50 protein-coding genes (2 of these 50 cut by a window edge) are annotated in these 57370 nt (G+C 63.3%); 23 read left to right on the top strand and 27 right to left on the bottom strand.

The window, feature by feature from the left end; all coding sequences use genetic code 11:
• Together gspG and ACMGGN_RS08440 are read left to right on the top strand one after the other, a co-directional pair.
• A protein-coding gene (gspG, locus tag ACMGGN_RS08445; RefSeq protein ID WP_046786409.1) for a type II secretion system major pseudopilin GspG crosses the window boundary here: on the top strand, positions 1 to 114 show its 3' portion. The gene continues 312 nt to the left of window position 1, outside the view; 114 of the gene's 426 nt are visible here — the last part of the coding sequence; its start codon lies beyond the left edge, outside the window; it ends in the stop codon at positions 112 to 114.
• 11 nt (positions 115 to 125) lie between these two features.
• Positions 126 to 1316 (top strand): type II secretion system F family protein, encoded by a 1191-nt coding sequence (locus ACMGGN_RS08440; RefSeq protein WP_046786094.1) that lies wholly within the window; start codon positions 126 to 128, stop codon positions 1314 to 1316.
• Between the two features lie 96 nt (positions 1317 to 1412).
• Here ACMGGN_RS08440 and xerC read toward each other — a convergent pair whose 3' ends face one another.
• Both xerC and ACMGGN_RS08430 read right to left on the bottom strand, forming a co-directional pair.
• A complete protein-coding gene (xerC, locus tag ACMGGN_RS08435; RefSeq protein WP_174141144.1) occupies positions 1413 to 2327 on the bottom strand; it encodes a tyrosine recombinase XerC in 915 nt (304 codons plus the stop codon).
• A gap of 127 nt (positions 2328 to 2454) precedes the next feature.
• Positions 2455 to 3684, bottom strand: a complete 1230-nt coding sequence (locus ACMGGN_RS08430; RefSeq protein ID WP_115274688.1) for a pyridoxal phosphate-dependent aminotransferase — start codon at positions 3682 to 3684, stop codon at positions 2455 to 2457.
• A 295-nt stretch (positions 3685 to 3979) separates the two neighbouring features.
• On the opposite strand from ACMGGN_RS08430, the gene ACMGGN_RS08425 reads away from it, so the two are divergent.
• Complete coding sequence (locus tag ACMGGN_RS08425; RefSeq protein ID WP_119687089.1) at positions 3980 to 4240, top strand: DUF1652 domain-containing protein; 261 nt, start codon at positions 3980 to 3982, stop codon at positions 4238 to 4240.
• Here the strand turns inward: ACMGGN_RS08425 and ACMGGN_RS08420 are convergent.
• The 9 genes from ACMGGN_RS08420 to ACMGGN_RS08380 all read right to left on the bottom strand — a co-directional run bounded on the left by ACMGGN_RS08420 (position 4237) and on the right by ACMGGN_RS08380 (position 20438).
• Positions 4237 to 6324, bottom strand: coding sequence for a putative bifunctional diguanylate cyclase/phosphodiesterase (locus ACMGGN_RS08420; protein ID WP_414156663.1), 2088 nt, complete (start codon positions 6322 to 6324; stop codon positions 4237 to 4239). The two genes, ACMGGN_RS08425 and ACMGGN_RS08420, sit on opposite strands and share 4 nt — an antisense overlap.
• A gap of 257 nt (positions 6325 to 6581) precedes the next feature.
• Positions 6582 to 8069 carry an efflux transporter outer membrane subunit gene (locus ACMGGN_RS08415; protein ID WP_115274686.1) on the bottom strand — a complete coding sequence of 496 codons (1488 nt, stop codon included), beginning with the start codon at positions 8067 to 8069 and terminating at the stop codon, positions 6582 to 6584.
• The gene (locus ACMGGN_RS08410; RefSeq protein WP_046786090.1) at positions 8066 to 11173 is read right to left on the bottom strand and encodes an efflux RND transporter permease subunit; all 3108 of its coding nucleotides are present in this window, start codon (positions 11171 to 11173) and stop codon (positions 8066 to 8068) included. The genes ACMGGN_RS08415 and ACMGGN_RS08410 overlap by 4 nt, the downstream gene beginning before the upstream one ends.
• Positions 11170 to 14268 (bottom strand): MdtB/MuxB family multidrug efflux RND transporter permease subunit, encoded by a 3099-nt coding sequence (locus ACMGGN_RS08405; protein ID WP_115274685.1) that lies wholly within the window; start codon positions 14266 to 14268, stop codon positions 11170 to 11172. Before ACMGGN_RS08405 ends, ACMGGN_RS08410 begins: the two co-directional genes overlap by 4 nt.
• Positions 14265 to 15557 carry an MdtA/MuxA family multidrug efflux RND transporter periplasmic adaptor subunit gene (locus tag ACMGGN_RS08400; protein WP_414156662.1) on the bottom strand — a complete coding sequence of 431 codons (1293 nt, stop codon included), beginning with the start codon at positions 15555 to 15557 and terminating at the stop codon, positions 14265 to 14267. Before ACMGGN_RS08400 ends, ACMGGN_RS08405 begins: the two co-directional genes overlap by 4 nt.
• A gap of 318 nt (positions 15558 to 15875) precedes the next feature.
• Positions 15876 to 16376 (bottom strand): thiol peroxidase, encoded by a 501-nt coding sequence (gene tpx / locus ACMGGN_RS08395; RefSeq protein WP_039603773.1) that lies wholly within the window; start codon positions 16374 to 16376, stop codon positions 15876 to 15878.
• 168 nt (positions 16377 to 16544) lie between these two features.
• Complete coding sequence (locus ACMGGN_RS08390; protein WP_046786087.1) at positions 16545 to 17822, bottom strand: serine/threonine transporter; 1278 nt, start codon at positions 17820 to 17822, stop codon at positions 16545 to 16547.
• Positions 17823 to 18085: 263 nt separating this feature from the next.
• Positions 18086 to 19282 (bottom strand): aromatic amino acid transaminase, encoded by a 1197-nt coding sequence (locus ACMGGN_RS08385; RefSeq protein WP_115274683.1) that lies wholly within the window; start codon positions 19280 to 19282, stop codon positions 18086 to 18088.
• A gap of 130 nt (positions 19283 to 19412) precedes the next feature.
• Complete coding sequence (locus tag ACMGGN_RS08380; protein ID WP_115274682.1) at positions 19413 to 20438, bottom strand: Ldh family oxidoreductase; 1026 nt, start codon at positions 20436 to 20438, stop codon at positions 19413 to 19415.
• A 142-nt stretch (positions 20439 to 20580) separates the two neighbouring features.
• On the opposite strand from ACMGGN_RS08380, the gene ACMGGN_RS08375 reads away from it, so the two are divergent.
• The 11 genes from ACMGGN_RS08375 (at position 20581) to ACMGGN_RS08325 (ending at position 33082) form a co-directional block, all read left to right on the top strand.
• The gene (locus ACMGGN_RS08375) at positions 20581 to 21444 is read left to right on the top strand and encodes a MurR/RpiR family transcriptional regulator (protein ID WP_046786084.1); all 864 of its coding nucleotides are present in this window, start codon (positions 20581 to 20583) and stop codon (positions 21442 to 21444) included.
• A gap of 21 nt (positions 21445 to 21465) precedes the next feature.
• Complete coding sequence (locus ACMGGN_RS08370) at positions 21466 to 22218, top strand: transporter substrate-binding domain-containing protein (protein ID WP_115274681.1); 753 nt, start codon at positions 21466 to 21468, stop codon at positions 22216 to 22218.
• A gap of 175 nt (positions 22219 to 22393) precedes the next feature.
• Entirely contained in the window at positions 22394 to 23113 is a 720-nt protein-coding gene (locus ACMGGN_RS08365; protein ID WP_046786082.1) for an ABC transporter permease, read from the top strand.
• Positions 23110 to 23820, top strand: a complete 711-nt coding sequence (locus ACMGGN_RS08360) for an ABC transporter permease (protein ID WP_046786081.1) — start codon at positions 23110 to 23112, stop codon at positions 23818 to 23820. Before ACMGGN_RS08365 ends, ACMGGN_RS08360 begins: the two co-directional genes overlap by 4 nt.
• 15 nt (positions 23821 to 23835) lie before the next feature.
• Positions 23836 to 25080 carry an NAD(P)/FAD-dependent oxidoreductase gene (locus ACMGGN_RS08355; protein WP_174141137.1) on the top strand — a complete coding sequence of 415 codons (1245 nt, stop codon included), beginning with the start codon at positions 23836 to 23838 and terminating at the stop codon, positions 25078 to 25080.
• Positions 25081 to 25102: 22 nt separating this feature from the next.
• The gene (locus ACMGGN_RS08350) at positions 25103 to 25885 is read left to right on the top strand and encodes an amino acid ABC transporter ATP-binding protein (protein WP_046786079.1); all 783 of its coding nucleotides are present in this window, start codon (positions 25103 to 25105) and stop codon (positions 25883 to 25885) included.
• A gap of 303 nt (positions 25886 to 26188) precedes the next feature.
• On the top strand, positions 26189 to 26998 hold the full coding sequence (locus ACMGGN_RS08345; RefSeq protein WP_046786078.1) for a gamma-glutamyl-gamma-aminobutyrate hydrolase family protein: 810 nt from the start codon (positions 26189 to 26191) through the stop codon (positions 26996 to 26998).
• Positions 26999 to 27378: 380 nt separating this feature from the next.
• Complete coding sequence (gene kdgD / locus ACMGGN_RS08340; protein ID WP_046786077.1) at positions 27379 to 28290, top strand: 5-dehydro-4-deoxyglucarate dehydratase; 912 nt, start codon at positions 27379 to 27381, stop codon at positions 28288 to 28290.
• A 102-nt stretch (positions 28291 to 28392) separates the two neighbouring features.
• Entirely contained in the window at positions 28393 to 29754 is a 1362-nt protein-coding gene (locus ACMGGN_RS08335) for an MFS transporter (protein ID WP_012314665.1), read from the top strand.
• Positions 29755 to 29830: 76 nt separating this feature from the next.
• A complete protein-coding gene (garD, locus tag ACMGGN_RS08330) occupies positions 29831 to 31384 on the top strand; it encodes a galactarate dehydratase (RefSeq protein ID WP_119687096.1) in 1554 nt (517 codons plus the stop codon).
• Between the two features lie 117 nt (positions 31385 to 31501).
• Entirely contained in the window at positions 31502 to 33082 is a 1581-nt protein-coding gene (locus ACMGGN_RS08325) for an aldehyde dehydrogenase (NADP(+)) (protein ID WP_174141134.1), read from the top strand.
• A gap of 180 nt (positions 33083 to 33262) precedes the next feature.
• On the opposite strand, the gene ACMGGN_RS08320 is transcribed toward ACMGGN_RS08325, so the two are convergent.
• On the bottom strand, positions 33263 to 34012 hold the full coding sequence (locus tag ACMGGN_RS08320; protein WP_046786073.1) for a FadR/GntR family transcriptional regulator: 750 nt from the start codon (positions 34010 to 34012) through the stop codon (positions 33263 to 33265).
• A gap of 223 nt (positions 34013 to 34235) precedes the next feature.
• On the opposite strand from ACMGGN_RS08320, the gene ACMGGN_RS08315 reads away from it, so the two are divergent.
• Positions 34236 to 34886, top strand: a complete 651-nt coding sequence (locus tag ACMGGN_RS08315) for a DUF998 domain-containing protein (RefSeq protein WP_174141133.1) — start codon at positions 34236 to 34238, stop codon at positions 34884 to 34886.
• A 75-nt stretch (positions 34887 to 34961) separates the two neighbouring features.
• On the top strand, positions 34962 to 35291 hold the full coding sequence (locus tag ACMGGN_RS08310) for a hypothetical protein (protein ID WP_046786072.1): 330 nt from the start codon (positions 34962 to 34964) through the stop codon (positions 35289 to 35291).
• Positions 35292 to 35351: 60 nt separating this feature from the next.
• Here ACMGGN_RS08310 and ACMGGN_RS08305 read toward each other — a convergent pair whose 3' ends face one another.
• From ACMGGN_RS08305 to ACMGGN_RS08295, 3 genes are all read right to left on the bottom strand, one after another.
• Entirely contained in the window at positions 35352 to 36272 is a 921-nt protein-coding gene (locus tag ACMGGN_RS08305; RefSeq protein ID WP_174141132.1) for a LysR family transcriptional regulator, read from the bottom strand.
• Between the two features lie 24 nt (positions 36273 to 36296).
• Positions 36297 to 37271 (bottom strand): quinone oxidoreductase family protein, encoded by a 975-nt coding sequence (locus ACMGGN_RS08300; RefSeq protein WP_174141131.1) that lies wholly within the window; start codon positions 37269 to 37271, stop codon positions 36297 to 36299.
• A 109-nt stretch (positions 37272 to 37380) separates the two neighbouring features.
• On the bottom strand, positions 37381 to 38595 hold the full coding sequence (locus ACMGGN_RS08295; protein WP_414156661.1) for a YeeE/YedE family protein: 1215 nt from the start codon (positions 38593 to 38595) through the stop codon (positions 37381 to 37383).
• 166 nt (positions 38596 to 38761) lie between these two features.
• Between ACMGGN_RS08295 and ACMGGN_RS08290 the strand changes: the two genes are divergently transcribed.
• Positions 38762 to 39670, top strand: a complete 909-nt coding sequence (locus tag ACMGGN_RS08290; RefSeq protein WP_125924884.1) for a LysR family transcriptional regulator — start codon at positions 38762 to 38764, stop codon at positions 39668 to 39670.
• Here ACMGGN_RS08290 and ACMGGN_RS08285 read toward each other — a convergent pair whose 3' ends face one another.
• From ACMGGN_RS08285 to ACMGGN_RS08270, 4 genes are all read right to left on the bottom strand, one after another.
• Positions 39671 to 40189 carry a DMT family transporter gene (locus ACMGGN_RS08285; RefSeq protein WP_046786069.1) on the bottom strand — a complete coding sequence of 173 codons (519 nt, stop codon included), beginning with the start codon at positions 40187 to 40189 and terminating at the stop codon, positions 39671 to 39673.
• 162 nt (positions 40190 to 40351) lie between these two features.
• The gene (locus ACMGGN_RS08280; protein ID WP_039601934.1) at positions 40352 to 40930 is read right to left on the bottom strand and encodes a hypothetical protein; all 579 of its coding nucleotides are present in this window, start codon (positions 40928 to 40930) and stop codon (positions 40352 to 40354) included.
• A gap of 75 nt (positions 40931 to 41005) precedes the next feature.
• On the bottom strand, positions 41006 to 42298 hold the full coding sequence (locus ACMGGN_RS08275) for a PQQ-dependent sugar dehydrogenase (protein WP_119687102.1): 1293 nt from the start codon (positions 42296 to 42298) through the stop codon (positions 41006 to 41008).
• Positions 42295 to 42723, bottom strand: coding sequence for a DUF2231 domain-containing protein (locus ACMGGN_RS08270; protein WP_039601936.1), 429 nt, complete (start codon positions 42721 to 42723; stop codon positions 42295 to 42297). The genes ACMGGN_RS08275 and ACMGGN_RS08270 overlap by 4 nt, the downstream gene beginning before the upstream one ends.
• Positions 42724 to 42901: 178 nt before the next feature.
• Here ACMGGN_RS08270 and ACMGGN_RS08265 point away from each other — a divergent pair, with 178 nt between their 5' ends.
• Positions 42902 to 43201, top strand: a complete 300-nt coding sequence (locus ACMGGN_RS08265; RefSeq protein WP_046786067.1) for a hypothetical protein — start codon at positions 42902 to 42904, stop codon at positions 43199 to 43201.
• On the opposite strand, the gene ACMGGN_RS08260 is transcribed toward ACMGGN_RS08265, so the two are convergent.
• Positions 43198 to 43959: a hypothetical protein gene (locus ACMGGN_RS08260; protein ID WP_052750422.1), complete on the bottom strand. Its 762-nt coding sequence runs from the start codon at positions 43957 to 43959 to the stop codon at positions 43198 to 43200. The two genes, ACMGGN_RS08265 and ACMGGN_RS08260, sit on opposite strands and share 4 nt — an antisense overlap.
• Positions 43956 to 46142: an OsmC domain/YcaO domain-containing protein gene (locus tag ACMGGN_RS08255; RefSeq protein ID WP_414156660.1), complete on the bottom strand. Its 2187-nt coding sequence runs from the start codon at positions 46140 to 46142 to the stop codon at positions 43956 to 43958. Before ACMGGN_RS08255 ends, ACMGGN_RS08260 begins: the two co-directional genes overlap by 4 nt.
• Before the next feature lie 259 nt (positions 46143 to 46401).
• Between ACMGGN_RS08255 and ACMGGN_RS08250 the strand changes: the two genes are divergently transcribed.
• The 4 genes from ACMGGN_RS08250 to ACMGGN_RS08235 are packed head-to-tail and all read left to right on the top strand — an operon-like array spanning position 46402 to position 51498.
• On the top strand, positions 46402 to 46857 hold the full coding sequence (locus tag ACMGGN_RS08250; protein WP_046786065.1) for a (2Fe-2S)-binding protein: 456 nt from the start codon (positions 46402 to 46404) through the stop codon (positions 46855 to 46857).
• The gene (locus ACMGGN_RS08245; protein ID WP_174141124.1) at positions 46857 to 49106 is read left to right on the top strand and encodes a xanthine dehydrogenase family protein molybdopterin-binding subunit; all 2250 of its coding nucleotides are present in this window, start codon (positions 46857 to 46859) and stop codon (positions 49104 to 49106) included. The genes ACMGGN_RS08250 and ACMGGN_RS08245 overlap by 1 nt, the downstream gene beginning before the upstream one ends.
• An 18-nt stretch (positions 49107 to 49124) precedes the next feature.
• A complete protein-coding gene (locus ACMGGN_RS08240) occupies positions 49125 to 50471 on the top strand; it encodes a c-type cytochrome (protein WP_174141123.1) in 1347 nt (448 codons plus the stop codon).
• Between the two features lie 13 nt (positions 50472 to 50484).
• The gene (locus ACMGGN_RS08235; protein WP_046786062.1) at positions 50485 to 51498 is read left to right on the top strand and encodes an XdhC family protein; all 1014 of its coding nucleotides are present in this window, start codon (positions 50485 to 50487) and stop codon (positions 51496 to 51498) included.
• A gap of 33 nt (positions 51499 to 51531) precedes the next feature.
• Here the strand turns inward: ACMGGN_RS08235 and ACMGGN_RS08230 are convergent, their stop codons facing one another.
• Positions 51532 to 52347, bottom strand: a complete 816-nt coding sequence (locus ACMGGN_RS08230) for a substrate-binding periplasmic protein (RefSeq protein ID WP_115274662.1) — start codon at positions 52345 to 52347, stop codon at positions 51532 to 51534.
• Between the two features lie 135 nt (positions 52348 to 52482).
• Positions 52483 to 52803, bottom strand: coding sequence for a hypothetical protein (locus ACMGGN_RS08225; RefSeq protein WP_046786060.1), 321 nt, complete (start codon positions 52801 to 52803; stop codon positions 52483 to 52485).
• Positions 52804 to 53144: 341 nt separating this feature from the next.
• Between ACMGGN_RS08225 and ACMGGN_RS08220 the strand changes: the two genes are divergently transcribed.
• A complete protein-coding gene (locus tag ACMGGN_RS08220) occupies positions 53145 to 53618 on the top strand; it encodes a YMGG-like glycine zipper-containing protein (RefSeq protein ID WP_119687110.1) in 474 nt (157 codons plus the stop codon).
• Here the strand turns inward: ACMGGN_RS08220 and ACMGGN_RS08215 are convergent.
• The 4 genes in view from ACMGGN_RS08215 to ACMGGN_RS08200 are tightly spaced (at most 42 nt apart) and all read right to left on the bottom strand, a layout consistent with a single transcriptional unit that may run on beyond the window.
• Positions 53608 to 54435, bottom strand: coding sequence for a sugar phosphate isomerase/epimerase family protein (locus tag ACMGGN_RS08215; RefSeq protein WP_414156659.1), 828 nt, complete (start codon positions 54433 to 54435; stop codon positions 53608 to 53610). The genes ACMGGN_RS08220 and ACMGGN_RS08215 overlap by 11 nt on opposite strands.
• Positions 54432 to 55172, bottom strand: a complete 741-nt coding sequence (locus tag ACMGGN_RS08210) for an SDR family NAD(P)-dependent oxidoreductase (RefSeq protein WP_115274659.1) — start codon at positions 55170 to 55172, stop codon at positions 54432 to 54434. The genes ACMGGN_RS08215 and ACMGGN_RS08210 overlap by 4 nt, the downstream gene beginning before the upstream one ends.
• Positions 55169 to 56518: an MFS transporter gene (locus ACMGGN_RS08205; RefSeq protein ID WP_119687112.1), complete on the bottom strand. Its 1350-nt coding sequence runs from the start codon at positions 56516 to 56518 to the stop codon at positions 55169 to 55171. Before ACMGGN_RS08205 ends, ACMGGN_RS08210 begins: the two co-directional genes overlap by 4 nt.
• Positions 56519 to 56560: 42 nt before the next feature.
• Positions 56561 to 57370 carry the 3' portion of an amidohydrolase family protein gene (locus ACMGGN_RS08200; RefSeq protein ID WP_414156658.1) on the bottom strand. 18 nt of this gene lie beyond the right edge of the window, so the window shows 810 of its 828 coding nt (coding positions 19-828); the start codon falls outside the window, past its right edge; the stop codon is at positions 56561 to 56563.

Below are 57370 nucleotides of genomic sequence, written 5' to 3'. Positions count from 1 at the left end.
TACATCTACCGCCAGCCAGGTGAAAACGGCGGCGAGTACGACTTGCTGTCCATGGGCAAGGACGGCCAGCCCGGTGGCGATGGTGAAAACGCCGAAATTACCAGTTGGCAATGAGGAGCAAGGCCATGCGCTACAGCCTCAAGGCCCTGGGTAGAGAGGGCGTGGTTCAATTGCACATCGATGCCGAGGATGCCGAACAGGCTCGGCGCAAAGTGGAAGACCAGGGCCTGCGTGTCGTCAGCGTACGCAGCCAAGGCGGCACTCTGGTCGGTGTGCCCTGGCGACGCCAGGTCGCCTTTGACCTGTTGCTCTTCAGTCAGGAACTGACCACGCTGCTGCATGCCGGCCTACCCTTGATCGATGCCCTGGAAAGCCTTGCGGAAAAAGCCCCGACCGCGGCAACCCGTAAAGTGCTGGCGGCGCTGGTTGGCCAGTTGTACGAAGGCCGCTCGCTGTCCCAGGCCCTGGCCCAGCAGCCGCGGATATTCCCGCCGCTATACGTGGCCCTGGTGCAGTCCAGCGAGCGTACCGGGGCGCTTGGCGACGCCCTGCACCGCTATATCGGATACCGGCAGCGCTTGGATCTGGTCCGGCAAAAACTGGTGGGGGCTTCGGTCTACCCGCTGCTACTGCTACTGGTGGGCGGTGGCGTCGTGCTGTTCCTGCTCGGCTACGTGGTGCCACGCTTCAGCCTGGTGTTCGAGGGCATGGGCAGCGAACTGCCCTGGCTTTCGCGCATGCTGATGCAGATCGGCCTGTTCCTGCATGCTCAACAGTTGCCCCTGGCCCTGGCAACGGCAGGCGGCATCGGCGCCTTGGTGCTGCTGCGGCGTAACCCCGTTCTGCGGCGTTGGGTGTCGCGCCAGATACGGCGAATGCCAGCCTTGCATCAGCGCCTGATGATGTATGAGCTGGCGCGTTTCTATCGCTCGCTGGGCATTCTGCTGCAAGGCGGCATACCCATCCTGACGGCCATGGGCATGGCCCGCGGGCTGCTGGGAAGCGCTGCGGCACAAGGCCTGGAGCAGGCCAGTCGCGGGGTGGGTGAAGGCCTGCCGTTGTCGCAAGCGCTGGAAGCCGGGCAGTTGGTCACGCCAGTGTCGCTGCGCTTGCTGCGGGCAGGTGAGCAATCGGGGAACCTGGGCGAGATGCTTGAACGCTGCGCAGACTTTCATGACCAGGAAATAGGGCGCTGGGTAGAGTGGTTCGTGAAGCTGTTTGAACCGCTGCTGATGACCTTCATCGGGTTGCTGATCGGGGTGATCGTCATTCTGATGTACATGCCGATCTTCGAGCTGGCGTCGAGTATCCACTAGCCGTCACCGACCGCGTTGACGGCCGGCTTGTCGACGATCAACGGCGCGGCTGGTGCCATCTGACACGGTGCTGGCCTGATGGGTGAACCCGCTCGCTCAATAGTCGAACCGGTCCACCGCCCGCCGCCGCTCATTGTCATCGCGCCGATCGTAGCTGGCAGTGGTCTGGATGTTGGCGTGATGCGCCAGCTTCTGCGCGATCGACAGGTCGTGCTCTTCGATCACCCGGGTGATGAACGCCCGGCGAAAATCATGCGGCATGATCTTCACCCCCACCTGCGCCCCGCGCTGACGGGCGATGTAGTAAATCGCATGTTTGGTGATGCGCGCACGGGTAATGTGGTTGCCACGGCGGATGCGGTTGAACAGGAAGGGGTCGTCCGAGGTGCCCTCTGGCAGTGATTGTCGACGCAGATCAAGCCAGGCCTGCAGTTTTTCGAAGGCCCAGGGCGGCGCATACTTGATCAGTTGCCGGTTGCCTTTGCCCAGCACCTGCAGGCTGCGCGCCTGGAAGTCGACTTGCTCCAGGTCGATGTCCACCGACTCCGATTTGCGCATGCCGGTGCCATACAGCAGCGCGATGATCGCCGCATCACGAACACCCTGCGGGCGCGGATCGGCGGTGCAGACATCCATCAATTCGCGAATCAGGCTACGGCGCAGGTTGCGCCCTGGCGGCAGGCGGCTGCCGGTTGCCGGCTTGACCTCACGAATACGCAGCAACTGCTCATGATCGATCAGGCCCTGGCGCCAGGCTTCATTCATCACGCCGCGTATTGCGTTGACATAAAGCGACGAACTGTTGGGCGCATAGCCATCGGTGCGCAGTGCTGCAACCAGGCCGATCACATGTCCCGGCTCAAGCTTGTGCCATGGCACATCGGCGAGGTTGCAATCAATGAAACCCAGCCGGTCGGCAGCGTCTTGCAAGATGTAGCGCATGGTTTGCTGGCTGGAAGGCGCCAGCCTGGCGAGGTACTGCAGCAGCGGATTTTGCGAAAGGTCGGACAAAACGTGAATCCTGTAGCGAAGCCCGGAGCGCCATCGGGCCCTCCAGGCGTAAAGCGGCCTGCGTCATTGCCTTGAAGATCAGGGATCTTGGCCACTGACATGAGCTGAAATGGGGGCACATAGGCTATCACTGGTAGGCCTCGTGTCCAACTCGGCAATCCTCGGCTTCACCTTCGATATCCCTGGCGGCCTGCTCGGCCAGTACACGCCTGGCGCAGGCAGCGATGCGGCAGCACACTTCTTCCAACTGTTCGACCGCAAGCACCAGCCCCATGCGCACATGTCCCGTTGCGCTGGGCCCGAATGCATCGCCCGGCAGCAGTGAAACGCCCTCCTCAATCAACAGCCGCTGGGCGAAAGCCTGGGCGCTCAGCCCGGTTTCGCGGATATCAAGCATCACGAACATGCCGCCCGCCGGCCGGTGAGGGCGCACCCCGGGGCAATCGCGCAGGGCCCTGCACACCAGATCACGCCGCTGACGATAGGCCTCGCGCATCTGTTGTACCGCAAGCAGGTTCTGCTCCAGCGCTACGCAGGCCCCCTGCATGACAAACTCCGGCAAGCCAAACAGCATGGCCATTGCCAGATTGGCCAAGTGCGCGATCAGCGCCGGGGGGCCGACCACCCACCCCACGCGCCAGCCGCTCATCGCATGCGACTTGGACACACTGTCGATGATCACGCAACGCTCGCGCATGCCGGGCATTTGCGCCGGGGCAACCGCTTGGCCGTCGTACAGCAGGCCACTGTAGACCTGGTCGCACACCAGCCAAAGATCATGGTCGCGACAAAGCTGCGCGAGTTGCACCATGTCCTCAGGGGAGATGGCGCTGCCGGTCGGATTGTGCGGTGTGTTCAGCAGCAGCCCTCGGGTACGCGGGGTTATTGCTTGCGCCACGGCTTGCGGGTCGAGCCGAAAGCCCTGCTCCGGGCTTACCGCCACCTGTACCGGTTGCGCCCCGCAAGCGCCGAATACAGCGTGGTAAGTGACATACATGGGCTCGGCGACGATCACTTCGTCCCCCGCTCCAAACAGGCATTGGCAGACCGCATACAACGCACACTGTGCGCCAGCGAGCACCATCACCTGCTCGACACTGACCTCAGGGCCACCACGGCGTGCAATCGCCTGGCGCAGCGCAAGGTTGCCACGCACATCACTGTAGTGGGTGTCGCCGCGGCGAAGGCTGAAGACCGCAGCTTCGACAACGGCCGTTGGCGTATCGAAGTCAGGATCGCCCACCGACAGCAGGAAGATTTCGCGCCCTTCGCGACGCAGGGCCTGTGCCTGGTAGTGGATATCCCAGGCAGCAGCGCCATCACCGGCAATGCGTTGGGTGAGCGTGGAATAGCGCATGACTGTCTCCCTGTCTGCCCAACTCGCACCGCTGGTCTGAAAACGCTGTGCGCCGAATGAGGTTAAAAATAGCAGAACCCTTCTGCAGCTCTGGCAACACCCGCCAACGAAAACGTTTGCTTGGCCATTTGCCGCCAAACGGCGAAGGAGCCATGTTTGTGACCGGGGTCAAGCGTAGGTGCATTTATCGTTTTTTCGGCAGAACACCAGCCTGACGGATGCTATCTTTAGTTTCCCGACGGCCGCGCTCGCGGCGCCCCGTTCACCGCGTCCGGGTACGGACAAGGAGGCTGGCATGAACAAGATGACGTTCCCCAACGCCTGCCAGGTGATGCGCTGGCACTTCCACCCGCTGGGCTTCGAGGCCACCATGGATGCGCCACGCAGCATGATCGCCCGCCTGTTCGACCGTGCCACGGGCGAAACCTTGCTGGCGATCGCTGGCATCCCCTGCACTGCGATAATGGCGGCAGCCGATGTCGAACGTATCATTGAGGCGGTAGAAGCTGAAATGGATGCTTTCTTACCGGTTCTCGCCCTGCGTGACGCCAGCTAGGCGACCGCCTCGGGGCTTTTGCGCAATACCTGCAATGTCCCCATGAACTGCTCGGCCGGTACCGGCTGGCCCAGCAGGTAACCCTGTAGCGAATCACAGCCCAGACGGGTCAGGAAATCCTGCTGCCCGCCGGTCTCCACGCCCTCGGCAACAATACGCAAGCCCAACGCCTGGCCCAATGCAACGATGGCCGAAACAATGGCTGCATCGTCGCTGTCCTGCTCCAGGTCACGGACGAAACCTCGGTCGATCTTCAGCTCATTGGCGGGTAAGCGCTTGAGGTACATCAGGCTCGAGTAGCCGGTACCAAAGTCATCGATGGACAGGTCCACGCCCATATCGGACAGGCGCTGCAAGACTGCCAGGCTGGCATCGGCATCGTGCATTGCCGTCGTTTCGGTGATTTCCAGCGTCAGGCGGTTGGCCGGCAAACCGTTCTCGCGCAGGGCGCGGGCAACGCTGTCAACCAGGCCGGCATGGCAGAACTGGATCGCGGACAAGTTGACCGCCATGCGCCAGTTTTCATACCCCTGATCAAGCCACTGGCGCATCTGCCGGCAGGCCTCGTCCAGCACCCATTCGCCAATCGGGATGATCAGGCCGGTTTTTTCCGCCAGGCCAATGAAGCGGTCCGGCAGCAGCAGCCCGTGCTGCGGATGCTGCCAGCGCAACAAGGCCTCAGCGCCGATCGGCTGGCAAGCCTGCGCGGCGAACTTGGGCTGGTAATGCAGGCGGAACTGGCGTTGCTCCAGGGCCATGCGCAGGTCCTGCAGCAGCTGCAGCTGCTGGCGGGCGTTGCTGTTCATGGAAGCATCGAAGAAGCTGTAGCCATTCTTGCCGGCGCTCTTGGCGTGATACATGGCAGCATCCGCGTTGCGCAGCAACTCCAGCTGGTCTTGGCCATTACCCGGGTACAGGACAATGCCCAGACTCGCCGTCAATTGCAGGTCATGCTCGGCCACGCGGAACGCCCGCGACACCAGGTTGACCTGTTTGGCTGCCACATCCATGGCATCCGCGGGCTCCTGCAGTTCCACCAGCAACACAAACTCATCACCGCCAATGCGCGCCAATGTGTCCTGGCTGTGCAAGTGGCCGCGCAAGCGTGTTGCCACTGCCTTGAGCAGCAGGTCGCCCACATGGTGACCAAACGCATCATTGACCGGTTTGAAGCCGTCCAGGTCGATGAACATCAGCGCAAAACAGCCGCCCTGCTCCGCCACCTTGCCGATCGCCTGCTCGATACGGTCAGAAAGCAGCGTGCGGTTGGGCAGGCCGGTCAGCGTGTCATGCAGCGCCAGCTGGGTGAGTTCCTGGTTGGCGAGGGTCAGCGAACGCGCAAGCTCCGCAGTGCGTGCCTCCAGGCGAGCATCGAGCACCGAGGTCAGCAAGGCCACTGCGAGCACCGCCAGGGTAGTGATCAGAACCAGATAGACCAGCCCGTCACCTTGCAACCCGCCTGCCAGCGCGCCGCAGAAACTGCCTTGGGGGAAGTTGGCTGCGGCCATGCCGGTGTAGTGCATGCCGACGATGGCGACGCCCATCAGCACAGCCGCCAGTCCGCGGATCTGGCGAACGTAAGGGGTATGCTGACGCAGCAGGAAGGCTATCCACAACGCTGCCGCCGAAGCGCCCACCGCGATCGCCAACGAGGCACCGAACAGCGTTGGGTCGTAGTCAATGCCCGGCAGCATACGCAACGCCGCCATGCCGGTGTAATGCATGCAACTGATGCCGGCCCCCATGAAAAGTGCGCCAAACGCCAGTTGCAGCCACGGCAGGCTCGGTTGGCTAACCAGCCATAGGGCAAACCCCGAAGACAGCACGGCGATCAGTAATGAGAAGGCGGTCAGGCCAATGTCATAGCCCAGTTCGACCGGCAGGCTGAAGGCGAGCATGCCGATGAAGTGCATCGACCAGACGCCGGTACCCATCGCCAGCGCCCCACCGCCCATCCACAGGTGCACCGCCCTGCCCTGGGCGGTAGCGATGCGGCCGGTCAGGTCGAGGGCGGTATAGGAGGCTAGGATGGCCACGCACAGTGAAATCAGCACCAGCGAAGCAGAGTAACTACCGGTCAGCATTGAGAGTTCCAGCGACGGGACAGGGGCCCGAAAAAGCCGACGATTGTACTCAAGCTTTGGCGAAACGCACGGGATTTCTGAGCGCTCAAATGGATCTGTAATTATCTGCGAGAGTCCACCAGCCCCGCGATAGAGCCCCCCGGCGAACCACTGACATCAAATTGCCATTGGTCGGCTTTTGTCGCGCCTGAAGGGCAGGTGAAAAAAGATGTTGGCTCATGCCTGAGCGGGCATTTTTTCGACACTAGACCGCGCCTTCACTCCTGACTGGCAAACGCTTGCCCGGCATCCCAGCCGCCGCCCAACGCAGCGATCAGCTGCACACTGGCCACCAGACGCCCCTGTAACAGGTTCAACACACTGCGCTCATTGCTCAGCGCCGTGGTCTGTACATTGACCACGTCCAGATAGCCGATCAGCCCGGCCCTGTACTGGTTGTCGGTCAGGCGCAACGACTCACGCGCGGCATCCAGAGCTTCCTGGCGCACGAGCGCCTCTTCGCCGTAAACCTTGAGTTGCACCAGGTAATTCTCGACCTCCTTGAAGCCGTCGAGCACGGTCTGGCGGTACTGCGCCACGGTCTGGTCGTATACCGCGACAGTGCGGTCAACCTCGGCGCTGCGCTTGCCGGCATCGAAGAGTGTCAGCGCCAGTTGCGGCCCTACCGACCAGTAACGATTGGGCAACTGAATCCAGTCATTGAAGGTACTGCTGGAATAACCACCGCTCATGCTCAGGCTCAAGTCAGGGAAATAGGCGGCCCGTGCCACGCCGATGTTGGCGTTGGCCGCCATCACGTTGCGCTCGGCCGAAGCGATGTCCGGGCGGCGCTCCAGCAGTTGCGACGGCAGGCTTACCGGAATCTGCGGCAAGGCCGGGATGCTTTTGCTGTCGGCGAGGGCAAACTCGGCGGGTGCCTTGCCCAGTAGCACGGCAATGGCGTTTTCGAACTGTGCACGCTGCCAGACCAGATCTATCAGGTCGGCTTGGGTAGTCTTGAGCTGGGTACGTGCCTGGGCCACTGCGTCGGGGCCCGAGACGCCTGCACGGTACTGGTTCTGGGTCATGCGCAACGAACGTTCATACGTCGCGACGGTGGCTTCCAGCAGGCGCTTCTGCTCATCGATTACGCGCAACTGCAGGTAATTCTGCACCAGCTCAGACTGCTGGCTGAGGCGGATCGCGGCGAGGTCGGCGAAGCTCGCTTGAGCACTGGCCTCGTTGGCGTTCATGGTCTCGCGCAACTTGCCCCACAGGTCGATTTCCCAGCTCACGCCAAGCTGCGCGTTGTAAGTGTTGCGAATACCGCTGCTGTTGTTGGAAAGGCTGGAGCTCGAACTGCCTGTGCCCTGGGCCGAGCGGTTCTTGCTGGTGGTCAGGTCCAGGCTTGGGAACAACGACGCACGGCTACTGCGCACCAGCGCTTGGGCCTGGCGGTACTGGGCTTCGGCCTGCGCCACACTCTGATTGCTGCGGTTGAGCTCCTCGACCAGAGCGTTGAGCCCCGCGTCACCATAGATTTCCCACCAGGCGCCACGGGCGATGGCATCGGACGGGTTGGCCTGGGTCCAGCCCTCGGCCTGTTTGAACTGCGCCGGTGTGCTCAGCTCCGGGCGATGGTAGTCCGGGCTCAGGGTACAGGCGCTTAGCAGCGCCGCACACAGACCGGCACCGACCAGGCGTGAGCCACGCCCGCGGGTCAGCAGTTGCAGGGCGCGATGGAGTGGGGACTGGGCAAAATTCATAGCGGGGTATCCAGAGCGGCATCGGTGCGCACGCCGCGCCAATGGTTGAATCGGTGGCGCAGGCGGTCGAGGTACAGGTACACCACCGGCGTCGTATACAGGGTCAGGACTTGGCTGAAGACCAGGCCGCCAATGATGGTCAGGCCCAGCGGTTGGCGCATTTCCGCACCCTCGGCGCGGCTGAGCAGCAGTGGCAAGGCGCCGAGCATGGCCGCCAGCGTGGTCATCAGGATCGGCCGCAGGCGCAGCAGGCAGGCACGGCGGATCGACTCTTCCGGTGTCAGCCCCTGATGGCGCTCCAGTTGCAGCGCCAGGTCGATCATCAGGATGGCGTTCTTCTTCACCACGCCAATCAGCAGGAACAGGCCCAGCAGGGATATCAGGCTGAATTCGCCCCCGGTGACATAGAGCGCAAGCAAGGCACCGACGCCAGCCGAAGGCAAGGTCGAAAGGATGGTCAGCGGGTGAATGTAGCTTTCATACAGTATGCCCAGCACCAGATACACCAGCACCAACGCGCCAAGAATCATGAACGGCTGGCCCTGCTGGGTCTTGGCGAAGGCGTCTGCCGTGCCGCCCAGCTTGGCAATCACCTCCTCGGGCAGGCCCAGCTTGGCCACCGCCCGCTCCACCGCCGCCATGGCCTGGTCGGGGCTGTAGCCTTCGGCAACGTCGAAGGCGATGTCTTCGGCAGCGAACTGGCCCTCATGGCTGACCCGGTCGTTTGCCAGGCTGTTCTCGTAATGGGCGATGGTCGACAAGGGCACACGCGCCCCGTCACTGGTGATCACCTGCACCTGCTCCAGGCTGCTTGGGTCCCAGGCGTATTTTGGGTTGATTTCCAGCACCACCTGGTACTGGTTGAGGCTGTCGTAGATGGTCGAGATCTGCCGTTGACTGTAAGCGTTGTTCAGAACGGTGGTGACCATGTCCATGTCGATACCCAGGCGCTTGGCCTGGTCGCGATCGACTACCAGTGTCACCTGCTGGGTACCGGAGCCGTCGCGAGCATCGATGGCGGTCAGCTCGGGCAGCGCGCGCATGGCTGCGACCACCTTGGGGAACCACTGGCGCAACGCTGCCAGATCGCCGCTCTGCAGGGTGTACAGGTACTGCGACGAGGTCTGGTCACGGCCACCGCCGCCCAGTTGCAGGTCCTGGTCAGCCATCAGGAACAGCCGTCCGCCAGGGACCTTGGGCATTTCCTTGCGCAAACGCTCGATGACCTGCTGCGCATCGATCTTGCGCTCGCTGATCGGCTTCAGGCGCACCAGCACCATGGCGTTGTTGGTACCACTGTTGCCACCAATGAAACCGGCAACACTCTGCACGGCCGGGTCGGCCAGCAAGGCACGGCGGTAGATTTCCATCTTCGGCTGCATCACGGTGAACGACAGCCCGTCGTCACCGCGGATGAAGCCCATCAGCTGGCCGGTGTCCTGCTGCGGGATCAGCGTTTTCGGCACGACCACATACAGCACGATGTTCAGGCCGATGGTCGCCAACAGGCTGATCAAGGTCAGGCGCTTGTGGCGAAGGGCCCAACTCAGGCTGCGATCGTAACCTTGGACCATGCGCTTGTGCACATTGTCGCTCCAGCGCTGCAGGCGCGTCTGTTCGGCGCGGTGGGGCTTGAGCCAACGGGCACAGAGCATCGGGGTGAGGGTCAGCGAAACCACCAGCGAGACGATGATCGCCGCCGCCAGGGTAATCGAGAACTCCTGGAACAGGTTGCGCACGATGCCGCCCATGAACAGGATCGAAACGAACACCGCTACCAGCGAGACGTTCATCGACAGCAAGGTGAAGCCGACTTCCTTGGCGCCGAGGAACGCCGCACGCATCGGCGGCTGGCCGTCCTCGATATGCCGCGAAATGTTTTCCAGCACCACGATGGCATCGTCCACCACCAGGCCTGTGGCCAGGATCAACGCCATCAGCGACAGGTTGTTCAGCGAAAAACCGCACAGGTACATCACCGCGAAGGTCCCCACCAGCGATACCGGTACCGCCAGGCTGGGGATCAACGAGGCGCGCAGGCTGCCGAGGAACAGGTAGACCACGAGGATCACCAGCACCACGGCGATCAGCAGTGTGTGCTCGGCTTCCTTGAGGGTGGCCTTGATGACCGGCGAACGGTCCATGGCCACGTTCAGTTGCACGCTGGCCGGCAGCAGCGACTGCAGGGCCGGCAACTGCGCGTGGATCTGGTCGACGGTCTCGATGATGTTGGCGCCGATCTGACGGTTGACCACCAGCAGCACGGCACTCTGATCGTTGAAAAAGCCGCTGTTGTAGCGGTTCTCGACGCTGTCTGTGATGGTCGCCACGTCGGACAGGCGCAGTATCGTACCGTTCTGCTGCCGGATCACGATCGGTTCGTAATCCTTGGCTTTTTCCAGCTGGTCGTTGGCCCGTACCTGCCAGTTGCGCTCGCTGTCCTCGACGAAACCCATCGGCCGGCGCTGGTTGGCGTTGGCCACCGCAGTGCGCACTTCGTCCAGGGACAGGCTGTACTGGTTGAGCAGTTGCGGCTCGACGGAAATGCGCACAGCCGGCAGCGAACTGCCGCCGATCTGCACTTCCCCTACCCCACTTACCTGAGCCAGGCTCTGCGACAGGATGGTGTCAGCCAGATCGTACAACTGGCCTTTCTGCAGCACATCAGAGGTCAACGACAGCACCATGATCGGCGCCTGCGACGGGTTGAGCTTCTTGTAGGTCGGCATGCTGCGCATGCCGCTGGGCAGCAGGTTGCGGGTGGCGTTGATCGCCGCCTGCACCTCGCGCGCGGCGCCGTCGATGTCCCGGCCTTGCTCGAAGCCGATGATTACCCGGGTCGAGCCCTGGTTGGAGCTACTGGTCAGGGTGGTGACACCGGCGATACTGCCAAGCTTGCGTTCCAGCGGCGTGGCTACCGTGGAGGCCATCACCTCGGGGCTGGCGCCAGCCAGGTTGGCTTGAACCACGATCACCGGGAAGTCCATCTGCGGCAACGGCGAAACCGGCAGCAGGCCGAAGCTGACGCCACCAAGCAGCATGATTGCCAGGCTCAGCAGCATGGTCGCCACAGGCCGGCGAATGAAAGGGCCGGACAGGTTCATGCCTCGGCCTGCGTGGTGTCAGCGGCTGGGCGCCAGCGCCGTGCCAAGCGGTCGAAGTACAGGTAGATGACCGGCGTTGTGAACAGGGTCAGCACCTGGCTTACCAGCAAGCCGCCGACCATGACCAGCCCCAGCGGCTGGCGCAACTCGGCACCGGAACCTGTGGCCAGCATCAGCGGTACTGCGCCGAACAGCGCAGCCAGGGTGGTCATCAGGATCGGCCGGAAGCGCAGCAGCGCCGCCTGGTAGATCGCGTCGTGCGGGCTCATGCCTTGGTTGCGCTCGGCCTCGAGGGCGAAGTCGATCATCATGATCGCGTTCTTCTTGACGATGCCGATGAGCAGAATGATGCCAATGATGGCGATCATGCCCAGGTCGTTGCCGCTGAGGATCAACGCCAGCAAGGCACCGACCGCCGCCGACGGCAAGGTCGAGAGGATGGTGATCGGGTGAATGTAGCTCTCGTACAGCACGCCGAGCACGATGTACATGGTCACCACGGCGGCAAGGATCAGCAGCAAGGTGCTCGACAGGGACGCCTGGAAGGCCTCGGCAGCGCCCTGGAAGCGGGTCTGCACGCCGATGGGCATGCCGATTTCCTGCTGGACCTGCTCGATCACCTTGACCGCTTCGCCCAGCGACGCACCATGCGCCAGGTTGAACGACATCATCACCGCGGGGAACTGGCCGATGTGTGAAATCGCCAGCTGCGCCTGACGCTGCTCGATGCGCGCCAGTGCCGACAGGCGTACCTGACCACCGTCACTGGCCTTGACGTGGATCGACTCCAGCGCCTGTGGGCCGATGCTTGCTGCATCGCGCGACTGCAGCACCACCCGGTACTGGCTGGCCTGGGTATAGATGGTCGAGATCTGCCGCTGGCCGAAGGCGTCATACAGGGCGTTGGTGATTTGCGACACATCGATGCCCAGGCGGCTGGCCATGTCACGGTCGATCACCAGGTACACCTGCAGCCCCTTGTCTTGAAGGTCGCTGGCCACATCCTGCAGTTCCGGCCGCTGTTGCAGCGCATTGACCAGCTTGCCGCTCCACTGCGCGAGCAGGTCGGCGTCGGGCGAGGACAGGCTGAACTGGTACTGCGTGCGGCTGACCCGATCCTCGATGCTCAGGTCTTGCACCGGCTGCATGAACAGGCGGATGCCGACCAGCTTGTCGAGCTGAGGCTGCAAGCGGCTGATCACCTCGCCGGCCGTCACGTCGCGCTCGCCGTGGGGTTTGAGGTTGATCAGCAGACGGCCACTGTTGAGCGTGGCATTGTCACCGTCCACGCCGATGTAGGACGACAGGCTCTGCACGGCCGGATCCTGCAGGATGATCGTGCTCAGCGACTGCTGGCGTTCGCTCATGGCGGCGAACGAGGTGGACTGCGGGGCTTCGGAGATACCCTGGATCACCCCGGTGTCCTGCACCGGGAAGAAGCCCTTGGGCACCACCATGTACAGGAAAACGGTCAGTGCCAGGCTGGCGACCGCCACCAGCAAGGTCAGCGGCTGGTGCCGGAGCACCCATTGCAGGCCACGGCCGTAGTAATCGATCAGCCAGTCGATCCAGGCACCACTGGCTCGGTAAAAACGGCCTTGCTCTTCTTCTTTGGGTTCACGCTTGAGCAGGCGTGCGCACATCATGGGTGTCAGGGTCAGCGAGACCACCAGGGAAATCAGGATAGCCACCGCCAGCGTGATGGCGAATTCGCGGAACAGCCGGCCCACCACATCGGCCATGAACAGCAGCGGGATGAGCACGGCAATCAGCGAGAAGGTCAGGGAGATCAGGGTGAAACCGATCTGCCGCGCGCCCTTGAGCGCAGCCTGCATGGGCGTTTCGCCCTCCTCGATGTGCCGCGAGATGTTCTCCAGCATGACGATGGCGTCATCGACCACAAAACCGGTGGCGATGGTCAGGGCCATCAAAGTCAGGTTGTTGATCGAGAAGCCGGCCAGGTACATCACGCCGAAGGTGCCGATCAGCGACAGCGGCACGGCAATCGACGGGATGATGGTGGCACTGATGCGGCGCAGGAAGACGAAGGTCACCATCACCACCAGGACGATGGCGATCAGCAGTTCGTGCTGCACATCCTTGACCGCGGCGCGGATGGTCTGGGTGCGGTCGGTCAGCACCGACACCTCGAGGCCGGCGGGCAGGTTGTCGGTGATCGACGGCAGCAGGTCCTTGATGCGGTCGACCACCTCGATGACATTGGCACCGGGCTGGCGCTGGATGTTCAGCAGTACCGCCTGGTTCTGGTTGGCCCAGGCAGCGAGGCGTTCGTTCTCGGCTCCGTCGACGATTTCGGCGACGTCCTTCAGGCGCAGCGGCGCACCGTTGTTGTACGCCAGGATCAGGTTGGCGTACTCCTCGGGGGAACGCAGCTGGTCATTGGCATCGAGCATCGACACCCGGGTCGGGCCATCGAAGTTGCCCTTGGGCTGGTTGACGTTGGAGGCGCCAACCAGGGTACGCACGTCATCGAGGTTCAGACCATTGGCGGCCAACGCATCGACGTTGACCTTGATGCGTACAGCCTGGCGCTGGCCACCGGCGATGCTGACCATGCCCACGCCGCCGATCTGCGCGAGCTTCTGCGCCACGCGGGTGTCGACCAGGTCGTTGAGCTTGGGCAGCGGCATGGTCTTGCTGGAAATGGCCAGGGTCAACACCGGGGTATCGGCAGGGTTGACCTTGTTGTACACAGGTGGTGCCGGCAGGTCGCTGGGCAGCAGGTTGCTGGCGGCGTTGATCGCGGCCTGTACCTGCTGCTCGGCAACGTCCATGTTCATGTCCAGGCTGAAGCGCAGGGTCAGCACCGAGGCACCGCCAGAACTGGTCGATGCCATCTGGGTCAGGCCCGGCATCTGGCCGAACTGGCGCTCGAGCGGCGCGGTCACGGCGCTGGTCATCACCTGCGGGCTGGCGCCCGGATACAGGGTCATGACCCTGATGGTCGGGTAATCGACCTGCGGCAAGGCCGAAACCGGCAGCAGCTTGTACGCGATCAGGCCGGCCAGCACGATGGCCAGCATGCTCAGCGTGGTGGCGACCGGGCGAAGGATGAACAGGCGCGACAGGTTCATGCGCCCGCCTTGCCTGCCGTTTCACCGGTCTGGGCCGAGCCTTTGCCGTCCTGCCCCTGCAGGTGCTGGCCGGGGGTGGCCGGTACTTGCGAGCTGTCTTCGACCACTTCGACCTTGGAACCTTCGCGCAGGCGGTCGGTGCCTTCGAGCACCAGGCGGTCACCGGCCTTGAGGCCTTCGAGGATCACACTGTTCTCACCGTCACTGGGGCCCACCTTGAGCTTGCGCACATTGACCGTGTTGTCGGCAGTGACGACATAGGCGAAGGTGCCGTCGTTGCCGAACTGGATGGCCGCCGCCGGTGCCATGACGACCTGCTTGAGGGTGTCGGCCAACAGGCGCACGTTGACGAACTGGTTGGGGAACAGGGCCATGTCCTTGTTCTCGAAGCGGCCTTTGAACTTCAGGGTACCGGTGGTGATGTCTATCTGGTTGTCGATGCTGGCCAGCACGCCAGTGGACTGCAGCTTGCTGTCGCCGCGGTCCCAGGCCTCGACCGGCAGGCTGGCACCGCTGCGGTAACGTTCCAGCACGGTAGTCAGCTCGGTTTCCGGCAAGGTGAAGGCAACGCTGATCGGTTCGGTCTGGGTGATGACCACCAGGGCGGTAGTGTCATTGGCCGCCACCAGGTTGCCCAGGTCGAGCTGACGCAGGCCCACCCGGCCACTGATCGGCGCGCGGATCTGGGTGAAATCAAGGTTCAGGCGGGCATCATTGACCTGAGCCTGGTTGGTTTTCACCAGCCCCTGGAACTGCGCCACCTGGGCTTCGGAGGTATCGAGCGTCTGTTTGGCGATGCTGTCTTCGGCGTACAGGCCTTTATAGCGCGCCAGGTCGACTTGAGCGTTCTTGAGCTGCGCCCGGTTTTGCGCCAGCGTGCCTTCGGCCTGCTGCAGCGCGATGCGGTAGGCGCGCGGGTCGATCTCGGCGAGCAAGTCGCCAGCCTTGACCTGCTGGCCCTCCTTGAAGTGGATTTTCACCAGCTCACCGGCAACACGGCTACGCACGTTGACGGTATTGGTCGCGGTAACCGTGCCAAGCGCCTTGTAGTAGAGCGGAAAGTCGCCCACCCGTGCAGGTTCCACACGCACTGGCACCGCTTCGGTGGAGCCGCCGAAGCCGGGACGGCCCATACCGATGCCCATGCCCTTGCCCGGGCGCCCCCCGCCCGCTTCTTTTGGGGCAGACGTTGCAGCGGGCCACAACCACCAGGCCAGCAGGGCCACCAGCAGCAGGATCAGCAGGCCAACGAGCCAGCGACGAGGGGATCGGGAGACGGAAACTCGCATGGGTTGAACGAACCTTGTTCGGAATGACGACTTGGGAAGGTGAACGATAAGCACTGGCACTCTTTTAGCAAAGGCCCTTTACCAGAGGTTTACCTTTGCCTGACGTTGCCAAGAGGCTGAACTTTAAATGAAAACGGCCCGGAAAGCGTTCCGGGCCGTTACAGGGTGTTGCTTGGAGAGGCAGCGTACTGAAGAGTTCCGAGGCCGAAACCTTCGATAAAGGCCTTCGTTACGCTCAATGCCAGCCAGCTAAGCGATTTAGGGCCGCTTTGCGGCCCCGACAAGGCCAACTGACTGGCATCAGCCCTGCACCATTCTTTACTTCAACACCGCCAGTGCCGCGTCATAGTTCGGCTCTTCAGCGATTTCACCTACCAGCTCGCTGTGCAGCACCTTGTCGTTTTCGTCCAGCACCACCACGGCGCGGGCAGCCAGGCCGGCCAGCGGGCCGTCGGCAATGGCAACACCGTAGTTTTCGAGGAACTCGCGACCACGCAGGGTCGACAGGTTCTTCACGTTCTCCAGGCCTTCGGCGCCGCAGAAGCGCGCCTGGGCGAACGGCAGGTCGGCAGAGATGCACAGCACCACGGTATTGGCCACATCGTTGGCCTGGGCGTTGAACTTGCGCACCGAGGTAGCGCAGGTCGGGGTATCGACGCTTGGGAAGATGTTCAGCACCTTGCGCTTGCCGGCGAAGTCCTTCAGCGACTTGTCGGCCAGGCCTTCACCTACCAGGGAGAAGGCCGGAGCCTGGGCACCGGCTTTTGGCAGCTCGCCGTTGACCTGAACCGGGTTGCCTTTGAGAGTCACTTGAGCCATGGACGAAATCCTTATGCGGGGTTTGAAAAGGACACTGAGTTAAGCATGAAGGCGGCCGGGTGCCTATGGGGTTCAGTGAAATTGTTCTATTGCCTGACAGTTATTGTGGACAAAAAAATGTCCGGGTTGCTACAAGCAGCCCGGACATTTCTCAAAGCGAACGATGGATCAGCCCAACAGGCCGTACACCACAGAAGTCAGCGCAACCAGGCCAACCACCACTACAAAGACGTTGGACAGCGCGCCACTGTACTTGCGCATCGACGGCACGCGGCGGATGGCGTACATCGGCATCAGGAACAGCAGCACGGCGATGATCGGGCCACCCAGCGACTCGATCATACCCAGGATGCTCGGGTTCAGGGTGGCGACGATCCAGCACACCACCAGCATCAGCGCGGCAACCACACGGTCCAGCGCCTTGGCGCCCGGGCGTGCACCGGTTTTGGCGATGATGCCCTTCAGGCCTTCGCTGGCACCGATGTAATGGCCCAGGAACGACTTGGCGATGGCGATGAAGGCGATCAGCGGCGCGGCGAAAGCGATCGTCGGGTTGCTGAAGTGGTTGGCCAGGTACGACAGGATCGACAGGTTCTGCGCCTTGGCCTCAGCCAATTGAGCGCTGTCGAGGGTCAGTACGCAGCTGAAGACGAAGAACAGCACCATGGCCACCATCAGTAGGTGTGCGCGTGCCAGGATCTGGCCGCTGCGCTCGTCGGCGTGTTCGCCATACCGGCGCTTCTGGTCCACGGCAAAGGCCGAGATGATCGGCGAGTGGTTGAACGAGAACACCATCACCGGGATCGCCAGCCACACGGTGTGCAGGAAGGCCGAACCCGATGGCAGTTGGGAAGCGCCGTCGAGGATACCCCCGGTCCAGTGCGGGACCAGGTAAAGGCCCAGCAGCGCCAAGGCGACGATGAACGGGTAAACCAGCAGGCTCATGACCTTCACCGTGGCCTGCTCACCGCAGCGCACGATGGCCAGCAGGCCCAGGATCAGCACGAACGACAACAGCGCCCGCGGCGGCGGGGTCATGTGCAACTGGTGTTCCATGAAGCTGGTGACCGTGTTGGTCAGCGCCACGCTGTAAATGAGCAGGATCGGGAAGATGGCGAAGAAGTACAGCACGGTGATCAGTGCACCGGCCTTGATGCCGAAATGTTCTTGCACCACCTCGGTGATATCCCCGCCACTGCGCCCGGACAGGACGAACCGGGTCAGGCCGCGGTGGGCGAAGTAGGTCATCGGGAAGGCCAGCGCGGCGAGGATCAATAGCGGCCAAAAACCACCGAGGCCGGCGTTGATCGGCAGGAACAAGGTACCTGCACCGATGGCGGTGCCAAACAGGCCCAGCATCCAGGTAGTGTCATGACGGGACCAGCTGCCAAGGGCAGCCGGGGTCGATTCGAAGCGTTGTTCAACGCTTGGGGCCTGCTCGTTCATTCCGGGTGCAACTCCACTCGCAAGACTGCAACAGGGCTGGGAGTGGCGAAACAGAGGCTTCGAGCACCCCAACCAGAAAAGAGGGGCGCGATTGTGCACTGAAAGTGGGCGGTTGCGAAGCCCCGCCCGAGGGACGGTTGCACTTGTCTTTACAAGCGGGGTTGCACTATGGGGCCGCCTTGCGGCCCTTTCCGACCGGTCCGGCGCCCCGGCAAGGCCGCTCAGACGTTCGCGAAGCCTTGCAGGAGCGGCACTGTGCGGTGTTACTTCTGAACGGCAGCGAACGCTTCGGCAACCCGTTGCAGGTTGGCCGGGCGCAGGCCGGACATGCACACCCGGCCGCTGTCGATCAGGTACACACCGAACTCGTCGCGCAGGCGGCGGACCTGCTCGACGCTGAAACCTGTGTAGCTGAACATGCCACGCTGGCGCAGGAAGAACTGGAAGTCCTGGCCTGGCAGCAACACGGCCAGCGCATCGACCAGGGCCTGGCGCATATCGAGAATGCGCTTGCGCATCACCTCGACTTCAGCGGCCCACTGCGCATTCAGCGCAGCATCGCCGAGCACACCGGCTACCAGCTGTGCGCCGAAGTTGGGCGGGCTGGAGTAGTTGCGGCGCACAGTCGCCTTGAGCTGGCCAAGCACGCTTTGGGTGGTGTCTTCATCGTCGCAGACCACCGACAGGCCCCCTACCCGCTCGCCATACAGCGAGAAGATCTTAGAGAACGAGTTGCTGACCAGGCACGGTACGCCGGCACGGGCCATTTCGCGGATGGCGTAGGCGTCTTCCACCAGGCCCTCGCCGAAGCCTTGGTAGGCGATGTCGAGGAACGGGATCAACTGGCGCGCCTTGACCACTTCCACCACGTGCTGCCACTGCTCCTGGGTAAGGTCGGCACCGGTGGGGTTATGGCAGCACGGATGCAGCAGCACGACGCTGTTGGCCGGCAGGGTCTGCAAAGTCGCCAGCATGCCATCGAAGTCCACGCCACGGCTGGCCTGGTCGAAGTACGGATAGCTGTGCACCTTGAACCCGGCACCTTCGAAGATGGCGCGGTGGTTGTCCCAGGTCGGGTTGCTGACCCAGACTTCGGAGGCAGGGAAGTAACGCTTGAGGAAATCGGCGCCGACCTTGAGCGCGCCGGAGCCGCCGACGGTCTGCACGGTCGCCACGCGCTTGCCGGTGACGGCTGGGTGATCGGCACCGAACAGCAGTGCCTGGATCGCCTGGCGGTAGCTGGCCAGGCCTTCCATCGGCAGGTACAGCGAAGCCTCGTGGGCCACGCCGGCGATGCGTTTTTCAACCGCATCCACCGCTTTGAGCTGCGGCACCACGCCGGCCTCATCGTAATAAAGGCCGATACTCAGGTTGACCTTGTCGGCGCGCGGGTCGGCCTTGAAGGTTTCCATCAACGAGAGGATCGGGTCGCCGGCATAGGCATCGACATGTTTGAACACAGCGTGCAGCTCCTTGGATCAGGACAGTTCGGAAAGGCTCAGGTGAGGATACCCGGACTCGGCGGGCAGGAACATCACCTATTGTGCAAGGTTGTCTATGCAAGATTGCACAGCGGGCATTTGCAGCGTGTCAGCCGGCCAGCGCCTTGAGCTCCTGCAGCTCAACCTCAGTCACCGCCACCCCTTCACGCTGTGCAATTTCCCGCTCCCGGTAGCGCCGCTCGCCCGGCATACGCGACAACCCCACCGCCTGCATCTGCTCGACCAGCTCCCGGCTGCGCTGCGCAAACCGGTCGCCTTCGGCTTTGCTCGGGTCGATGACGATGATCAGTTGCCCGGTCCACGGCGTTTTCGCCCCAGGGTGGCTCGCCCAGTCGAATTCCCAAGAGAAATGCCCACCGGTCAGCGCCGCCGCCAGCAACTCGACCATCATCGACAGTGCCGAGCCCTTGTGCCCGCCGAAGGGCAGCAGCGCACCGCCTTCCAGGATGGCCTTGGGGTCGGTGGTCGGCTGGCCATCGGCGTCCACGCCCATGCCCTCCGGCAGCTGCTGTCCAGCCCGCGCAGCGATCTGCACGTCACCATGGGCCATGGCGCTGGTGGCCATGTCAAAAACGATAGGGTCGTGCCCCGCACACGGCGCGGCAAAGGCAATCGGGTTGGTGCCGAACAACGGCTTGCGCGCACCGTGTGGCACAACACAGGTCATGCTGTTGACCACGCTCAGGGCTACCAGGCCCTCATCGGCAAACGGCTCCACATCGGGCCACAGCGCTGCGAAATGGTGGGAGTTGTGAATCGCCAGTACCGCGATGCCGGCACTACGGGCCTTCTCGACCAGCATTGCACGCGCCGCGGCCAGGGCCGGCTGGGCAAAGCCCCCGCCAGCGTCTACCCGAACAAAGCCCGCCGCCACGTCAGTCACCTGCGGTATGGCACAACCGTTCACCCAGCCGCTGGCCAGGGTCGAGACATAGCCAGGCATACGAAACACCCCGTGGCTATGGGCACCATCGCGCTGAGCGCTGGCGCAATTGTGGGCGAGCACGCCGGCCACCGCTGCACTGCAGCCGTGACGCTGGAAGATCGATTGCAACAACCCCTGCAGTTCGGCAAAAGGCATGCGCACGACGGGGTGGGTGGAAGGTGCAGACATCTGAAGCTCCTTTCTTGGAATTGGAATGGCAACAGCGTGGGCCGCGACAAAAACTTTCCCGCATGTGACAGCTATCTGTCAAATGTTGACTCTATGACAGAAAACATTCATTTTCTATTCACGCCTCGCCTGGAGCAACAGCATGAGCCAACCGATCAAACAACGCCTGGAACACAGCCTGCAAGCCGCGACTGCTTCAGGCCACAAGATCGCCAGCTACATGCTCGCCAATCTCCAGGAATTGCCGTTCCAGACCTCAGCCAGCATTGCCGCCAAGCTCGGCGTCAGCGAATCCAGTGTCGGGCGTTTCTGCCGCTCACTCGGTTATGCCCATCTCAAGGCGCTCAAGCAAGACCTTCAGAGCGACCTGGGTGATGGCCCATGGCTGGTGGGAGACCGCCTGCAGGAATACCGCCAGCAGCACGACGACAACACCCGCGCAGGCAGCCTTGAGCTGGAAATTGCCGCGTTGGTACGGGTGCACGAATACAGCCGCAGCGAGGCCTGGCACATAGCCGCCCAGCGCCTGGCAGACAGGCCGCGGGTATTCATTGCCGGTTTTCAGACCGAGCGTGGTGTGGCCCAGTGCATGGCCCACCTGCTGCACTACCTGCGCGACGGCGTCCAGGTGGTCGATGGCAGTGCCGGGCACTTCGGCGAGGTGCTGCTCGGGCGCCCGGAAAACAGCGCGCTGGTGGTGTTCGAGGCACGCCGTTATTCCCGCCATGCCTTGCTGCTGTGCCAGAAGGCACGCCAGGCCGGTATCCCGGTCACGCTGGTGACCGACACCTTCTGCGACTGGGCCGATGCCAATGCCGACGAGGTGTTCCGCATCCCCACCGAATTCAATCTGTTCTGGGAGTCCACCTCGGCAATGCTGTCGTGGGTGCACCTGATGGTCAACGAGGTCTGCAAGAAGCTCGGGCCTGATGTTGAAAAACGCTTGGAAGCGACTGCCGCTCTACATAACGAATTCGTCGGCTACACGACGGGAAAACAACAATAGCAAGAGTGCAAGAGGTGCGAGATGAACAAGACCATGGCTATGGTGGGTGCATGTGCCCTGCTGCTGGCGGCTAACGCCAGCGCCGAAACCCTGCGCTTCGCCACCGAAGGGGCCTACCCGCCCTTCAACTATGTGGATGCCGACAACCAGTTGCACGGTTTTGACATCGACATCACCCACGCCCTGTGCGAGCAGATGAAAGTCGAGTGCACCCTGGTGGCGCAAGACTGGGAAGGCATCATCCCGGCCTTGATGGCACGCAAGTACGATGCGGTGGTGGCTTCGATGATCGATACCGAGGAGCGCCGCAAGAAAATCGCCTTCACCGACCATTACTACCGCACGCCGCTGACCGTCGCCGTGGCCAAGGACAGCAAGATCAGTGATGCGCAGAACACCTTCGAAGGCTACACGGTGGGTGCCCAGTCGTCCTCGACCCAGGCGATCTATGCCGAAGATGTGTATGCCAAGGCGGGCGCTGACGTGAAGCTCTACCCGACCATGGACGAGGCCAATGCCGACCTCGCCGCCGGCCGCCTGGACGGGGTGATCGCCGACAAGTTCCCGCTGCACGAGTGGATGAACAAGAACGGCCAGGAATGCTGCAAGGTGCTGGGTGACGTGGCCGGCACCAAGGCTAATGCCGCCATCGCCGTGCGCAAGGACGATGAAGCACTGCGCCAGCGGCTGAATACCGCGTTGGCGCAAATCGTCGCCAACGGTACCTACCAGAAAATCGCCAGCAAGTACTTCGACTTCGATATCTACAACTGATTCCGCCTGCAACGACGCGCTCTCCCGAGCGGCCTTGTGTCGCGAAAGGACCGCAAAGCGGCCCCAGGCTTGTGCAGCGCCACCAGAACCTGTGGGGCTGCTGCGCAGCCCTTTCGCGACGCAAGGCCGCTCCTACAGCGCTCGCGCGTGGAGCAGTCAATTCTAGGGATATGTCATGCTCGATCAATTGTCCTTGCTGTCCTTCGCCAGTGGTGGCTGGGGCCAGGCGCTGCTGGCAGGCGCGCTGGTGACCGTGTCACTGGCCCTCGCCTGCCTGCCCATCGGCTTGCCACTGGGCCTTGTCGTGGCCCTGGCGGCGCGCTCGCGCAAGCGCCTGCCGCGTGCCTGGTCAACCACATTTTCCACCGTGTTCCGCGGCCTGCCCGAGCTGCTGACCCTGCTGATCATCTATTACGGTTGCCAGATCGCCGCACAGCAACTGCTGGCCGCCATGGGCTATCAAGGTGAGTTCCTGATCAATACGTTCCTCGCGGCGATGATCGCTTTCAGCCTGGTGTTCGCCGCCTTTTCCAGCGAGATCTGGCTGGCTGCTTTCAAGACCCTGCCCAAAGGCCAGCTGGAGGCCTGTGCGGCACTGGGCCTGGGCAAGCGCACCGCCTTCTTCAAGGTGGTACTGCCACAACTGACGCGCATCGCCCTGCCGGGGCTCTCCAACAACTGGCTGTCGTTGCTCAAGGATACCTCGCTGGTATCGACCATCTCGCTGGTCGACCTGATGCGCCAGACCAACCTTGCGGTCAGCGTGACCAAAGAGCCGATGTTCTTCTACGGGGTGGCCTGCCTGGGTTACCTGCTGTTCTCGGCGCTATCGGGGCGGGTGTTCGCCTACATCGAACGGCGCAGCAACCGCCACCTGCAAGGAGCACGCGCATGAGTGCCGAACAATGGCTGAGCCTGGTACTGGACCCCGACCTGCTGGAGCGCTACGGGCCACGGTTCATCGACGGGCTGCTGGTAACTGCCAAGCTGGTAGCGATTTCCTTCACCCTCGGCGCCATGCTCGGCCTGCTGCTGGCGCTGGCCCGGATGTCGCGCAACCTGCCGCTGCAGCGCCTGGCGGCCGGCTACATCTATTTCTTCCGTGGCTCCCCCCTGCTGGCACAACTGTTCCTGCTGTACTACGGGCTTGGGTCGTTGAAGGGGTTCTGGCAGGACGTCGGCCTCTGGTGGTTCTTCCGCGAAGCCTGGCTCTGCACCCTGCTGGCCTTCACCCTGAACACGGCCGCCTACCAGGCCGAAATCTTCCGCGGCAGCCTGATGGCCGTGGCGCCAGGGCAGTATGAAGCAGCCAGGGCTCTGAACCTCAAACGCTCCACCACCTTCTTCAAGGTCATCTTGCCGCAATCGTTGCTGGTGGCCATCGGCCCGCTGGGCAACGAACTGATCCTGATGATCAAGGCCAGCGCCATCGCCTCGCTGGTGACCATCTACGACCTGATGGGCGTGACCAAATTGGCGTTCTCGCGCAGCTTCGACTTCCAGATCTACCTGTGGGCCGCCGTCCTCTACCTGGTGATCGTCGAACTGGTGCGGCGCCTGCTGAAACACCTGGAGGCCCGCCTGGGCCGCCACCTGAACTGACCGAAGGATACAATCATGCATTGCCAGACCGTTGTCCTGGGCGCCGGTATCGTCGGCGTCAGCACCGCGCTGCATCTGCAGGCACGCGGGCGCCAGGTAATCCTGATCGACCGAAATGAACCCGGGTGCGGCACCAGCCATGGCAACGCCGGGCTGATCGAACGCTCCAGTGTCATCCCCTATGCGTTCCCCCGCCAATTCGGCAAGCTGCTGCGCTATGGCCTCAACCGCCAGCCGGACGTGCGCTACAGCCTGCTGCACTTGCCCAAGGCCGCGCCCTGGTTGCTGCGCTACTGGCGGCAGTCGGCACCGGGGCGGCTGGCCGGGGCCGCGGCCGACATGCTGCCGCTGGTACAACGCTGCGTAGAAGAGCACGACGCCCTGATCGCCGCCGCCGGCCTCGAAGGGCTGGTGCAGGCCAAGGGCTGGATCGAGGTGTACCGCGACCCGGCGTTGTTCGAGCAGGCCAAGGCCGAGGTCAAGGGCCTTGCGCGCTATGGCCTGCACTACGAACTGCTCGAACGCGGGCAACTGCAGGCACGCGAGCACCAGCTCGACAGCACCGTAGTCGGCGGCATCCATTGGCTCGACCCCAAGACCGTGAACGACCCCGGCGCCCTCACCCGTGGTTATGCTGCGCTGTTCGTCCAGCGCGGCGGGCAGTTCCTGCACGGTGATGCGCGCAGCCTGCGCCAGGTCGGCAGCCAATGGCGGGTCGAAAGCCAGCGCGGGCCGGTCACCGCCGACGAAGTGGTGGCGTGCCTTGGGCCGCAGTCGGCCGACCTTTATGAGCGCCTGGGCTACACGATCCCGCTGGGTATCAAGCGCGGCTACCACATGCACTACGCCACCCGTGACGGCGCTCAGTTGCAGCACTCGATCTGCGACACCCAGGGCGGCTACGTACTGGCGCCGATGGCCGCCGGCATACGCCTTACCACCGGCATCGAGTTCGCCGCCAGCAGCGCCCCAGGCAACGAAATTCAGCTCAAGCGCTGCGAAGCGCTGGCGCGCACATTGTTCCCGGCACTGGGTGAGCGCCTGGACGACACCCCCTGGCTGGGCCGTCGCCCCTGCCTGCCGGACATGCGCCCCGTGATCGGCCCGGCGCCACGGCACAAGGGCCTGTGGTTCAACTTCGGCCACGCGCACCACGGCCTGACGCTGGGCCCGGTCAGCGGTCGCCTGGTGGCTGAACTGCTCACCGGCGAGCACCCTTTCACCGACCCTGCGCCTTACAGCGCGGCACGTTTCAACTGACACCACGCGGGAGAACAACAACATGACCGCCCCTTTGAGCGTTGCCAGCCTTGCCCCTGAAAACGACCCACGCCCGGTGCTGATCCGCATCGAGGGCCTGAACAAGCACTATGGCGCTTTCCATGTATTGCGCGACATCGACCTGCAGGTGCGCGAAGGTGAACGCATCGTGCTGTGCGGCCCCTCCGGCTCAGGCAAGTCCACCTTGATCCGTTGCATCAACCGCCTGGAAATTGCCGAGCAAGGGAGCGTCCAGGTAGCCGGCACCGACCTGGCCAGCAGCACACGCCAGGCCGCCCAGGTACGCAGCGACATCGGCATGGTGTTCCAGCACTTCAACCTGTTCCCGCACATGAGCGTGCTCGACAACTGCCTGCTGGCTCCCACCAGCGTGCGCGGCCTGTCCCGCAAGGACGCTGAGGAGCGTGCCCGGATGTACCTGTGCAAGGTCGGCATCGAAAGCCAGGCGCACAAATACCCCAGCCAGCTCTCTGGCGGCCAGCAGCAGCGGGTGGCGATCGCCCGCGCCTTGTGCATGAAGCCGCGGATCATGCTGTTCGACGAGCCGACCTCGGCGCTGGACCCGGAAATGGTCGCTGAAGTGCTGGATGTTTTGGTGCAACTGGCGGGCACCGGCATGACCATGCTCTGTGTTACCCATGAAATGGGCTTTGCCAGGCAGGTTGCCGAGCGGGTGCTGTTCCTTGAAGGCGGGCAGATCATCGAAGACAGCCCGCCGCAGGTGTTCTTCAACCAGCCGCGCACTGCACGTGCCAAAAGTTTTCTGGCGCAGATCCTTCATTGAAGCCACTGCCCCCTTCATTGCACGGCTGCAATGACCCAACTGCGTCGTTAAATATAATTGACCTCGCCCCCTGTCAAACCCTTGCCGCCTGAGGCTCGCAAGGGTTTCAGCCCCCGAATTCAGGCGCTTCAGCCCATTTCAGTCGTTTGACATATCGAACGGCTCTGGCAAGCTATCTACAAGCCCCGACCGGCATCGTCGCCTCTGACGAGCCGGCAGTGCTCGGGGCTTCAGGTAGCACACCAGGCCCCGCGCCGTGCACCTGCACAACAACGGCAGGTCGAACCTGCCATAAGGTGACATATGTCCAACAGCAACATTGGCAACAAGCAACCTTCCCTGCGCAAACCCGTCGTCCTGATGACCATGGGCAGCCAAGAGCGCAAAGGCCATGACTACCAGGTCATGACCCACAAATACATCACCCCGCTGGTCGATTTCGCTGATTGCGTCCCGGTACTTGTGCCCACCTGCTGTGGCACCGAAGACCTCGAGACCTATCTGGACATGGCCGACGGCGTATACCTGACCGGTGCCGGCAGCAACATCGAGCCGAGCCTGTATGGCCAGGAAAACCAGACACCAGGCAAAGGCCAGGACGTCAACCGCGACCTGTTCGATATTCCGCTGGTCAAGGCCGCGCTTAAACGTGGCCTGCCCATCTTCGGCATCTGCCGCGGCATGCAGGAAATCAACGTCGCCCTGGGCGGCGATATCTACCAGAAGGTTTACGCCGAACCAGGCTACAACGACCACCGGGAAAACCCGGAAGATCCGGTCGACGTGCAATACGCTCAGGTGCATGGCGTGAAGATCAAGGCGGGCAGCTGGCTTCACGACGCCCTTGGCACCGACGAGATCCGCGTCAACTCGCTGCATGGCCAAGGCCTGCGTAACCTGGGTACCGGCATCGAACCGATCGCCCACGCCGAAGACGGCCTGGTCGAAGCGATTCACGCCCCGAGCATTTCGCCGTTCCTGTTCGCCGTACAGTGGCACCCGGAGTGGCAAGCGGCCAAGAACCCTGATTCGATCAAGATCTTCCAGGCCTTCGGCGATGCCTGCCGCGCCCAGGTGCGCAAATCCCAGATCAAGCGCCAACAGGCCGCCTGACACTCAGCTTCGTCAGTTTTGATCGCGGGGCGGCGCAAGGCCGCCCCCCGCTTCCCCGGTCACCCTCTGCTGGTCCCAGAACACTTCCCGTGGATGCGGGCGGCGGGCTTGCGCCTGTCTCCGCGATCGTTTTTCCCCTCCCGAGAGATACGATGACTGTTTAGATGGTTGTCGTCAGGTTTTCTGCGCCTGGGATATCGCGCGACGCCGCGCCCTACAATCCCGAGCCGCGCGCGATTCCGCCCCACCACAAATCCCCGATTGGCCACGTGCCCCAAAAATTTTCCACGGATGGACTAGTCATCACGCTAGTTGTACGATAACTTACCTCCAACGCAAAACAACACACTTCACCCAAGCGCCACAGGATGCCAACAACAATGAATCCACAAGAACTGAAATCCATCCTCTCCCACGGCCTGCTGTCTTTCCCGGTCACCGACTTCAATGCCCAGGGCGACTTCAACCAGGCTGGCTACATCAAGCGCCTGGAATGGCTTGCCCCGTACGGTGCCAGCGCCCTGTTCGCCGCCGGTGGCACCGGTGAGTTCTTCTCCCTGGCCGCCAGCGAGTACAGCCAGGTAATCAAGACCGCCGTCGACACCTGCGCCACGTCTGTACCGATCCTCGCCGGCGTCGGTGGCTCCACCCGCCAGGCCATCGAATACGCACAGGAAGCCGAGCGCTTGGGTGCCAAGGGCCTGCTGTTGCTGCCGCACTACCTGACCGAAGCCAGCCAGGACGGTGTCGCCGCCCACGTCGAAGCGGTGTGCAAATCGGTCAACATCGGGGTGGTGGTATACAACCGCAACGTTTGCCGCCTGAACGCCGACCTGCTGGAAAAGCTTGCCGAACGCTGCCCTAACCTGATCGGCTACAAGGACGGCCTGGGTGACATCGAACTGATGGTGTCGATCCGTCGCCGCCTGGGTGACCGTTTCAGCTACCTGGGTGGCCTGCCGACCGCCGAGGTGTATGCTGCCGCTTACAAAGCCCTGGGTGTGCCGGTGTACTCCTCGGCGGTGTTCAACTTCATTCCGAAGACCGCGATGGACTTCTACCACGCCATCGCCCGCGACGATCACGCCACCGTTGGCAAGCTGATTGACGACTTCTTCCTGCCGTACCTGGACATCCGCAACCGCAAGGCCGGTTATGCCGTGAGCATCGTCAAGGCAGGCGCGAAGATCGCCGGTTACGACGCAGGCCCGGTGCGCACGCCGCTGACCGACCTGACTGGCGAAGAATACGAAATGCTCGCAGCCCTGATGGACAAGATGGGCCCGCAATAAGCGGCCCCCGCGGCCTGCCATCGCCGCACCCGGAGTGGGCCACCCCACTCCGGCTACAACTCGTGAGCCCGCACAAAAATAACTAGTGGGAGTATTACCAGCATGCAAGCGACTAAAAAGACGCATGTGCGCTACCTGATCCTGTTCATGCTGTTCCTGGTGACCACGATCAACTATGCCGACCGCGCCACCATCGCCATTGCAGGCTCCAGCCTGCAGAAGGACCTCGGCATTGACGCCGTAACCCTCGGTTATATCTTCTCCGCCTTTGGATGGGCTTACGTTGCCGGCCAGATTCCTGGTGGCTGGCTGCTGGACCGCTTCGGCTCCAAGAATGTCTACGCCTTCAGCATTTTCACCTGGTCGCTGTTCACCCTGCTGCAGGGTTTTGTCGGCGGCCTGCCAGTGGCTTGGGCGGTCGTCACCTTGTTCACCCTGCGTTTTCTGGTTGGTTTTGCCGAAGCACCATCGTTCCCGGGTAACGCCCGCATCGTTGCGGCCTGGTTCCCCACGGCAGAACGCGGCACAGCATCGGCGATCTTCAACTCCGCGCAGTATTTCGCCACCGCACTGTTCGCCCCGATCATGGGTTGGATCGTGTTCAGCTTCGGCTGGGAACACGTATTCGTGGTGATGGGTGCACTGGGTATCGTGTTCTCCATGGTGTGGCTGAAGACCATCTACAACCCGCGCCAACACCCGCGCATCAGCCCGCAAGAACTCGAGCACATCGAGCAGAACGGCGGCCTGGTGGACATGGACCAGAAGCGCGGCAACGACGGCCCGAAATGGGGGTACATCAAGCAACTGCTGACCAGCCGTATGCTGCTGGGCGTGTACCTGGGCCAGTACTGCATCAACGCCATCACCTACTTCTTCCTGACCTGGTTCCCGGTGTACCTGGTGCAGGAGCGCGGCATGACCATCCTCAAGGCGGGCATCATCGCCTCGCTGCCGGCAATCTGCGGCTTCATCGGCGGAGTGCTCGGTGGGGTACTGTCTGACTGGCTGCTGCGCCGCGGCAATTCGCTGACCTTCTCGCGCAAGCTGCCGATCGTCTGTGGCCTGCTGCTGTCGACCACCATGGTCTTCTGCAACTATGTCGAGGCGGAATGGATGGTGGTCGGCTTCATGACCCTGGCCTTCTTCGGCAAGGGCATCGGCGCACTGGGCTGGGCCGTGGTCGCCGATACCTCGCCCAAGCAGATCGCAGGGCTGTCCGGCGGCCTGTTCAACACCTTCGGCAACATTGCTTCGATCACCACCCCGATCGTCATTGGTTACATCATCAGCGCAACCGGCTCGTTCAAGTGGGCGCTGGTGTACGTGGGCGCCAACGCCTTGGTAGCGGTGTTCAGCTACCTGGTCATCGTCGGGCCGATCAAACGTATCGAGTTGCGTGAGGATGCAAAGCCAGACGCTGAGCCTGCCGCCCCGGGCGAACTGGCCAGCGCACGTCACTGAGTGAACACGCCCGCGCCGGCAATCCCGGTGCGGGCGGATGTACAAAGCCTGAGACCATCACAAACAGGGCCCGAACATGCAGTTGATCGAACATTCCGACTCGCCCCGCTACGTCCGCCTGCACGACGACGATAACGTCGTGGTAGTGGTCAACGATGGCGGCCTGGGCGAAGGCGCGCGCTTCCCCGATGGGCTGACCCTTGTAGAAGGCGTGCCGCAGAGCCACAAAGTGGCCACCGTCCTCATCGCCAAAGGCGAGCCGGTGCGGCGCTATGGGCAGATCATCGGTTACGCCCTGGAAGACCTGCGCCAGGGCAGCTGGGTGCAGGAGAGCCAACTGGCCATGCCGTCTGCCCCGGAACTGGACAGCCTGCCGCGCTGCGATGCCGTACCTGCGCCCCTGCCTGCGCTGGATGGCTTCACCTTCGAGGGCTACCGCAATGCTGACGGCACCGTCGGTACCCGCAACATCCTGGGCATCACCACCACCGTTCAGTGTGTGACCGGTGTGCTGGAACATGCAGTCAAGCGCATCCGCAGCGAATTGCTGCCCAAATACCCCAATGTCGATGACGTGGTCGCCCTCACCCACAGCTATGGCTGCGGCGTGGCGATCAACGCCCGTGATGCCTACATCCCGATCCGCACCGTGCGCAACCTGGCACGCAACCCCAACCTGGGTGGCGAAGCGCTGGTCATCAGCCTGGGCTGCGAGAAACTGCAGGCCGGCCAGGTGATGCACGACAACGACCCTTCGGTAGACCTCAGCGAGCCCTGGCTGTATCGCCTGCAGGATGCCAGCCTTGGTTTCACTGAAATGATCGAGCAGATCATGGGCCTGGCCGAGACGCGCTTGCAGAAGCTCGACAAGCGCCGCCGCGAGACCGTACCGGCCAGTGAGCTGATCCTGGGCATGCAGTGTGGCGGCAGCGATGCATTCTCCGGCATCACCGCCAACCCGGCGCTGGGCTATGCCGCCGACCTGCTGGTGCGGGCCGGCGCTACTGTGCTGTTCTCGGAAGTGACCGAGGTGCGCGACGCCATCTACATGCTTACCTCCCGCGCTGAAAACCAGGCAGTCGCGGATGCGCTGGTGCGCGAAATGGACTGGTACGACCGCTACCTGCAGCAAGGTGCGGCCGACCGCAGCGCCAACACCACGCCAGGCAACAAGAAAGGCGGCCTGTCCAATATCGTTGAAAAATCCCTGGGCTCGATCGTCAAGTCCGGCAGTGGCGCCATCCAGGGCGTGCTCGGGCCGGGCGAGCGGGTAAACCGCAAAGGCCTGATCTTCTGCGCAACGCCCGCCAGCGACTTTGTCTGCGGCACCCTGCAGTTGGCGGCCGGGATGAACTTGCACGTATTCACCACTGGCCGCGGTACCCCGTACGGCCTGGCCATGGCACCGGTCGTCAAGGTGTGCACCCGCACCGAACTGGCCCAACGCTGGCCGGACCTGATCGACATCGACGCCGGGCGCATTGCCAGTGGCCGCTCAAGCATCGAGGAATTGGGCTGGGAGTTGTTCCACTACTACCTGGACGTGGCCAGCGGCCGCAAGCAGACCTGGGCAGAACAACACCGGCTGCACAACGACATCACCCTGTTCAATCCGGCGCCAATCACCTGATGGTTCGGCCTTGCCCGGTATTTCAATGGCACACGCCCGCCTGTAGTAGCTGGCTTGCCAGCTTCCACAGGTCATGCGACATCCACTGATCAACCCTTCCACACACAGGAGCACACCATGCCTGAGATTCTTGGCCACAACTTCATCGCCGGCCAGCGCAGCGCCGCTGGCGAGCAACGCCTGCAGAGCCTGGACGCCACCACTGGCGAGGCCCTGCCCTACAGCTTCGCCCAAGCCACCGAGGCCGAGGTGGACCAGGCGGCTCAAGCGGCGGCAGCGGCCTTTGCCGAATTCCGCCAGCTGGCCCCGGCACGTCGTGCCGAGTTCCTCGACGCCATTGCGGCGGAACTGGACGAGCTGGACGACGCCTTCGTCGCCGTGGTCTGCCGTGAAACCGCCCTGCCCGCCGGGCGCATCCAAGGTGAGCGAGGCCGCACCAGCGGTCAGATGCGCCTGTTCGCCCAGGTGCTGCGCCGTGGCGACTACCTCGGTGCACGCATCGACCTGGCCTTGCCCGAACGCCAGCCGTTGCCCCGCGTCGACCTGCGCCAGATGCGCATCGGCGTGGGCCCGGTCGCCGTGTTCGGCGCCAGCAACTTCCCGCTGGCCTTCTCCACCGCAGGCGGTGATACCGCTGCAGCCTTCGCCGCCGGTTGCCCGGTGGTGTTCAAGGCGCACAGCGGCCACATGGCCACGGCCGACCTGGTCGGTGCGGCCATCGTCCGCGCTGCCGAACGCACCGGTATGCCCAAGGGCGTATTCAACATGGTGTTTGGTGGTGGCGTCGGTGAGTGGCTGGTCAAGCATCCGGCCATCCAGGCGGTCGGCTTCACCGGCTCGCTCAAGGGCGGGGATGCACTGTGCCGCATGGCCGCCGAACGCCCGCAACCCATCCCGGTATTCGCCGAGATGTCCAGCATCAACCCAGTGATCATTCTGCCCGGCGCGCTGGCCAAGCGTGGCGACGCCATTGCCCGCGAACTGGCCGGCTCCGTGTGCCTGGGTGCTGGCCAGTTCTGTACCAACCCGGGCCTGGTGATCGGCCTGCAATCGCCACAGTTCAGCCAGTTGCTCGCCGACCTCGGCCAGCACCTGAACCAGCAAGCCGGCCAGACTCTGCTCAACGCCGGTGGTCTGCGCAGCTACGTGGGCGGCCTGGAGCACCTGCAGGCCCACGCCGGCATCGAACACCTGGCAGGCCAGCCTCAGGAAGGTAACCAGGCGCGGGCACAACTGTTCAAGGCTGATGCCCGTTTGCTGGTGGACGCCGACCCGCTGCTGCAGGAAGAAGTGTTCGGCCCGACTACCGTTGCCGTTGAAGCTCAGGACAACGCGCAGCTGCGCGCCGCCCTGCTCGGCCTGCGTGGTCAGCTGACTGCCACGCTGATCGGTGAGCCTGAAGACTTCGAAGCATTTGCCTGGCTGGTACCGCTGCTGGAGGAAAAGGTTGGCCGCATCCTGATCAATGGCTACCCGACCGGTGTGGAAGTGTGCGACGCCATGGTCCACGGTGGGCCTTACCCGGCCACCTCCGATGCCCGTGGTACATCCGTGGGCACCTTGGCCATCGACCGCTTCCTGCGCCCGGTGTGCTACCAGAACTACCCGCAGTCGCTACTGCCAGAGGCACTGCGTGACAACAACCCGCTGGGCCTGCGCCGCCTGGTGAATGGGCAGTGGAGTGACGGGGCGATCTGAATGCCCTGATGCAATAAAAAGCCCCGTATTTGCGGGGCTTTCTTTTGAGTCTTGCATTGGATTTACCGGCCCTATCGCCGGCAAGCCGGCTCACAAAGGTATCCCGCTGTTCTCAAGCTCAGCGCAAACCCAGTGAGAGCCGGCTTGCCGGCGATAGGGCCAGCAAAGCCATCGGTCAATTCAGACCCCTTGCGCCTCAGCCTCCGCATGCGCCTGGCGCAACCGCTCACGGCTGTTGCTCAGGTGCATGCGCATGGCCATCTTGGCCCCTTCGCTGTCGCTTCGGGCGATGGCTTCGTAGATCGCCTCGTGCTCATGCATCAATCGGCCCATGTAGTGCGCCTGGTCATCATGCGCCAGACGCGCCGAGTTGAGCCGGGTTCGCGGGATGATGCTGGTACCGAGGTGGTTGATGATGTCGGCAAAGTAGTGGTTGCCGCTGGCCTGGGCGATACGCAGGTGGAACTGGAAGTCCGCAGACACCGCATCCGTGGCATGGGCGGCACCCTCGTTGAGTTCGTCCAGCGCCGCACGCATGCCTGCCAGCTCTTCATCGCTGCGCCGTTGCGCCGCAAGGCCTGCCGACTCGATCTCCAGGGCGATGCGCAGCTCCAGTACCGCCAGCACCTCACGCAGCGTGACCACGGTGGCCGGGTCGATGCGAAAGCCCCCCGTGGCAGGCGTGTCCAGCACAAAGGTGCCGATGCCATGGCGGGTCTCGACCTGACCGGCGGCCTGCAGCCTCGAGATGGCCTCACGCACTACGGTGCGGCTGACGCCCTCCTCGGCCATGATCTGCGATTCGGTCGGCAACTTGTCGCCGCGCTTGAGCTGGCCGCTGCGAATACGCTCGGTCAGCACCGTGACCAGTTCCTGGGCCAGACTGCGCGGCTTGCGCCGGGTCTTTGCCTGTACCTGTTGCTCTGTCATGCCCTGTTTTTCACCTTGAAAGACAGCCGTCATGATAGCGCAAGCAGTTGTACGATCACATACACCAGACGCGGTATTTATCAACACAACGTCCCCGGCATAGGGGGATGGCAGAAATAAGGAGTGCGGCAGCGGACCTGCCTGCGAAGAGGCCAGGACAGACGGCATCCATCTCGGTACTGTATACGCATCGATTGGTCACTCCATGGAAGGAAAACCGCTGATGAAAACCTTCGACCGCTGCCTGCTCTGCTGCGGGCTGATCATCCCGCTCTGGCTGCTGCTTGGCGTTTGGTTCACCGCCCAAGCCTACCCGGGCTACGATCATCTGCAGCAGGCCATGAGCCAGCTAGGCGCGGTGGGCGCCCCAACCCAACGCTGGTCACCCCTGCTCAACAACTTCCCGCTCGCTGTGCTGTTTACCCTGTTCGCCTGGGGTCTGGCCCGGCGCTGGCGGGGCTCGAAGCTCGCCCTTGCCAGCGCGGCACTGGTACTGCTGCATGGGCTCGGCAGCCTGGGCACCGGCTTTTTTCCCTGCGATCAAGGCTGTGCGCCTGCGCAACCCTCCCTGTCCCAGCAACTGCACAACGTGTCCGGCTTGCTGATGTTTCTCTCGTTGACCCTGGCCAGTGCGCTTTGGGTATGGGCCGGCAAAGGCGTGGCTGGCTCGCGCGCCTTGGGGGCATTTTCACTAGTTTGTGTGGTGGCTGCGATAGCCAGTGCCACACTGATGGCCCAGGCGGCGCAGAACGGTCAGTTGTTCGGCCTTTACCAACGCCTGAACTATGCCGTCTCGGTGGTTTGGGTAGCCGGGCTTGCTCTGCACTGCCTGCGGCCGACGCTGGCAAATCGCCTGCGCATCGCCACCACGTGACCTGCAACGTGCTGGCCCCCGGGCACTTGAAGCGAAGGCAAACTCCCTTCTCCTTCAGATGCTTAGGACAGCAACATGCGAGTATTTCTAGCAACGGTGGCCGGCTGCCTGCTGGCCACGACTGCCTTCGGCGCCCAGGCCAGAGCGCTGAGCCAGAACGATCGCCATGTTTGTGGCTGGGGTTCGCAGATAGCCGCCGAGGCCCAGCAGGCCAAGCTTTCCGGTGTGACCTTGTATGCCACGCGCAAGAAACTACAAGTACGCCGGTTCGCCAAACCATGGATGCGCATGACCGCCTTCGGCATCACTGAACAGACGTACAACAGTCGCTCGCGGCTCAAGCCGGCAGCCATCAAGCAGACCTACTACGAGCAGTGCGTACAGCATGCAGTTGCAAAGCGATAAAACTATATATATCAGTAATTTATATAGCTTATTTAATGCTTTATCTGGAGCAGGTCAGCCCTAGCGCCGCCATGGCGGGCCCTCCTTGAACTGCTCCGCGACCCATGCCTTGAACGCCCCCAACGAGGCCGTGTTCAAGCGTGCCGATGGTCGCACCAGATAGATCCCGGCCGCCGCATCCAACTCCCATTGCGCAAGTACCCGCACCAGGCGACCGGCGGCCAGGTCCTCGCCCATCAACCAGTCACCGCCAGCGAGTATGCCTACGCCACGACGCGCCGCCTCTAACAGGGCTTCGTTGTCGTTGCCGCGCAATGACCCACTGATCTTCACACTCACCTGAAGGTTTCCACGGGTGAGCCGCCATTCAGGAAATGATCGTAAGCCACTGAACCCCAAGCAATTGTGTTTTGACAAATCTTCTGGTTTTGTCGGTTCGCCCTGGCGCGACAAGTAGTCCGGTGAGGCGCAGAGGATGCGGACGTGATCACAGAGCTTAGTGGCCACCAGGCGGTTGTCGGCCAGTTCACCGATGCGTATCGCAGCATCAAAACCTTCCCCAACCAGGTCGACGAAGCGGTCGGCATACTCGGCTTCCAGGGTCACCTGCGGATGGGCCAGGACAAAGTCCGCCAGCATGCCGCTCAACCAACGCCGTCCCATCGCCGCAGGTAGGGCCAGGCGCAGGCGCCCGCGCACCGACGCCGCACCCTCGGTGGCCTCCTCCTCTGCCTCTGTTATCAGCCGGCTGGCCTCGCGCACTCGCACCACCAGGCGTTCGCCCTCATCGGTGAAGCGCAGTTGCCGAGTTGTGCGTTCCACCAGGCGAATGCCAAGGCGCTGTTCCAGTGCGCTGAGGCGTTTGGACAATACCGTGGGGTGGCGCGCCAACTGCCGGCCGGCGGCCGAGAAAGAGCCCTGCTCGTGCAGGGCCAGCAAGGTGGCAAGTTCATCGGCGCGGCGGCTGTCAAAGGCGTCCATGGCAAGGCTCTGTGGCTGGGTCAGTCAGGTGGTGAGAATCAGCGCCCCTTCCGACAGCCCCTGCTCCAGGTCTTCGTGGGCCCTGGCTGCTTCGGCCAACGGGTAGCGGCGCCATACCCGTGGCTGGATGATACCTTCGGCGACTGCCGACAGCACGTCGCCTGCGCGCTGCTGGTATTCCTCCACTGTGCGGGTATGGGCGGCCAGCGATGGCCGGGTCACGTACAACGAGCCTTTAGCGTTGAGGGTGCCAACCTCGATCGCTGCCGGGGTGCCCGTGGTCGCACCGAACGATACCAGCAGCCCACGCAGGCGCAGGCTGTCCAGGGACGCTTGCAGCGAGACCTTGCCGACACTGTCATACACCACATCCACGCCTTGGCCCCGGGTGAGTTCATGCACCTGACCAGCCAGCGTCGCAGCATCGAATACCAGCACATGGTGGCAACCCGCTGCCTGCGCGCGCGCCATGCTTTGCGCTCGGGATACCACGCCAATCACCGTTGCGCCCAGGTGCCGCGCCCACGGTACCATCAACTGGCCAAGCGCACCGGCGGCGCCATAAAGCAGAATCTGGGTGCCGGGCCCGACCGGGTAAGTCGTCTTGAGCAGGTATTGTGCGGTGATACCCTTGAACAGGATGGCAGCGGCAGCTTCATCGCTTACCTCGTCCGGCAGATGCACCAGACGCTCGGCAGGATACAACCGGCCGCTCGCATAGCCGCCCACAGGGCCTGTGGCATAACCGACACGGTCGCCGACCTGAACATTGTGTACACCCTCACCCATCGCGACGACGCGCCCGGCACCTTCCAGGCCTAGCCCCGATGGCAGCAGCAGCGGCGCACCGCCTTGGCGCTGCAGCACATCCAGCGGATTGACGCCTATGGCGGTTTGCTCCAGCCAGACCTCGCCAGGCCCTGGTCGTTGGATTTGCAGGGGTTGCAGGCGCATGACGTCGGTAGCGCCGGTAGCGCTCAACACAATTCGGGTCGCCATGTTCGATTCCTTGAGGGAGTGAAAGACCGACTCAGGCTAATTAGTCGGCAGGAATCGAACAATCAGGTTGGGTGCAGATGATTCCTGCACCCGATGAAGCAAAATGTTATCAGCAGCCCGTCAGTGCCGCTGGCCGGCGCTCACCGGCAAAGAACAATGGGCGCAGACGCACGCCAATGATGTTCCCGGTGTAGGCCGCAACCAGCCACAGCCAGCCATGCACGCTACCCGAAGCGATGCCGCTGAAGTAAGCGCCAATGTTGCAGCCATAAGCCAGGCGCGAACCGTAGCCCAGCAGCAGGCCACCGATCACTGCGGCTACCAGCGAGCGAAGCGGGATGTTCAGGCTCGGGGCAAAACGCCCCGCCAGGCCAGCCGCCAGCAGCGCACCCAGCACGATGCCAAGGTCCATGACGGTGGTCACGTCTTGCCACAGCGGCGCTGCCAGCGCCTTGGCGTTGGCCGGCGCCTGCCAGAACACCCAGCTGCCGACGTCCACACCCAGGCTGGAGAGGGTCTTGGCGCCCCACAGGGCAAATGCGGAGGTAATGCCCCACGGGCGCCCGGCCAGGGCCAGGGTGGCGTAGTTCAGCAAGGCCAGGGCAATAGCGCCCCACAGCAACGGCCATGGGCCACGCATGAAGCGTCGCAGGCCCTGGTGTTCACTGCTCACGGGGGCTTCCAGGGCGCCATGGCGGCGCTTTTCCAGTACCACCGTGGCCAAGGCGATCAGCGCGAACACCGCCACGCTGGCCAGCAGCGCCGGCGCTACCCCCCAGGCCTGGACGATCGAGGTGGCCGGCAACGATGGCAAGGCGAACCACCAGTCAGCATGGTGCGTGGCAGTGACCGAGCCGATGATGAAGAACAGCAGCGTCACCAGCATTCTGGCGTTGCCTCCGCCGACGGTGAACAGCGTGCCCGAGGCACAACCGCCGCCCAGTTGCATGCCGATACCGAAGATGAACGCGCCAAACACCACAGAAACCCCGGCTGGCGCCACCAGCCCGGTCACCGGGTTGCCAAACAGGCTGCCAGCCGACAACGCCGGGAAGAACAGCAGCACGGCCAGGGTCAGCATGACCATCTGCGCACGCAGGCCGGCGCCTCGTCGTTCGTTGATGAATACGCGCCAGGCCGAGGTGAAACCGAACGCTGCGTGGTAGAGCGTCAGCCCCAGGGCGGCGCCGACGATCAGCAGCAGTACCTGCTTGAACCCGGCATTGAGGTTGAGGAACCAGGCACCAGCCAGCAGCAGGGCCAAGGCAATCAAGGGGGCGCCCAGGCGGCGCGATTCGGGTGTTGCGGTTGCGGAAAGACCCATCGGAATGCTCGGATTACTGTAAAACGGGGGGCGATTATAGCGCCAGGGTTCGATCAATGCTGCTTTGGGTGGCTTTCATCTGTGGCAGGGGGGCTGCGCGCTCGGCAGTGCGCACATCTGTTAGGCTGATACGAAGCCCCCAAAAGCCAACCTGGCCATTCGCACCATGGATGAACTGCGCAAGATCGACCTCAACCTGCTGCTGGCCCTGCATGCACTGCTCAGCGAAAAACACGTGACCCGCGCTGCCATCCGCCTGCACCGCAGCCAACCGGCAGTCAGCCATGCCTTGGCGCAACTGCGCGCACATTTCGACGACCCGCTGCTGATCCGCCAGAACGGCCACATGGCCCTGACCGCACGCGCCCAGTCCCTCATCAAACCCTTGCAGGACGCGCTGGGCAGCCTCAACAGCCTGCTGGCCACACCACGCTTCGAACCCGCTCTGGCTCAGCGCAGGTTCCGCCTGTCGTTGTCCGATTACGCCTCGCGGATCATCCTGCCGCCACTGGTCCGTCACCTGCGCCAGGCAGCACCGGGCGTAGACCTTGCCATCAGCCAGGCCAGCCGCGAGGCGATGATGGCGCAGTTGCTCGATGGCGAACTTGACCTCGCCTTGGGCATCTTCCCCGAGCTGCCGCAGGGCATTACCGCACAGACACTGTTCGAGGACAGCTTCGTCAGCATCGCCGACCGCCAGGTGCTGCCGGCCAAAGGTGGCCTTGCCCTGGATGACTGGCTGGCACGGCCGCACGTGCTCATGGCCATGCGCCCGGACGCCCATGACGAGATCGAGCGCGCGCTGGGTGAACGGGGCCTGCGCCGGCGCATTGCCCTGGCGCTGCCGCACTGGAGCGCCGCCGTCGAAGTGCTCGGCGGCACCGACCTGATCCTTACCGTGGCCAAGCGCGCGGTGGGCCCGATGCGGCCACACAAGGGCCTGCGCCAGTTCGCTCCGCCCTTGCCAATTCCGAACCTGGCCTATCAGCAGGCATGGCACACCAGAAAAGACAGTGATCCAGGGCATCGCTGGCTGCGGGAGACGGTCTGGGCCTGTTGCCAGCCCGGTCGCTGATCAGCCTTCGGGCTGTTTGACGATGGCCGTCTTGGCAGCCGCCGGGCTTGCGGCCCAGGTGCTCTGCACCAGGAACACCCCAACGAGTATCAGAACCACCCCCGCAAGCCTTGGCAGGCTCACCGGTTTGCTGGCAACGCCCATCAGGCCGAAGTGGTCGACAATCACCGACGTCAGAATCTGCCCCGCCACCACCAGCACCAGAAAGCCCGCAGTGCCAAGCTTGGGGGTCAAGGCGGCGGCAGCGGCGACGTACAGTGCGCCAAGCACCCCGCCGATCCACAGCCACCATGGGCCTTGCAATGCTTTGCCCAGGTCAGGCAGCGGTACCCGCAAAACCAGCAAGGCTGCGATGACCACAATGGAACTGACCGTCAATGATGTGAACGCGCCCCAAAGCCAGTGCCCGAGCGCACGACCGACGGCCGCGTTGCTGGCGGCCTGGTAGGGCAGCACGACTCCGGCGAGCAGCGCCAAAACCAAGGGAAGAAACGCAATAAGCAGGGCCTTGTTAGGCATGGATGCACTCATCTGAAGACAGGGTCGGTACATCATCTGAAAATCGACGGGCGTTATGGAAATCGAAATCCTGCACTCAGATTATTCGCCACATGGATGATGGATACCGATCGATGACGCCGGCCTTTTCGCGAGGTCGCCCGCGAAAAGGCCGGCGAGAGGTCAGCGGGATGTCTCGATCCGCAGTACTTCGGTGTAGATCGCATCGACCGTCTGGTCGACCTTGAGGTTTTTCATTCGGGCCTGCAGTTCAGGGTCCTCGACCTTGACCACCTGCAACTTGCCTTCCGGCGGTAGCAGGCTCACCTCATGGGTCTTGAGGTCGATCTTCTTGATCTGCGACGTTACCCGTACCTGGCGGAATGCCTCACCGCCCGGGTTGGGGTTGTCCTTGGTGGCGCGGATGGTTCCAGACTCATCGCTGGCTTTGGGCGCCCCGCCCACCTCTGTGTTGAGTACATAGGCCACCGCACGGGTCACGTAGATATCGACCTGGTCACCGACTTTGAGGTTGGGCAGCGCCTTGGCCTTTTCCGTGAGCTGGAACGTCACGTCCTTGTCGTCAGGGCCTTTGACCGTGACCTGCCGGTTGGCCTGGTCGATGGCGGTGACCTGTGTGGTCACATGACTTTCCAGTGCTTCACTGGCAATGGGTATATCGGCAGCCTGCACCGTGTAACTGGCGGTACCGACGAGCGTGGCAAGCGCAACAGCGCGAGCGAGTGTACAAAGAGCATTCATAGGCCTGCTTCCCTGTGTTCAAGACCGGACAGGCGCGTGAACGCTTCACGCGCCGCTCCTACACCATAGCTGGACTTACCGATTGCGCGTGACCCGCCATACGGTATTGGCCAAATCATCGGCGATGATCAGTGCCCCCCGAGGGTCAACCGTCACACCGACCGGCCGGCCGCGAGTCTGGCCATCCTCGGCCCGGAAGCCGGTGGCGAAGTCGATCGGTTCACCGGCAGGCTTGCCGTTGCTGAACGGCACGAAGATCACCTTGTAGCCCACAGGGTTTGGCCGGTTCCAGCTGCCGTGCTCGCCGACGAACACGCCGTCGGCAAAGCGCTCGCCCATGGCCGGTATGGAAAAGTCCACGCCCAGCGCGGCCACATGCGAACCGAGGCTGTAATCGGGCTTGATTGCGGCGGCCACCTTGTCCGGGTTCTGCGGTTTCACCCGCTCATCGACATTCTGCCCCCAGTAGCTGTAGGGCCAGCCATAGAAGCCACCTTCGCGCACCGAAGTGAGGTAGTCCGGCACCAGGTCCGGGCCCAGTTCATCGCGCTCGTTGACCACGGTCCACAGCTGCCCGCTGCCAGGCTGGATGGCCAGCGCCGTCGGGTTACGCAAGCCGGTGGCGTAGGGTTTGTGCGCACCGGTGGCAGCGTCGACCTGCCAGACCATGGCGCGATCGACTTCGGCTTCCATGCCCCGCTCGGTGATATTGCTGTTCGAGCCGATACCCACATACAGGTAACGGCCATCGGGGCTGATGGTCAGCGCCTTGGTCCAGTGGTGATTGATCTGGGCCGGCAGGTCGGTGACTTTGGTCGGCGGGCCGCCCGCCTGGGTCTGGCCTTCCTGATAGTCGAAACGCACCAGCGCGTCCTGGTTGGCCACGTACAGCTTGCCATCGGCAAAGGCCAGGCCATAAGGCGCGTTGAGGTTTTCGGCAAACACCGTCTGCACCTCGTAGGTGCCATCGCCGTCGGCGTCGCGCAGCAGTGTCAGGCGGTTGCCACCCTTGACTTGGGTATTGCCCTTGGCCTTGATCTGGCTGGCGATGACGTCCTTGGGCTTGAGCTTGGCCGCACTGCCGCCCCGGCCTTCGGCCACCAGAATGTCACCGTTGGGCAGTACCAGGCTCTGCCGCGGGATTTTCAGGTCAGTGGCAATGGCTGTGATGCTGTAACCCTCAGGCACGGTTGGCTTCTGCTCGCCCCAGTGTGCGGGCTGGGCGATCTTCATGCTCGGCAACAGGCCACGCTCGGGGGCCGGCAATTTCGGGTCGGGGCCCAGGGCCTGGGTAGCCTCGCCTTCCCCACCGCAGGCGCTCAACAACAGCGCTACACTCAATACAGGCAATGCATGCAAAGGTTTCATGCCGCACCTCCCGAACGCAGGTTGCTCATACCCAGCCAGGCCGCCACGCAGGCCAGCACGGTCACGATCAAAGACAGCACCAGGCCCGCTGGCATCACTGCCCAGGCATCCTTGGCGTGCTCGAAGGCATTGACCAGCCCTAGTACCCAAGTCACCAGCAACAGCAAAAAGTACAGCGTCGGCCGCCCGCCCTTGCGCTCGGCGCGGACCAGGTTGGCCAGCGCGAACAGCAACGTCAGCCCGCAGAACAGCAGGCCGCCGGCAATCAACCAGGAGGCGAAGTTGCTCCACTGGATCTGGTAGCTCTTGAAGTAGGCAATGTCACTCAGCAATGCGCCAAGAAACAGCGGGACCGTGCCGGCCAGCAGGATTGCGTGCAGCGGGCTGGGCGTGCATCGGTAGAGGGTTTGCTCGGTAGCGGTCACGGCGCCTCCTTACTCAGTCAGTGACCCGGGGCTGGCGGACAGGCGCGAGTGCCCGGTCCGTCAGGCGTGCGCGGGGTGCGCTTAGCAAAGGATCACCTTGACGTCCGGTTAGTTCACCGCTTGGCTTGATAGAAATATCCTGAAAGACTTCACCCCCTTTCCACCCGAGGCAAATGGCATGAGCGCTGATAAAGCACGACCGTACGCGTTGTGGGCCGCACATGCCCTGCTTGGCCTCAGCATGGCGCTGACTGCCGGATGTTCGAGCAAGCACAGCCAGGCTCGCTACCAGACAGCGGCATTGGGCTCGAACTGTTTCGCCAAGGCCGTGCCCACTATGGGAGAAGGCGGCCTGGCGTGGGGCGATACCTTGAGCATGGCCCGCCACAAGTCGATGAACAATTGCATCCGCTATGCCGGCCGGTCCGGCGGAACGCCCAGGACCTGCCAGGTGGTCATGGCCAAGTGCAAGAACTAGCGGCTGCCGGGTTCCGCCCCCTCAAGCCGGGCGTCCAGCACGGCTTCCAGATCCGCCAGTTCGATTTCACCGCCGGCCTCCAGCAGCGCACACCGTTTTGTACAGTCGATAATCACGCGTATGCCGTCGCGCGCGCGGTGGCTTGGGTACTTGCGCAATGCCAGTTCGACGGTCGAGCCGCTATGCCAGGTGCTGACGTCCGCTGACCAACAGGCATCCTGGAAGCTCAGCAGGCAAGTGCCTTGGTGGGTATCGAGAACACGCGGGGAATAGACCCAATGCGTATTTCCAGCCTCCCATGGCCTCACCATTACCCGGTAGTGGTCATCCGCTGAGCGGGACTGCACCTCGTCTTCGACTGCAGGCTGGCCATTGGCGGCCACGTAGCGGTCGAAAGCATTGACCTGTCCCGCCGTACGGCAGCCTTCCGAGTAATAGGCCACGTGCTGCCTGTACCGGGCAAATTCGGCGCACTGGGCGCCATCGGCGAACAAGGAGGCGATAGCAGCGCTCTGCACCAACCAGTAGATCTCATCCGAACCTTCGTGGGCTTTGCTGCTGCCCAAGGTGATTGCCTGGCCCAGCAGATCGCTGGCCAGGCGCCGGCCTTCATGACGCACTGCGTCATCGGCCAGCGGCGCGGACCTATTAGCCGCTTGCGCCATTAAGGCCGCGTAGCGCAGGTACAGGGCCTCGCCAATCAGGCCCGGTGCGGGGTAATCGGGAAGAGGCAGGTCGAGCGGCTCGAGCCTTGTCACACCGCCTTGGCCCGGGCGGCATGCAGTTTCTTGTAGCTCTCGATCAGGCGCAGGTGGCGGTCCAGCCCCTCCAGCTTCATGCTGGTCGGGGTCAGGCCATGGAAGCGCACGCTACCGTCCACCGAACCCAGCACTGCATCCATGCGCGGCTTGCCGAACATGCGGCGGAAATTGGCCTCGTAGTCCTCCATCTGAAGCTCATCATCCAACACCACTTCCAACACCACATTCAGGGCCTGGTAGAACAAACCGCGCTCGACAGTGTTGTCGTTGAACTGCAGGAACGCCTCGACCAACTCCTTGGCGTCCTCGAAACGCTTCAGCGCCAGGCAGATCAGCAGTTTCAACTCAAGGATGGTCAACTGGCCCCACACCGTGTTGTCATCGAACTCGACACCGATCAGCGTGGTGATGGTGGTGTAGTCGTCCACCTCACAGTTGTCCAGGCGCTTGAGCAGCGCACGCAATGCACGGTTGTCCAGGCTGTGCAGGTTGAGGATGTCGGCACGGAACCCCAGGGCACGGTTGGTGTTGTCCCAGATCAGGTCCTCGACCGGGTAGATCTCCGAGTAACCCGGTACCAGGATGCGGCAGGCGTTGGCGCCGAGGTTGTCGTACACAGCCATGTACACCTCTTTGCCCATGCCCTCGAGGATGCCGAACAGGGTCGCGGCTTCCTGGAGGTTGGAGTCTTCGCCATGGCCGGAGAAGTCCCACTCGACGAATTCGAAGTCGGCCTTGGCGCTGAAGAAGCGCCACGACACCACACCACTGGAATCGATGAAGTGCTCGACGAAGTTGTTCGGCTCGGTCAGCGCGTGGCTTTCGAAGGTCGGCTGCGGCAAGTCGTTGAGCCCCTCGAAACTGCGGCCCTGCAGCAGTTCGGTAAGGCTGCGTTCCAGCGCCACCTCCAAGCTTGGGTGCGCGCCGAACGAGGCGAACACGCCGCCGGTACGCGGGTTCATCAAGGTCACGCACATGACCGGGAATTCACCGCCCAGCGACGCGTCCTTGACCAGCACCGGGAAGCCCTGCTCTTCCAGCCCCTGGATGCCTGCGACGATGCCTGGGTACTTGGCCAGCACCTCCTGCGGCACATCCGGCAGGCACAACTCGCCCTCAAGGATTTCACGCTTCACGGCCCGTTCGAAGATCTCCGACAGGCACTGCACCTGCGCTTCGGCCAGGGTATTGCCTGCGCTCATGCCGTTGCTGAGGAACAGGTTTTCGATCAGGTTGGACGGGAAGTACACCACCTGCCCGTCCGACTGGCGCACGAACGGCAGCGAACAGATGCCACGCGCGGTATTGCCCGAGTTGGTGTCATACAGGTGCGAACCACGCAGCTCGCCGTCCGGGTTGTAGATCTGCAGGCAGTATTCGTCGAGGACCTCGGCTGGCAGCGCGTCCTTGGGGCCCGGCTTGAACCACTGCTCGTTGGGGTAGTGCACGAACGGCGCGTTGGCGATGTCCTCGCCCCAGAACTGGTCGTTGTAGAAGAAGTTGCAGTTCAAACGCTCGATGAATTCACCCAGCGCCGAGGCCAGCGCGGCCTCTTTGGTCGAGCCCTTGCCGTTGGTGAAGCACATCGGCGACTGCGCATCGCGCACGTGCAGCGACCAGACGTTGGGCACGATGTTGCGCCACGAGGCGATCTCGATCTTCATGCCCAGCCCGGCGAGCAGGCCCGACATGTTGGCGATGGTCTGCTCCAGCGGCAGGTCCTTGCCGGCGATGTAGGTGGTGGTGTCGGCCACCGGCATGAGCAGGCCCTGGGCGTCGGCATCGAGGTTGTCCACCTGCTCGATGATGAACTCGGGGCCGGTCTGTACCACTTTCTTGACCGTGCAGCGGTCGATGGAGCGCAGGATGCCCTGCCGGTCCTTCTCAGAGATGTCTTCCGGCAGCTCGACCTGGATCTTGAAGATCTGGTTGTAGCGGTTCTCGGGGTCGACGATGTTGTTCTGCGACAGGCGGATGTTTTCGGTAGGGATATCCCGGGTCTGGCAGTACAACTTGACGAAATAGGCGGCGCACAGGGCCGATGAGGCAAGGAAATAGTCGAACGGCCCCGGGGCCGAGCCATCGCCTTTGTAGCGGATCGGCTGGTCGGCGATCACCGTGAAGTCGTCGAATTTGGCTTCAAGACGAAGATTGTCGAGAAAGTTGACCTTGATTTCCATGCGGGAACACCGTGATTTAAGCGTGCAAAACGAAATTGGCCGGCATTATCCGGTTTTTTCGGCTGGAAGTCCTGTTTGTCTGTGCCGCCCACCGCTGCGGCACTTGATTGCGCATTTCGCCGGATTGCTTGCCTGATTCTCTGAACCTGCCGTACACGGCAGGCCGCCGCTCACCCCGCTGTGCTAGCGTTTGCGGATTGGGGAACAACGTATTCCCTGCACGGCAACATAATCACAACCGATGATCAGCAGGTGAGCCATGGAACTTCGAATCAACCAGAAGACCTACCAGGTCGAGGCCGACGCCGACACGCCGTTGCTGTGGGTGATCCGCGACGACCTCGGCCTGACCGGCACCAAGTACGGCTGTGGCCTGGCACAGTGCGGCGCCTGCTCGGTGCTGGTGGACGGCAATGTGGTGCGCGCCTGTGTCACGCCGGTGGCCGGAGTGGTCGGGCGTGAAGTGACCACCATCGAAGCCATCGAGGCCGATGCGGTGGGCAAGCGCGTGGTGGCCGCGTGGGTCGAGCATCAGGTGGCCCAATGCGGTTACTGCCAGTCCGGGCAGGTGATGGCGGCTACCGCGCTGCTCAAGCACACCCCGCAACCGAGCGATGCGCAAATCGATGCGGCGATGGTCAACCTGTGCCGCTGTGGCACTTATAACGCCATCCATGCCGCCGTGCACGAACTCGCCCAAGGGGAGAAGGCCTGATGAATACGCCTGTCGATAACCCTGCAGCGCTGCTCGACCTGCCCCCGGGCGAAACGGTCAACCTGTCGCGTCGGCGCTTTCTCGCCGGTACCGCCGTAGGCGCCCTGGTCCTGGGCTTCGGCCTGCCGCTGGGCGTCAGCCGGGTCCAAGCGGCGACGGCCGCTGCCCAGGAACGCGGCACCCAGGTACCTGCATTCCTGGAAATCCGCCAGGACGGCACGGTACGCCTGCTCTGCCCGTTCATGGAAGGCGGCCAAGGCACCTACACCGCCATGGCGCAGATCGTCGGCGAAGAACTGGACGCGGACCCTGCCACGTTCGTGGTCGACAGTGCCCCGCCGGGCGAAGCCTACGTAGTGATGGAAAACGGCATGCGCATCACCGGCGGCAGCATGTCGGTGCGCATGAGCTACCCGACCATGCGCCGCCTCGGCGCCCTCGCCCGGGCCATGCTGCTGCAAGCCGCCGCCGAGCAATGGGGCGTACCGGTGAGCGAGCTGTCCACCGAACCTGGCAAAGTGCTGCACGCCGCCTCGGGCCGTTCGCTGGCCTATGGCGAGCTGGCTGAACGGGCCATGGACCTGCCGGTACCGAACCCAGCGGGCATCACGCTGCGCGACCCCAGCCAGTTCCGCTGGATCGGCAAGCCGGTGCGCCGTGTCGATGCCTACGACAAATCCACCGGCAAAGCGCTCTACACCATCGACATCACGCTCGACGGCATGCTCCACGCCGCTGTGCAGCATGCCCCGCGCCTGGGCATGACCGTAGGCAGCCTGCGCAACGAAGACCAGGTCAAGGCCATGAAAGGCGTGCACTCGGTGCATCAATTGCCAGGCGCCGTTGCCGTGGTGGCCGAACGCTGGTGGCACGCCAAGCGTGCGGTCGAGGCGCTGCAGGTGGACTGGCAGGAGCCGGGCGCCGACAGCCAGGTACGCGCGATGCCCGCCGACTTCTCCAGCGATGCCTGGCGCGAGCACCTGGCCGCCCAGACAGGCCCCGCCAAGGACGACGAAAGCGAAGGCGATGTGGCCGCTGCACTGGGCAATGCCAAAACCAAGGTCGAGGCCACCTACCACAACCAGTATCTCAACCATGCCCAGCTGGAGCCGCCGTCGGCACTGGCGCGCTTCAACCCCGACGGTTCGCTGGAGGTCTGGCTGCCCAACCAGGCGCCGGACATGTTCCGTGACGACATCGCCAAACGCACCGGCCTGGATCCTGCACAGATCACCCTGCACTCGCCGCTTCTGGGCGGGTTCTTCGGTCGCCACTTCCTGTATGACTCGGCCAACCCTTACCCGCAGGCCATCTTGCTGGCCAAGGCCGTCGGCCGCCCGGTCAAGCTGATCTGGAGCCGCGAGGAAGAATTCCTGCGCGATGTGCTGCGGCCGGTTGCGGTGGTCAAGTTCCGCGCAGGGCTGGATGCCGATGGCCTGCCAGTGGCTATCGAAGCGGTGAGTGCCACAGAGGGGCCGACCGAGGCCCTGGCGGGCAAGCAAGGCGAGAAAATCGACCCGACGGCGCTCGAAGGGCTGTCGGGCAAATCCTACGCCATCGCCAACAAGCGCATCGCACAGATCTACGTCAAGGGCCCGGCCATGCTGGGTTACTGGCGCTCGGTGGGCAACTCGCTGAACGATTTCTTCTATGAGTCCTTCCTGGACGAGCTGGCTGACAAAGGCGGTAAAGACCCCTTTGAGTTGCGCCTGCACCTGCTGCGCGACAACCCGCGCCTGACCAACCTGCTGCAAGCGGTGGGTGAACTGTCCGGTGGCTGGAAGCGCGGGCCGTTCACCGCTGAAGACGGCAGCAAGCGGGCGCGTGGTGTGGCCATGGCTTCGCCGTTCGGCTCGGAGGCCGCCGTGATCGCCGAAGTGTCGATCGAAGATGGCCAAGTGAAAGTCCACGACATCTGGCAGGCGATCGACCCCGGCAGCATCGTCAACCCAGCGATCATCGAAGCCCAGGTCAACGGCGCCGTGGCCCTTGGCCTGTCGCAGACGCTGGTTGAGGAAGCCGTATACATCGATGGCAAGCCGCGCGCGCGCAACTACGACCTGTACCCGATCCTGCCAGCCTCGCGCATGGCCCGGGTGCATGTGCGCATTGTCGAAAGCGGCGCGAAGATGGGGGGCATTGGCGAGCCGCCGTTGCCTGCGGTGGCGCCAGCAGTGGCCAACGCGGTGGCGCAACTCACAGGCCAGCGCATCCGCAGCCTGCCCATGAGCCGCCATACCTTCAGCTGACCGGACAAGGACCGCCACATGACCCATAGTCGATTCGCAAGAACCGCAGGCTGGCTGGCGCTGCCGTGCCTGGTCGCTGCAGGCCTGCTGGCCTGGTATGTCACCCGTGAGCCCGCTTCGCCCTTCGTCACCGAACAGAACGCCAGCTTCGACCCGGCGCTGGTCAGCCGTGGTGAGTACGTGGCCAGGCTCAGCGACTGTGTCGCCTGCCACAGCCTGCCCGACGGCAAGCCATTTGCCGGTGGGCTGGAAATGGCCACACCGCTGGGGGCGATACACGCCACCAATGTAACTCCCGACCCCGCGACCGGCATCGGCCATTACAGCCTTGCCGACTTCGACCGCGCTGTGCGCCACGGCGTCGCACCGGGGGGCAGACGGCTGTACCCGGCCATGCCCTACCCCTCATATGCCAAGCTCAGCGATGACGATGTGCGGGCGTTGTATGCCTTCTTCATGAAAGGCGTACAGCCTGCACAACAGGCGAACATCCCCAGCGACATTCCCTGGCCACTGAACATGCGCTGGCCGATCGCGCTGTGGAACGGCGTGTTCGCAGCAGACGAACCTTATGCAGCCAAACCGGCGCAGGACGCGGTGTGGAACCGAGGCGCCTACATCGTTCAGGGCCCCGGCCACTGTGGCAGTTGCCATACCCCACGGGGCCTGGCCTTCAACGAAAAAGCCCTGGATGAAGGTGGCAAAGCGTTCCTGGCCGGCGCGCTGCTCGATGGCTGGTACGCACCCAGCCTGCGTAACGACCACAACACCGGCCTGGGCCGCTGGAGCGAGGCCCAGATCGTGCAGTTCCTCAAGCACGGGCGCAACCAGCATGCGGTGGTCTATGGGTCGATGACCGAGGCGTTCAACAATTCCACCCAGTTCATGAGCGATGACGACCTGGCAGCGATCGCCCGCTACCTCAAATCGTTGCCGGCCGACCCCCAACGTGACGGCGCGCCGTGGCAGTATCAGGCAGTGTCTGCCGGTGAACGCCTGAACAGCCCCGGCGCCCACACCTACGTGACCCGCTGCGCTACGTGCCATGGCCTGGATGGCAAGGGCCAGGCAGAGTGGATGCCGCCGCTGGCGGGGGCCACCTCGGCGCTGGCCAAGGAGAATGCTTCGGCGATCAACATCACCCTCAATGGCTCGCAACGGATCGTCGCCGCCGGGCTGCCGGATGCCTACCGCATGCCTGCGTTCCGCGAGCAGTTGTCGGACCAGGAGATCGCCCAGGTGCTGAGCTTTGTCCGCAGTACCTGGGGCAACCACGGCGGTGCGGTCGACGCGCAGGCCGTCAGCAAGCTGCGCGGGGATACCGACCCGGCCAGCAGCAGCCCGATCATCTTGCACATGCGCTGAGGAAACACTGTCAATGGAAAGCATCGACCTGTTGGTCCTGCGCACCACCCGTGACTGGCTCCAGGCCGGCGAGCGGGTGCTGCTGGCGACCGTAGCCCGCACCTGGGGTTCGTCGCCCAGGCCGGTGGGCTCGATGATGGCCCTGCGTGGCGATGGCAGGGTCATTGGCAGCGTCTCCGGTGGCTGCATCGAGGATGACCTGGTGCACCGCTACACCACTGCCTACAACGGCGAAGGCATGCCGGAAGGGCCGCCGCGCGTGGTGCGTTATGGCGTCAGTGCCGACGAGGCTCATCGCTTTGGCCTGCCCTGCGGCGGGACCCTGGAGCTGATACTCGAGTTCAGCCCTTCATTGCCCAGCCTTGAGCAGCTTCTGCCGCAGCTGGACGCTGGCAACCTGGTCCGTCGCGAGCTGGACCTCGGCACCGGTGGCGTAAGCCTGGCCGCCACGCACGCACCCGAGCAGTTCAGCTTCGATGGCCAACGCATGGTCAATACCCTGGGCCCCGGCTACCGCATGCTGCTGATCGGTGCCGGGGTACTGGCCGAGTACCTGGCGACCATGGCGCTGTTCAACGGCTTCAAGGTGGCCGTTTGCGACCCTCGCCGCGAATACATGGATGGCTGGAATGTCGCGGGCGTGGAGAAGATAGTCGGCATGCCGGACGATGTGGTCAGGGCCTTTGCCCCCGACCTGCGCAGTTGCATCATTGGCCTGAGCCATGACCCCAAGCTGGACGACCTGGCCCTGCTCGAAGCCTTGCACAGCACAGCCTTCTACATCGGTGCGATCGGTTCCCGGCGTAACAGCCAGCTGCGCCGCGAACGGCTGATCGAGCACTTCGGTGAGACGCAAGCCTCACTCGAACGCCTGCATGGCCCCATCGGTATCTATATCGGCAGCAAGACCCCTGCAGAGATCGCGGTCAGCGTCATGGCGCAGGTTCTTGCCATCAAGAACGGCGTTGCCTTGCCCAGCGCGGTCGATGTGACCAAGGCCAAGCGGGCTCGGGAAGCCAGTGCATGAGGTGAACGTGCGCCAATGCCAGCACACCGTGCCTCAATGCTGCCCGCCCGCTTGCTCCTGCTTCCAGCGCTCCAGGTTCTTCGCCAGCAGCTGCCCAGGCAGCGGGCCAGAGACGATTTCCTTCATTTTTTGCGCCAGTTGCTCACGCAGCCTGGGCTGGTTGCACGGCGATGCATGGGACAGCGCCAGGTACAGGCCTTCACTGGACACCGGCGGATCGAGCACCTTCAATTGCTTGTCCATACCCAGCGTGCGCGCCAGCGCCATGCCGGGGTACTGCTCATAGATCAGGTAGTCGTTGCGCTTGTGCAGCAGCTTCTCGAACGCCTGCCTGGCACCGGGAACGGCTTCGAGCGTTAGGTTGGCCCTGGCGTAATCGTCGAACTCTTGGCCGTGGCTGTTGCTGACCAGGGTGCCGCCCTTGCGCCTCTTCAGGTCTGACCAGCCACGGTAGGCAAAGGCAGCGTCCTGGCGCACCCAGACAACACTTGGCGTATGCAAGAACGGCGGGCTGATGAAGTCCGCCTCCTGCTGACGCGCCTGGGTCAGGAAGTAACCGGCCATCAAGTCGATACGGCCTTTGCGCACCTGTTCCTGAGCCCGCGACCATGGCCCGCCGTAGACCACCTGCATTTTCACACCGAGCGCCTGGCCCAGGTAGTCAAGCAGGTCGGCGTTGGCACCGATCAGTCGCTGGGGGTCGTTCGGGTCGCGCCACAAGTAAGGGGGATATTCCGGATTGCCGGTGGCCGTCAGTTGCCGACACACATCCTCCGCTGCCCAGGCCTGAGGCAACAGAATCAGGGAAAACGAAAGCAGCAAAGACCGGCCGGACCACCGCTCGACCATCTACAACCCTCGGTGCATGCGGCCTTAGGCGGCCAGCCGTGGTCGCGAAAGGCTGCCACATCCTGTGCACGTCTGCTGTACTGCTGCCCGCATGCTCTACAGAGTCTGGACGAGAATCCGCTGGCTGCCAGAAATTTATCCGGGCATGCGCGCCAAAGACCGCTTGGCGGCCGCCTGGAACACGCCGCGCAGTGCCTTGACTTGCTCTTCGGTGAGCGTTTGCGCGCAGCTCAGCCCCTGCAGGAAGCCTATGCCCCAGTTTTTGGTCTGATCCAGTTGCTGACGGTTTTCCGCTTCGGCGATATCGCCCAGATGCAGCGCGGCGTGGTGTTCGTAACGGTCACCCAGTGCCAACTTGCGCAGTTCACCCAGAGCGACCTTGAATTCAGCGGCGGCAACATCGTCCAGGCCCAGGTGCTCATACTGAAGCAGGCTCAGACGGTCGGTGGCGGTCATCTTCGAATCTCCGTTTCTCTATAAAAGGAGCAGTTGCAGGAAAGTCACCGACCAACCCAGAACGCTTCCAGGCGCCAGGTGATGGTGGTGTGGTAATGAGGGTTGTATACCATAGGTGGGGCCCATCGCCCTAGCGGTGTGCGCCGTCCGGTTGGCTGTAGCCACCAGGGGCGACTACCAGGCCCCTTTCACCGCCAGGTAGATACCCACGTCGCGCACGTCCACCGGAAAACGCCCGCTCGAGTACCTGAGGTTGATACTCGGCTCGTCGTCGACTTGGTCGAGGGCCGCAACCGGCAGCTATGCTGTCAGATGCAATTCCCATTCAGTGGAGGTGTGTCATGCGTCCGTTCACAGGGAGTTTCCTGCTGGTGCTGCTTTGCGTAGCCCCGGCACTGCAGGCCCAGTCGGTAACCCCATTAAAAGGTCAGAGCAGCCAGCAGATGCAGCTGGATATCAATGAATGCAATACCGTGGCAGCCAACGCCGCGAACAACGCCGCAACTACCTCCAGCCCCAATGTCGGTGGCCGGGTCAAAGGCGCGGCTGTGGGTGCTGCAGCCGGTGCCGCTGGCGCGCAGGTACGCAGCAACCAGCATGAAGCGTTGTCTGACCGGGCCGGCGACGACGCCAAAGAAGAGTATCGGCAGAACCGTGCTGGGGAAGTGGCCGCTGCCGGAGCGGTCGTCGGTGGTTCCCGGCAACGCCAGGATCGCCGCGAGGACCGGCGCACCGAGGATCAGGCACAAAGTTCGGCGCAAGCCAGCGCCTACAGCGGTTGCCTGCAAGGGCGGGGATATCAGGTCAATCCTTGATCTGGGGCTGCCGGTTGGTTGGCAGACGAACATTGCCTAACCAACCGTGCGTCGCTTCACGCACGTGTTTCAACCGGTTTTCACCGCGAAGCGTTACCGACGGCGTTTCCACACTCACCTGCACATCCGTCGGCAACACCCCCATCAACGCTGCCAGTGGCAACTGCCCCTGCCCCGGCAATAACCGCCCTTCACGCGCCTCCTGGATAATCAATGCCTCAGCCGGCGCAGTGAGCGGCGCATCGCACAGTTGCACCGCTCGCAGGTAGCGCGGGTCGACTTCGGCAAGTGCCGCTACATCCCCGCCCGAACGGAACAGATGCAGCGCATCCACCAGTACCGCGCTGTTGTCCTGCCCAGCCATGTTCAACACAGCCAGCGCCTGCTGCAAGGTCGCCACCGGTCTCCAGCGCATGAACTCCAGGTCTACACGCAAACCATACTCCTTGGCCATTTCACACAGCGCCGCGAAGTTGTGCGCAAGCCGCACACCGTCTTCATCATCCCCGGATACCGTGAGGCTGGTGGCACCCAGTTCAGCGCCTGCCGCCAGCAACATCGCACAATCGCCAACCTGCACCTGCGGCGTCAGCGAGACGAACTCTATGTCGGCAACGCCTACACCCTCACCTGCCATCACAGCCTTCAGTTCCCGTAGCGCCTGGCCACCAACCGCAAGCGGATACGCTTGCGCACCCGGCATCACCGGGTGCAGCCGCAACCCAACAGTGCTGAAACCGGCCCGGCCGGCTTCACGCACCAGCGCTTCAGGCGCAAGGTCCAGCGCTGTCAGGTGGGCAACCCCTAGCGGCTTCAATAAGTCGCCCTCCCGCCACTGAGGTCGAATACGAAGCCTGTGGTAAAGCTGCATTCCGGCCCGGCGATCCAGGCCACCATGTTGGCAATCTCCTCAGCCTTGAGGAAACGCCCCATCGGGATCTTGGCTTTGCTGGCCGCGATATGCTCCGCAGTCATCTCGGCCATCAACGGGGTTTCGACCATCGCCGGGGCGATGCAGTTGAGCGACACGCCATCCTGCGCCAGTTCCTTGGCTGCGGCCTTGGTGAAGGCGATGACCCCGGCCTTGGCAGCCGAGTAGCCGCTTATGTACTGCACGCCATCCTTGCCCGCCATCGACGCCACGTTGACGATCCGCCCATAGCCGCGCTCGCGCATATGCGGGATGGCCGTTCGACAGCAGTAGAAGACGCCGTTCAGGTCGATGGCGATGACCTTGTCCCAGGCTTCTGGCGGGTATTCCCAGGACGGTACCACCGGCCCATTGATGCCAGCGTTGTTGACCAGGATGTCGACCTGCCCCACACGCGCCAGTACGTCAGCGAATGCCGCCTCGACCGAGGCCAGCGAAGCGACATCCACAACCTGGCGCAGCACTGGCTCGAAACCGTTGTCGACGCTGTCCCAGCCATCCACCGCGAGGTCCCAGATCACCACCTGGGCACCGGCGGTGTGCAGCCGTTGGGCGATGGCCAGGCCGATGCCACGCATGCCGCCAGTAACGATTGCAGTTTGCCCTTGCAGGGGTTGGCTCATTGTTCAGCTCCTTTTTCAACACAGGGAATATCCGGCAGGCGACGCAGGTCGCGCACCATGAACAGGTAACACAGCGCGCCCAGCGCGGTGATCGAGGACACGAACACCAGGGCCCAGACGAATGACCCGGTGGCCGTCACGATCAGGCCGATGGTCAACGGGGTAACGATGCCGGCGGCGTTGGCGAACAGGTTGAACAGCCCGCCACTGAGGCCCAGCAAGCCTTTGGGCGCGATGTCGGAAACGATCATCCAGGCCAGGGCCGACATACCCTGGGCGAAATAGGCAATACAGAGGATGGCGATGACCAGCACGTCCGACTCGACATAGTTGGCCAGGACAATGACCGACGCGGTCAGCAGGCCGGCGATCACCGGCAGCTTGCGCGCCACATTCAGCGAGTAGCCGCGGCGCAGCAAGGCATCGGAGAGCCAGCCGCCGACCAGCGTGCCCAACGAAGCGGCGATGAACGGCAGCACCGCCACCCAGCCGACCTTGAGCCACGGCATATGCCGCTCGGTGACCAGGTAGGTCGGGAACCAGGTGAGGAAGAACACGTTGGTCGAGTTGCAGGCGAACTGCCCCAGGCAGATACCGAGCATGTTGCGATGCTTGAGCAGCGCCGGGATCTGTGACCACTGGAAGACAGTGGCTTTCTGGCCACCATCGACCACGCCACCGCCGGCAGCGATGTAGTCCAGCTCTGCCTGGTTGGCGGTGGTCGACTGGTGTGGCTCATGGTACTTGCGCCACCAGACCACCCCATAGAGGACGCCCATCAATCCGACCGCCATCAGCAGAAAGCGCCAGCCATAGGCGTGCAAGACCCAAAACAGCAACGGTGTCAGGAACGCAAGGCCGGTGTACTCGGCAAAGGTGTAGATACCCGTCGCCCTGGCCCGCTCGCTTTGCGGGAACCAGGTCGCCACCACGCGGCTGTTGGTGGGGAAGCACGGCGCTTCTGTCACACCGACCAGAAAGCGCATGCCCAGCAAGGACAGAAACCCTTGGGCCAAGCCCTGCAGGCCGGTGAACAGCGACCACAACGTCAGTGCCAACCAGTAGGTGAGCTTGGTGCCCAGCCGGTCGATCAGTATGCCGCCGGGGATCTGCGCCGCGGCGTAGGTCCATGAGAACGCGGAGAAAATCACCCCCATCATCGCCGCATTCAGCCCCAGATCGGCGCTGATGCTTGGCGCGGCGATGCCCATGACGCTGCGGTCCAGGTAGTTGATCATGGTGCCGCCAGAGATCAGCGCCAGGATCATGAAACGGGTACGGGTACGTTGCTGCTGGCGCGCAGGCGTGTCGAACACCCCGGCGCCGCTAGGCTGATCAGCATTCATGACAATTGCTCTCTTGTTATCGGAATGGCGAATGCGCAGGCGTCAGGCGAACCCGAACAGGCGCCTGGGGGTATCCCACATGACGGCCCGCCGCAGGTGCGGGTCTGGCATCAGGCGCTCGGCCAACTTCAGCAAGGGGCCGTAATCCACCCGGGTGTGTTGGCGGATGAACGGCCAGTCCGAACCCCATACACAGGCTTGCGGGCCAAAAGCGTTGATCAACTCGTGCACGTAGGCGCTGCTCTGCTCATGCAGGGCAGCAGCGTCGGCGAATTTCTGCATGCCCGAGAGCTTCACGCAGGCCCGCCCATGCCGGGCCAGCCTGAGCAATGCCTGGAAGCCGGCCTGTTGGGTACCGGCCGCCGCATCCGGGCGCCCGCAGTGGTCGATCAATACCCGCATCGCACTGCGCTCGATCAGGCCGAGCAGTTCGACGAGCTGGTCTTCGCACACCTGGATCTGGGCGAACAGGCCAAGTTCAGCAAGCTTGCCGAACAACGGCCCGACGTCTTGCAGGCTCGCCACGCCATACATCGCCGGGTTGAAGGCCACACCGACCACGCCCTGCTCACGCAGTTGGGCCAGTTGCTCGAGGCTGACCTGACGATCGACCACCGCTATGCCCTTGAAGCGCCCCTGACCGCTGGCCAAGGCATGCAGCAGGCAGCGGTTGTCAGTGTGGTAGCCACTGTTGGGCCCCACCAACAAGGCGTGACGCACGCCATAGGCATCCATCACCTGGTTGAACTGCTCCAGCGGCGCGACCTCCTGACCGGATGGCGCGTACGGCGCATCGGGGTGGTAAGCGAAGCGTGCAGGGTCAAACAAATGGTTATGGCAATCGATCTTCGG

The sequence above is a fragment of the Pseudomonas sp. BNK-30 genome, assembly GCF_047456185.1.
GTDB classification, from domain to species: domain Bacteria; phylum Pseudomonadota; class Gammaproteobacteria; order Pseudomonadales; family Pseudomonadaceae; genus Aquipseudomonas; species Aquipseudomonas putida_E.
The sequence above is the reverse complement of the archived record's forward strand: the minus strand, read 5'-3'. Positions and strand labels throughout refer to the sequence as shown.

Bases quoted from the DNA above. Each gene is read 5' to 3' on its own strand.
- ACMGGN_RS08440 (WP_046786094.1), top strand. From the start codon at position 126: ATGCGCTACAGCCTCAAGGCCCTGGGTAGAGAGGGCGTGGTTCAATTG.
- ACMGGN_RS08430 (WP_115274688.1), bottom strand. From the start codon at position 3,684: ATGCGCTATTCCACGCTCACCCAACGCATTGCCGGTGATGGCGCTGCT.
- ACMGGN_RS08425 (WP_119687089.1), top strand. From the start codon at position 3,980: ATGAACAAGATGACGTTCCCCAACGCCTGCCAGGTGATGCGCTGGCAC.
- ACMGGN_RS08420 (WP_414156663.1), bottom strand. From the start codon at position 6,324: ATGCTGACCGGTAGTTACTCTGCTTCGCTGGTGCTGATTTCACTGTGC.
- ACMGGN_RS08415 (WP_115274686.1), bottom strand. From the start codon at position 8,069: ATGAATTTTGCCCAGTCCCCACTCCATCGCGCCCTGCAACTGCTGACC.
- ACMGGN_RS08410 (WP_046786090.1), bottom strand. From the start codon at position 11,173: ATGAACCTGTCCGGCCCTTTCATTCGCCGGCCTGTGGCGACCATGCTG.
- ACMGGN_RS08405 (WP_115274685.1), bottom strand. From the start codon at position 14,268: ATGAACCTGTCGCGCCTGTTCATCCTTCGCCCGGTCGCCACCACGCTG.
- ACMGGN_RS08400 (WP_414156662.1), bottom strand. From the start codon at position 15,557: ATGCGAGTTTCCGTCTCCCGATCCCCTCGTCGCTGGCTCGTTGGCCTG.
- tpx (WP_039603773.1), bottom strand. From the start codon at position 16,376: ATGGCTCAAGTGACTCTCAAAGGCAACCCGGTTCAGGTCAACGGCGAG.
- ACMGGN_RS08390 (WP_046786087.1), bottom strand. From the start codon at position 17,822: ATGAACGAGCAGGCCCCAAGCGTTGAACAACGCTTCGAATCGACCCCG.
- ACMGGN_RS08380 (WP_115274682.1), bottom strand. From the start codon at position 20,438: ATGTCTGCACCTTCCACCCACCCCGTCGTGCGCATGCCTTTTGCCGAA.
- ACMGGN_RS08375 (WP_046786084.1), top strand. From the start codon at position 20,581: ATGAGCCAACCGATCAAACAACGCCTGGAACACAGCCTGCAAGCCGCG.
- ACMGGN_RS08370 (WP_115274681.1), top strand. From the start codon at position 21,466: ATGAACAAGACCATGGCTATGGTGGGTGCATGTGCCCTGCTGCTGGCG.
- ACMGGN_RS08365 (WP_046786082.1), top strand. From the start codon at position 22,394: ATGCTCGATCAATTGTCCTTGCTGTCCTTCGCCAGTGGTGGCTGGGGC.
- ACMGGN_RS08360 (WP_046786081.1), top strand. From the start codon at position 23,110: ATGAGTGCCGAACAATGGCTGAGCCTGGTACTGGACCCCGACCTGCTG.
- ACMGGN_RS08355 (WP_174141137.1), top strand. From the start codon at position 23,836: ATGCATTGCCAGACCGTTGTCCTGGGCGCCGGTATCGTCGGCGTCAGC.
- ACMGGN_RS08350 (WP_046786079.1), top strand. From the start codon at position 25,103: ATGACCGCCCCTTTGAGCGTTGCCAGCCTTGCCCCTGAAAACGACCCA.
- ACMGGN_RS08345 (WP_046786078.1), top strand. From the start codon at position 26,189: ATGTCCAACAGCAACATTGGCAACAAGCAACCTTCCCTGCGCAAACCC.
- kdgD (WP_046786077.1), top strand. From the start codon at position 27,379: ATGAATCCACAAGAACTGAAATCCATCCTCTCCCACGGCCTGCTGTCT.
- ACMGGN_RS08335 (WP_012314665.1), top strand. From the start codon at position 28,393: ATGCAAGCGACTAAAAAGACGCATGTGCGCTACCTGATCCTGTTCATG.
- garD (WP_119687096.1), top strand. From the start codon at position 29,831: ATGCAGTTGATCGAACATTCCGACTCGCCCCGCTACGTCCGCCTGCAC.
- ACMGGN_RS08325 (WP_174141134.1), top strand. From the start codon at position 31,502: ATGCCTGAGATTCTTGGCCACAACTTCATCGCCGGCCAGCGCAGCGCC.
- ACMGGN_RS08320 (WP_046786073.1), bottom strand. From the start codon at position 34,012: ATGACAGAGCAACAGGTACAGGCAAAGACCCGGCGCAAGCCGCGCAGT.
- ACMGGN_RS08315 (WP_174141133.1), top strand. From the start codon at position 34,236: ATGAAAACCTTCGACCGCTGCCTGCTCTGCTGCGGGCTGATCATCCCG.
- ACMGGN_RS08310 (WP_046786072.1), top strand. From the start codon at position 34,962: ATGCGAGTATTTCTAGCAACGGTGGCCGGCTGCCTGCTGGCCACGACT.
- ACMGGN_RS08305 (WP_174141132.1), bottom strand. From the start codon at position 36,272: ATGGACGCCTTTGACAGCCGCCGCGCCGATGAACTTGCCACCTTGCTG.
- ACMGGN_RS08300 (WP_174141131.1), bottom strand. From the start codon at position 37,271: ATGGCGACCCGAATTGTGTTGAGCGCTACCGGCGCTACCGACGTCATG.
- ACMGGN_RS08295 (WP_414156661.1), bottom strand. From the start codon at position 38,595: ATGGGTCTTTCCGCAACCGCAACACCCGAATCGCGCCGCCTGGGCGCC.
- ACMGGN_RS08290 (WP_125924884.1), top strand. From the start codon at position 38,762: ATGGATGAACTGCGCAAGATCGACCTCAACCTGCTGCTGGCCCTGCAT.
- ACMGGN_RS08285 (WP_046786069.1), bottom strand. From the start codon at position 40,189: ATGCCTAACAAGGCCCTGCTTATTGCGTTTCTTCCCTTGGTTTTGGCG.
- ACMGGN_RS08280 (WP_039601934.1), bottom strand. From the start codon at position 40,930: ATGAATGCTCTTTGTACACTCGCTCGCGCTGTTGCGCTTGCCACGCTC.
- ACMGGN_RS08275 (WP_119687102.1), bottom strand. From the start codon at position 42,298: ATGAAACCTTTGCATGCATTGCCTGTATTGAGTGTAGCGCTGTTGTTG.
- ACMGGN_RS08265 (WP_046786067.1), top strand. From the start codon at position 42,902: ATGAGCGCTGATAAAGCACGACCGTACGCGTTGTGGGCCGCACATGCC.
- ACMGGN_RS08255 (WP_414156660.1), bottom strand. From the start codon at position 46,142: ATGGAAATCAAGGTCAACTTTCTCGACAATCTTCGTCTTGAAGCCAAA.
- ACMGGN_RS08250 (WP_046786065.1), top strand. From the start codon at position 46,402: ATGGAACTTCGAATCAACCAGAAGACCTACCAGGTCGAGGCCGACGCC.
- ACMGGN_RS08245 (WP_174141124.1), top strand. From the start codon at position 46,857: ATGAATACGCCTGTCGATAACCCTGCAGCGCTGCTCGACCTGCCCCCG.
- ACMGGN_RS08240 (WP_174141123.1), top strand. From the start codon at position 49,125: ATGACCCATAGTCGATTCGCAAGAACCGCAGGCTGGCTGGCGCTGCCG.
- ACMGGN_RS08235 (WP_046786062.1), top strand. From the start codon at position 50,485: ATGGAAAGCATCGACCTGTTGGTCCTGCGCACCACCCGTGACTGGCTC.
- ACMGGN_RS08230 (WP_115274662.1), bottom strand. From the start codon at position 52,347: ATGGTCGAGCGGTGGTCCGGCCGGTCTTTGCTGCTTTCGTTTTCCCTG.
- ACMGGN_RS08225 (WP_046786060.1), bottom strand. From the start codon at position 52,803: ATGACCGCCACCGACCGTCTGAGCCTGCTTCAGTATGAGCACCTGGGC.
- ACMGGN_RS08220 (WP_119687110.1), top strand. From the start codon at position 53,145: ATGCGTCCGTTCACAGGGAGTTTCCTGCTGGTGCTGCTTTGCGTAGCC.
- ACMGGN_RS08210 (WP_115274659.1), bottom strand. From the start codon at position 55,172: ATGAGCCAACCCCTGCAAGGGCAAACTGCAATCGTTACTGGCGGCATG.
- ACMGGN_RS08205 (WP_119687112.1), bottom strand. From the start codon at position 56,518: ATGAATGCTGATCAGCCTAGCGGCGCCGGGGTGTTCGACACGCCTGCG.